The sequence below is a fragment of the Vreelandella azerica genome (assembly GCF_013112225.1).
Lineage (GTDB): Bacteria > Pseudomonadota > Gammaproteobacteria > Pseudomonadales > Halomonadaceae > Vreelandella > Vreelandella azerica.
Genome location: NZ_JABFHI010000004.1, coordinates 403,700 through 445,893 on the forward strand (window position 1 = coordinate 403,700; position 42,194 = coordinate 445,893).

At 56.0% G+C, this 42,194-nt stretch carries 27 protein-coding genes and 13 pseudogenes (1 of these 40 cut by a window edge); 18 read left to right on the forward strand and 22 right to left on the reverse strand.

Translation table 11 applies throughout. The annotated features are described in order from the left end of the window. Nucleotides 1-732: the 5' portion of an HTH-type transcriptional regulator CysB gene (cysB, locus tag HLB35_RS11975; RefSeq protein ID WP_171702742.1), read on the reverse strand. It extends 243 nt beyond the left edge of the window; only the first 732 of its 975 coding nucleotides appear in the window; the start codon lies at nt 730-732; its stop codon lies off the left edge, out of view. Nucleotides 733-1,017: 285 nt separating this feature from the next. Between cysB and trxA the strand changes: the two genes are divergently transcribed. Beyond that, nucleotides 1,018-1,338 carry a thioredoxin gene (gene trxA, locus HLB35_RS11980; RefSeq protein ID WP_171702743.1) on the forward strand — a complete coding sequence of 107 codons (321 nt, stop codon included), beginning with the start codon at nt 1,018-1,020 and terminating at the stop codon, nt 1,336-1,338. 62 nt (nt 1,339-1,400) lie between these two features. On the opposite strand, the gene HLB35_RS11985 is transcribed toward trxA, so the two are convergent. Next, nucleotides 1,401-2,525, reverse strand: coding sequence for an AI-2E family transporter (locus HLB35_RS11985; protein WP_171702744.1), 1,125 nt, complete (start codon nt 2,523-2,525; stop codon nt 1,401-1,403). Nucleotides 2,526-2,847: 322 nt separating this feature from the next. Here HLB35_RS11985 and HLB35_RS11990 point away from each other — a divergent pair, with 322 nt between their 5' ends. Then, nucleotides 2,848-3,570 (forward strand): SIMPL domain-containing protein, encoded by a 723-nt coding sequence (locus tag HLB35_RS11990; RefSeq protein WP_235937148.1) that lies wholly within the window; start codon nt 2,848-2,850, stop codon nt 3,568-3,570. Here the strand turns inward: HLB35_RS11990 and serS are convergent. Further along, complete coding sequence (gene serS / locus HLB35_RS11995) at nt 3,560-4,837, reverse strand: serine--tRNA ligase (protein WP_171702746.1); 1,278 nt, start codon at nt 4,835-4,837, stop codon at nt 3,560-3,562. The genes HLB35_RS11990 and serS overlap by 11 nt on opposite strands. 559 nt (nt 4,838-5,396) lie before the next feature. Between serS and HLB35_RS12000 the strand changes: the two genes are divergently transcribed. Further along, complete coding sequence (locus tag HLB35_RS12000; RefSeq protein WP_216601502.1) at nt 5,397-5,555, forward strand: hypothetical protein; 159 nt, start codon at nt 5,397-5,399, stop codon at nt 5,553-5,555. 172 nt (nt 5,556-5,727) lie between these two features. After that, nucleotides 5,728-8,855: pseudogene (gene ydiJ / locus HLB35_RS12005) on the forward strand (D-2-hydroxyglutarate dehydrogenase YdiJ). Nucleotides 8,856-8,912: 57 nt separating this feature from the next. Here ydiJ and trpC read toward each other — a convergent pair. From trpC to rpe, 7 genes and pseudogenes are all read right to left on the reverse strand, one after another. Next, nucleotides 8,913-9,715 (reverse strand): annotated as a pseudogene (gene trpC, locus HLB35_RS12010) (indole-3-glycerol phosphate synthase TrpC). Between the two features lie 10 nt (nt 9,716-9,725). Continuing rightward, a complete protein-coding gene (gene trpD, locus HLB35_RS12015) occupies nt 9,726-10,745 on the reverse strand; it encodes an anthranilate phosphoribosyltransferase (protein ID WP_171702748.1) in 1,020 nt (339 codons plus the stop codon). A gap of 37 nt (nt 10,746-10,782) precedes the next feature. After that, a pseudogene (locus HLB35_RS12020) lies at nt 10,783-11,372 on the reverse strand (anthranilate synthase component II). 330 nt (nt 11,373-11,702) lie between these two features. Continuing rightward, the gene (locus tag HLB35_RS12025) at nt 11,703-12,437 is read right to left on the reverse strand and encodes a phosphoribosyltransferase (protein WP_171702749.1); all 735 of its coding nucleotides are present in this window, start codon (nt 12,435-12,437) and stop codon (nt 11,703-11,705) included. 101 nt (nt 12,438-12,538) lie between these two features. After that, nucleotides 12,539-14,026, reverse strand: coding sequence for an anthranilate synthase component I (trpE, locus tag HLB35_RS12030; protein WP_235937149.1), 1,488 nt, complete (start codon nt 14,024-14,026; stop codon nt 12,539-12,541). Next, nucleotides 14,023-14,720: pseudogene (locus HLB35_RS18955) on the reverse strand (phosphoglycolate phosphatase). Before HLB35_RS18955 ends, trpE begins: the two are co-directional and overlap by 4 nt. Nucleotides 14,721-14,731: 11 nt before the next feature. After that, entirely contained in the window at nt 14,732-15,433 is a 702-nt protein-coding gene (gene rpe / locus HLB35_RS12040) for a ribulose-phosphate 3-epimerase (protein WP_171702750.1), read from the reverse strand. Between the two features lie 374 nt (nt 15,434-15,807). Here rpe and HLB35_RS12045 point away from each other — a divergent pair. Continuing rightward, nucleotides 15,808-16,400: pseudogene (locus HLB35_RS12045) on the forward strand (YajG family lipoprotein). Between the two features lie 44 nt (nt 16,401-16,444). On the opposite strand, the pseudogene HLB35_RS12050 reads toward HLB35_RS12045, so the two are convergent. From HLB35_RS12050 to HLB35_RS12060, 3 genes and pseudogenes are all read right to left on the reverse strand, one after another. After that, nucleotides 16,445-17,090 (reverse strand): annotated as a pseudogene (locus HLB35_RS12050) (class I SAM-dependent methyltransferase). 12 nt (nt 17,091-17,102) lie between these two features. Beyond that, nucleotides 17,103-17,699: a TIGR04211 family SH3 domain-containing protein gene (locus tag HLB35_RS12055; RefSeq protein WP_235937164.1), complete on the reverse strand. Its 597-nt coding sequence runs from the start codon at nt 17,697-17,699 to the stop codon at nt 17,103-17,105. Nucleotides 17,700-17,783: 84 nt separating this feature from the next. Continuing rightward, nucleotides 17,784-18,110, reverse strand: coding sequence for a DUF1820 family protein (locus HLB35_RS12060; protein ID WP_171702752.1), 327 nt, complete (start codon nt 18,108-18,110; stop codon nt 17,784-17,786). A gap of 212 nt (nt 18,111-18,322) precedes the next feature. On the opposite strand from HLB35_RS12060, the gene HLB35_RS12065 reads away from it, so the two are divergent. From HLB35_RS12065 to HLB35_RS12075, 3 genes and pseudogenes are all read left to right on the forward strand, one after another. Continuing rightward, nucleotides 18,323-19,546, forward strand: coding sequence for an ATP-grasp domain-containing protein (locus tag HLB35_RS12065; RefSeq protein ID WP_171702753.1), 1,224 nt, complete (start codon nt 18,323-18,325; stop codon nt 19,544-19,546). A 51-nt stretch (nt 19,547-19,597) separates the two neighbouring features. Continuing rightward, nucleotides 19,598-21,621: pseudogene (locus HLB35_RS12070) on the forward strand (hypothetical protein). A gap of 7 nt (nt 21,622-21,628) precedes the next feature. Further along, nucleotides 21,629-22,393, forward strand: coding sequence for a TlyA family RNA methyltransferase (locus tag HLB35_RS12075; RefSeq protein WP_171702754.1), 765 nt, complete (start codon nt 21,629-21,631; stop codon nt 22,391-22,393). Here HLB35_RS12075 and mscK read toward each other — a convergent pair. Then, complete coding sequence (gene mscK / locus HLB35_RS12080) at nt 22,381-25,836, reverse strand: mechanosensitive channel MscK (RefSeq protein ID WP_422822456.1); 3,456 nt, start codon at nt 25,834-25,836, stop codon at nt 22,381-22,383. The two genes, HLB35_RS12075 and mscK, sit on opposite strands and share 13 nt — an antisense overlap. Before the next feature lie 169 nt (nt 25,837-26,005). On the opposite strand from mscK, the gene HLB35_RS18480 reads away from it, so the two are divergent. From HLB35_RS18480 to HLB35_RS12105, 5 genes and pseudogenes are all read left to right on the forward strand, one after another. Further along, entirely contained in the window at nt 26,006-26,224 is a 219-nt protein-coding gene (locus HLB35_RS18480; RefSeq protein WP_171702755.1) for a hypothetical protein, read from the forward strand. After that, nucleotides 26,191-27,023, forward strand: a pseudogene (locus tag HLB35_RS12090) (phospholipase A). The gene HLB35_RS18480 and the pseudogene HLB35_RS12090 overlap by 34 nt, the downstream one beginning before the upstream one ends. A gap of 84 nt (nt 27,024-27,107) precedes the next feature. Further along, nucleotides 27,108-27,440, forward strand: coding sequence for an ElaB/YgaM/YqjD family protein (locus HLB35_RS12095; RefSeq protein WP_171702756.1), 333 nt, complete (start codon nt 27,108-27,110; stop codon nt 27,438-27,440). Beyond that, nucleotides 27,441-27,845 (forward strand): phage holin family protein, encoded by a 405-nt coding sequence (locus tag HLB35_RS12100; RefSeq protein WP_171702757.1) that lies wholly within the window; start codon nt 27,441-27,443, stop codon nt 27,843-27,845. Between the two features lie 82 nt (nt 27,846-27,927). Further along, nucleotides 27,928-28,134 carry a YqjK family protein gene (locus HLB35_RS12105; protein ID WP_235937165.1) on the forward strand — a complete coding sequence of 69 codons (207 nt, stop codon included), beginning with the start codon at nt 27,928-27,930 and terminating at the stop codon, nt 28,132-28,134. Between the two features lie 8 nt (nt 28,135-28,142). Here the strand turns inward: HLB35_RS12105 and HLB35_RS12110 are convergent. Then, nucleotides 28,143-29,326: pseudogene (locus tag HLB35_RS12110) on the reverse strand (BaiN/RdsA family NAD(P)/FAD-dependent oxidoreductase). A 445-nt stretch (nt 29,327-29,771) separates the two neighbouring features. Between HLB35_RS12110 and HLB35_RS12115 the strand changes: the two are divergent. Continuing rightward, a complete protein-coding gene (locus HLB35_RS12115) occupies nt 29,772-30,800 on the forward strand; it encodes an efflux RND transporter periplasmic adaptor subunit (RefSeq protein WP_171702759.1) in 1,029 nt (342 codons plus the stop codon). After that, nucleotides 30,800-33,915: pseudogene (locus HLB35_RS12120) on the forward strand (efflux RND transporter permease subunit). Before HLB35_RS12115 ends, HLB35_RS12120 begins: the two are co-directional and overlap by 1 nt. Before the next feature lie 76 nt (nt 33,916-33,991). Here HLB35_RS12120 and HLB35_RS12125 read toward each other — a convergent pair. Further along, a complete protein-coding gene (locus tag HLB35_RS12125; protein ID WP_171702760.1) occupies nt 33,992-34,420 on the reverse strand; it encodes a DUF3617 domain-containing protein in 429 nt (142 codons plus the stop codon). Between the two features lie 126 nt (nt 34,421-34,546). Here HLB35_RS12125 and HLB35_RS12130 point away from each other — a divergent pair, with 126 nt between their 5' ends. Then, nucleotides 34,547-34,756 (forward strand): zinc ribbon domain-containing protein, encoded by a 210-nt coding sequence (locus HLB35_RS12130; RefSeq protein ID WP_171702761.1) that lies wholly within the window; start codon nt 34,547-34,549, stop codon nt 34,754-34,756. A 10-nt stretch (nt 34,757-34,766) separates the two neighbouring features. Here the strand turns inward: HLB35_RS12130 and HLB35_RS12135 are convergent, their stop codons facing one another. The 6 genes and pseudogenes from HLB35_RS12135 to HLB35_RS12160 all read right to left on the reverse strand — a co-directional run bounded on the left by HLB35_RS12135 (nt 34,767) and on the right by HLB35_RS12160 (nt 40,392). Beyond that, on the reverse strand, nt 34,767-35,609 hold the full coding sequence (locus tag HLB35_RS12135; RefSeq protein ID WP_171702762.1) for an ABC transporter permease subunit: 843 nt from the start codon (nt 35,607-35,609) through the stop codon (nt 34,767-34,769). Then, the gene (locus HLB35_RS12140) at nt 35,606-36,511 is read right to left on the reverse strand and encodes an ABC transporter permease subunit (RefSeq protein ID WP_171702763.1); all 906 of its coding nucleotides are present in this window, start codon (nt 36,509-36,511) and stop codon (nt 35,606-35,608) included. The genes HLB35_RS12135 and HLB35_RS12140 overlap by 4 nt, the downstream gene beginning before the upstream one ends. Before the next feature lie 14 nt (nt 36,512-36,525). Further along, nucleotides 36,526-37,703: pseudogene (locus HLB35_RS12145) on the reverse strand (ABC transporter ATP-binding protein). 136 nt (nt 37,704-37,839) lie between these two features. After that, complete coding sequence (locus tag HLB35_RS12150; RefSeq protein WP_171702764.1) at nt 37,840-38,943, reverse strand: polyamine ABC transporter substrate-binding protein; 1,104 nt, start codon at nt 38,941-38,943, stop codon at nt 37,840-37,842. A 121-nt stretch (nt 38,944-39,064) separates the two neighbouring features. Further along, a pseudogene (locus tag HLB35_RS12155) lies at nt 39,065-39,819 on the reverse strand (HesA/MoeB/ThiF family protein). 26 nt (nt 39,820-39,845) lie between these two features. Then, nucleotides 39,846-40,392 (reverse strand): annotated as a pseudogene (locus tag HLB35_RS12160) (Lrp/AsnC ligand binding domain-containing protein). A gap of 415 nt (nt 40,393-40,807) precedes the next feature. Between HLB35_RS12160 and HLB35_RS18485 the strand changes: the two are divergent. After that, nucleotides 40,808-41,050, forward strand: coding sequence for a hypothetical protein (locus tag HLB35_RS18485; RefSeq protein WP_171702765.1), 243 nt, complete (start codon nt 40,808-40,810; stop codon nt 41,048-41,050). 210 nt (nt 41,051-41,260) lie between these two features. Further along, nucleotides 41,261-41,620 (forward strand): hypothetical protein, encoded by a 360-nt coding sequence (locus HLB35_RS18490; protein ID WP_328731749.1) that lies wholly within the window; start codon nt 41,261-41,263, stop codon nt 41,618-41,620. The last annotated feature ends 574 nt before the right edge of the window (nt 41,621-42,194 follow it).

Below are 42,194 nucleotides of genomic sequence, written 5' to 3' on the forward strand. Positions count from 1 at the left end.
CACAATCCCCACGCCCATCCCCAGGCGCACATAGGTTTTGATAACGTCGGCATCGGCCGCCGTCAGCACCACATTCGGGGTCAGGCCATGTTCTCTGAAGGCGTCATCCAACTGGGAGCGCCCGGTAAACCCGAAGACATAGGTCACCAGCGAATAATCGGCCAGGGCCTCCAGCGTTAACGGGCCGTCCAATGCTGCCAGCGGGTGATCCTTAGGTACCAGTACGCAGCGGTTCCAACGGTAACAAGGCAGCAGCACCAGATCGGTAAACAGCTCCAGTGATTCCGTGGCAATCGCAAAGTCGGCCTGCCCCTCGCTCACCATCTGGGCAATCTGTTTGGGTGTACCCTGCTGCATATGAAGGGCAACATCCGGATATTTCTGGGTAAACTCGGTGATGATCGGCGGCAGCGCATAGCGCGCCTGGGTGTGAGTCGTCGAGATTGACAGGCTACCCCGGCGCTCATCGCTGTATTCCTGAGCCACATCCTTGATATTTTCAGATAATCGCAAGGCCTGGCCGGCCAGTTCAATAATCGCCTGCCCGGCGGGCGTCACCCGCGTCAGGTGCTTGCCACTGCGTGCGAAAATCTCGACCCCCAATTCGTCTTCAAGCAAGCGGATCTGCTTGGAAATACCCGGCTGAGAGGTGAACAGGCTTTGCGCTGTCGCAGAGACGTTCAGGTTATGCCGATTGACTTCCCAAATGTAACGTAGTTGTTGTAACTTCATTGAACCACCCTGAAACTTAAGCAGAACGTTTATCCCCTTTTTTGACCCACGTAGGCGATAAGCGGATGCTCAGTCTAATAGAATAAAAAACATAATCATAATATCGTTATAGTATAAAAAAATCCATGGCAGACGTGTTTATTTGCCACCAGTGCCGATGACCGCTAACATTTGTCGGCTTGGCGCATTGTAAACGCGCTATCGATTCGCACGACCTATGTTGCATTCACTATAGCAACGACTTACGCAACGCCATTGCAAGAGCAACGCAAACAGGAGAATTCTATGTCCCAGGTTGATGTCACTAACGCCAATTTTGAGCAAGAAGTGATCAACGCCGACCAGCCCGTATTACTGAAGTTCTGGGCCCCCTGGTGTGGCCCTTGCAAAGTAATGGCACCGGTGGTTGACGAAGTTGCCGAGGAACGCGGCGATGGTCTGAAAGTGGTCAGTATCAATGTTGACGACGCGCCTGAAATTGCCGCTGAACAAGGCGTGCGTGGTGTCCCCACCGTCATGCTGTTCAAATCCGGCACCAAGGTTGCTTCACTGGTTGGCGCACAATCCAAATCCCAACTCAACCAGTTTATTGAGCAAAACGCCTGATAGCCATCAGGCCTATCAAAAAGACCGCCGTTTGTGGCGGTCTTTTTTATATCTGCCGCCCGCTATTCATCCCGCTTCATAGGAGGCTTGGTCGCTTCACGCAGTGGCTTTTCAACCGAATCCTCCAGATGCGCACCTGGCCCCAACAAATGCGCCATCCAGCGGGTTTGCGGATGGCTATCCAGGGCAATCTTCAGCGTCATGGTCAACAATACCGATAGCAGCATTCCCGCCGCACCAAATACCCAGCCCCACACCACCAGGGAGAGAAACGCGATCAGCGTCGACAATCCCAAGGCGCGCCCCATCAAGCGTGGCTCCACCAGATTACCCAGCACGAAGTTAATACCCAAATAGCACATTGATAGCAAGAACGCCTGCCACAAACCACTATCCTGAGAAACCAGCAACAGCAACACCGGCGGCACCGCCGCAATGGCCGAGCCAATATTGGGTATAAAATTCAGCGCAAATGCCAAGACCGCCCACAACAGCGGAAATTCAACTCCCACCACCAGACAGGAAATCCACACCAGCACTGCCGTGGCCAGACTGATAATCGTCTTAACCGCCAGATAGCGCTTGAACGTACGGCTGAACTCAGAGAACCGCTTCAGGCTAGGCGCCGGATTTTCCAGCGCCAGCGATACCTTGTCGCGAAAGTGCAGCGTTTCGAACAACATGAACACCACCAGTAGCGACACCACTATGCTCTGCATGAACAGATTGCCGATCTCACCCAGAATCGCCGGCATCCAGGACGTGATGCTCTGATTATCAAACAGGGTATTCAGTTGTTCAGGGTCAATCGCAAGCCCCATGGAAGACAAGGTATTCAGCAGACTCTCATAGGCCGCATAAAGGCGCGTCTCAATATCCGGCAGCGAATCGACAAAGGTGCTGAAACTGTTAACCACCAGCAAGCCCAGCAGCGATGCCAGCCCCAGCAGCACCATCAAGGTCAGCAACACCGCCAAACGCATCGACAACCCCAAGCGGTGAAGCCACTGCACCGGCGATGTACAAACCACCGCAATAAAAAACGCCAGCAACAGCGGCACCAGCAAGCTGGAGCCCGCTTTCATGCCACCAATAATAATCACTAGCGCCGCCAGAGATAGCGTGGCATTGAGCGGCATACTGCTGTAGCTGTCGTTTTGTGACGGTTCTTTAACGGGGTCAAGCATATGACGCGCAAAGCCTCCTTGCAGGGTGATGGATACTGCATGATGACGCCTCGCGCCCCTTTGCACAAACGTCATACGCGTTAGCATGCAGCAAAAACCATATAGCTAATAAAGGAAACTATGCTGGTAGCAAGAACTTTTGCTCTTTAATCGTCTCAAAGGCGAACTTGGTACACGTCAGGGTCAACAGCTACTCAGCGAATCACCTTCGCTATCGTTAAACACTGTCAGGAAGGCTTTTATGAAAACCCTCACCAAAACATTCTCCAGAACACTGTCCAGAACATTTTCATGTGTCCCCTACTGGCTCATGGCCAGTAGCATGACGGCAATGGCACTTGCCCCGACGGCCCAGGCCAGCGAGACCTCACGGCTTAACGTTGACGCCAAGGCGCATATCGAAGTCGTGCCCGACAGGGCCACCCTCAATGCACGGCTATGGGAAGAAACGCCCGCCATCGAGCGGCTGGCAGAGGAAGAAGATGCCGCCTTGAGTGAAGCAAGAGCAAGGCTTGAAACCCGCGCCAGCGAGCTGATCACCACGCTTGAATCACAAGGTATCGAGCGCGATGCCATTTCCGCTGGCTCCTTGAACATCTACCCGCGCCAGATCCACAACCGCAATGAAGACGGCAGCAGTGAAACCCTCAAGCGCACCCGACTTGAGCGCCCCATCGAGGTTCAGCTGGATGATATTGAACAGGTCAGCGCCATTCTGGATGCGCTGATCAGTGCAGGCGTCAATCAGTTGAATGGGGTCGAGTTCGACCTTAAGGACAGAGACGCCGTGACCGACGAAGCGCTGGTCAAGGCGTTGGAAAAGGCCCGCCACAAGGCTGACCTGATGGCCAGTACACTGGGCGCAGAACTGGGTAAGGTACACCGTATTCAGGAAACCCAGTCGCCCATGTACCAGCCGCGCATGATGGCGGTGAGCGCTGAGCTCAACGATGCAGCTGGCAGCAAGGCGCCCCAGGCGGAATACCGCCCCGGCACCATCCGAATTGATGCCGAGGTCAGCGTGGAGTGGCTACTTAAAGATTGACCGAGGCATTACCGCCCATATAGGGCCGCAGTGGCTCAGGAATCGTCACGCTGCCATCTGCCTGCTGGTGATTTTCCAATACTGCCAGCAGGCAACGCCCCACCGCCAGGCCAGAACCGTTCAGGGTATGCACCAGTTGCGGCTTTTTCTCATCAGGATGGCGGAAACGCGCCTGCATACGCCGAGCCTGGAAGTCTTCACAATTGGAAATTGACGAAATCTCCCGGTAGGTCTCCTGGCTAGGCAACCAGACTTCCAGGTCATAAGTCTTGGCAGCCCCAAAGCCCATATCACCGGTACACAGGGTAACTACCCGGTACGGCAGATCCAACGCCTGCAGCAGCGCCTCTGCGTGGCCGCGCATGTCTTCCAGTGCCGCATAGCTCTTGTCCGGCTCAACGATCTGCACCATCTCGACCTTATCAAACTGGTGCTGACGAATCATGCCACGGGTGTCCCGCCCATGAGAGCCCGCTTCAGAGCGGAAGCACGGCGTATGCGCCGTCAGTTTCATCGGCAACGCCGCCTGATCAACAATCTCATCGCGGACGAAATTGGTCAGCGGCACTTCCGAGGTGGGAATCAGGTGATAGTCACGCTCATCATCCAGCCGGAACAGATCTTCCCCAAACTTGGGCAACTGACCGGTGCCCATCAGCGAATCACGGTTGACCATATAAGGCACATAGCATTCTTCATAGCCATGCTTGAGGGTTTGCGTATCCAGCATGAACTGCGCCAACGCCCGATGCAGGCGCGCAATCGGCCCACGCATCACCGCAAAGCGCGCGCCAGTCAGCTTTGATGCCAGGTCGAAATCCAGATACCCCGACTGCTTGCCCAGATCGACATGATCCAGCACCTTGAAGTCAAACTCACGCGGCGTGCCCCAGCGGTGCAGCTCAACGTTATCGTCCTCGCTCTTGCCCTCCGGCACGCTCTCATGGGGCAGGTTGGGAATACCGCTGACCAGGTCATCCCACTGCGCCTGCACCTCGGCCAGTTGCTGTTTGGCGGCATCCAGACGCTCACCAAGGTCACTGACCTCATTCAAAAGCGGCTGGATATCTTCACCATTGGCCTTGGCCTTGCCAATCGCCTTGGAACGGGTATTGCGTTCGCTCTGCAGCTGCTCGGTCTGCGTCTGCAGTTCGCGCCGCCTGGCTTCCATCGCCTGCAGCGCCTGTGTATCCAACATAAAACCACGGCGGGCCAGTTGTTGCGCCACCGTATCAAGGTCACCGCGCAGCAGTTTCGGGTCGAGCATGAGTCATTCCTTCGCCTGAATTCAGTGAACTTCACGGCCAGCGCCGTGATAAAGGTGCCTATTGTAGGCAAAAGCGCAAGGCACGGCTATGGGGTTTGGGTGTAAGCCATGGATGTCAGCGTGTAAGCGTTTTGCTATAGCAAAACGCCGAAATCTGGATGCAAGTAATTTAAGCTCCCCTGATATACACCCGCTAGGCTACATAGTGCTCCATGCATTGCCATATCTTTTCGTCCCAGGGCACGTCGTCAGCGCGATTTTGAATACCACCAGGTGCGCTTAATCAGCGCCAAGGTGATCGGCATAGCTAGCGATCAATACCTGCATCATTAGCTGTGAGCCAGCTTTTTTAGAAGTGTTACCAGACGTTTTCGCGAACTGATCCAGTAAACGCGTCTGGTGCCTGAGCAGATTGAAGAGATGTTTTTCCTCACTCAATAGCCAGGCATATGAACATTTCCAACTTGCTGTCACTAAACACGACCTGGGTCAATAAATGGCTAAACCCAACCGCTAGTATGGATAGCATCATCCATGTATCGAATGAGAGGTAAAGGTCATGTTGGAAAATGTCATGCCTTATGTATACGGCGGTATCATCTTACTCAGCGTTTTGTGTTTTGGCACCGTGATCTGGCTTGGACGGAGTTTGCGCGCAAGCGAGGCGCCAGCGCCTGCTGAAGAGGAAAAAGATTCCCAGGAAGCCAAGGCCAGCTAACCAGTTACCGGTGCTCAGTGGCCATTTTATGGCTTTTTTGCCGATGCTACTGTGTGCAGTCAGGGGTGCCTGCGGTAAAGTGGAAGCATTCGAATGGCTGGAATCTGGCCGTGTTCTTTCACCTCGTTCTGCCTGAGGCAGCCGAGCCGATAACGATGGCGTAGCCCCTACCATGATTGCATCCCTGGATTCTGACCGCGTCGCCTTTGAGTCGCTAAGCAGTGACTATGTGCGCTTCCTTGAAATCCTCAAGGCCAATGGCTTTGAAGGTGAGATTTGCCCGGATTATGCCAGCCGCACCGTGCTAGCCACCGACAACTCCATCTACCAACGCTGGCCCCAGGCGGTGGTGTATCCTAAGCACAGCGAAGACCTCACGCGCATTACCCGAATGGCGGCTCAGGTGCCTAACCGCAATATTGTGCTCACCGCTCGTGGCGGCGGTACTGGTACCAACGGCCAGTCATTGACTGACGGCATCGTGGTTGATGTGTCGCGGCATATGAACCGCATCCTGGAGATTGATGTAGCGAACCGTCGGGTTCGGGTTCAGGCAGGCGTGGTGAAGGATCAGCTTAACGCGGCCCTTAAACCCCACGGGCTGTTTTTCGCACCAGAGCTTTCCACCTCCAACCGCGCCACCATTGGCGGGATGATTTCAACCGACGCCAGCGGCCAAGGCAGCTGTGAATACGGCAAAACCCGCCATCACGTGCTGGAGCTTGATACCGTCCTGATCGGCGGTGAACACCTGCATATAGCCGCCCACTCAGCAGCGCTGAGGAAGACGCTGCCTGCCAGCAGGCAGGCATCATCGGGGATATTCACCGCACCGCCGCCAGGATTATTGACCAGCAGCGAGACCTGATTGAGGCCAAGTTCCCGCCCCTCAATCGCTGCCTGACCGGCTATGATCTGGCCCATCTGCGCACCGAACAGGGCGAGCTGGATATCAACAGCCTGCTGTGCGGCTCAGAAGGCTCGCTGGGCTTTCTGAATGAAGCCGTCCTGAATGTGCTGCCGATTCCTAAGCACTCCACCCTGGTCAACGTGCGCTACGCGGGCTTCATGGATGCCCTGCGCGATGCCAAGGCACTGATGGCCAGCAGCGAGCGGCCGACCTCGATTGAAACCGTCGATGATCAGGTGTTACTGCTGGCCATGGACGATTTTGTGTGGGATAGCGTCGCCACCTTTTTCCCTGAAGGTGATACACCGATCCGCGGCATCAATCTGGTCGAGTTCAATGACGACGACCCTGAGCGCCTGGCCCGCCGGATCAAGGCATTTACGGATCACTTGAGCCAGGATACCAGCGTTCAACGCTTGGGCTACACCCTGGCCCAAGGGCGGGCAGACATCCAGAAAGTCTACGCCATGCGCAAACGCGCCGTGGGCCTGTTAGGCAATGCCAAAGGCGAAAAGCGCCCGATTGCCTTTGTCGAGGATACCGCTGTGCCTCCGGAGCATCTGGCGGATTTTATCGCCGAATTCCGTGCTGCACTGGATGCCCGCGAGCTGCAATATGGCATGTTCGGCCATGTGGATGCCGGGGTGCTTCACGTGCGCCCGGCCATAGATATGAAAGACCCGCAACAGGAACGCCTGATTCGCGAGGTCTCAGATGAAGTCGTCGCCCTGACTCAGAAATATGGGGGCCTGCTGTGGGGCGAGCATGGTAAAGGGGTACGCTCCGAGTTCGGCCCTAAATTCTTTGCTGAACTCTACCCCAGCCTGCAACGGGTCAAGGCAGCGTCCCGGAAAACCAGCTCAACCCGGGCAAGATTGCTTCGCCCCTGCCCGCTTCCGTCAACCCTGATGATGGCGTGATTGCCCGGGACAGCGACCCTGCCCTGCTCAAAGTGGATGGCGTGATTACCCGCGGCCAGCTTGACCGACACATTGATGAGCGCGCCTGGCAGGCCTATGACGCGGCGGTGTATTGCAACGGCAACGGCGCCTGCTACAACTACGATGTGGACGACCCCATGTGCCCATCGTGGAAGGCGACTCGGGATCGCGTGCATTCACCCAAGGGCCGCGCCAGCCTGATGCGCGAATGGCTGCGCTTGCAGCAGGAGGCGGGCATTGACGTAGTGGAAGAGTCACGCAAGAAAAAAGCTGAAGGTGTGTTTGGCTTTATTAAAAGCTTTCCGCTGCGCGCCATGAATACCTTGAGCAGAAAACAGCGCCACGACTACTCCCATCAGGTGTATGACGCCATGGCGAGCTGTCTGGCGTGTAAATCCTGCGCTGGGCAGTGCCCCATCAAGGTTAACGTGCCCCAGTTCCGCTCCCAGTTTCTGGAAGTCTACCACGGCCGTTACCTGCGCCCGCTGCGCGACTATATCGTCGGTGGCACCGAGCATATGCTGCCGACCATGGGCAGAGTGGCCCCGCTTTATAATGCCGTGATCGGCCAGCGCTGGGTGGATACCCTGATGCGTAAGGGCTTGGGGATCAGCGATTCGCCCAAGGTCTCCCGCGCCAGTGTCAAAAAACAGCTGCGCGCCTGGGGGTCGCGGAAGCCACGCCTACCTCGCTGGCCATGCTGACGGAAAAGCAGCGCGCCAATAGCGTGGTTCTGGTTCAGGATGCCTTTACCACCCATTTTGAAGCCACCCTGGTGATGGACATTATCGAACTGCTGACCCGCCTGGAGATACGGGTGTTAGTTATGCCCTTTTCCGCCAACGGCAAACCGCTGCATGTGCAGGGTTTTCTGGGCGCTTTCGAACGCACCGCCCGTCAGCAGGCCAAGCGCTTAGCCACCCTGGCGCGTTTTGAAGTACCACTGGTGGGCATTGATCCGGCCATGACGCTGACCTACCGTCAGGAATACGTTAAAGCCCTTGGCCAGGATGCCGTGCCCCCGTGCTGCTGCTCCAGGAATGGCTGGCCACGCACCTGAACACCCTGGCGCCACAGCGGCTTGAACTGGATGACCCAGGGTTCCGGCTGCTTTCCCATTGCACCGAAAAAACCAATGCCCCCGGCAGCCCCAAGGCCTGGCAGCAGGTGTTTAACGCCTTTGGTTTACAGCTTGAACTGGCCAGCAGCGGCTGCTGTGGCATGTCGGGCACTTACGGCCATGAAACCCGTAACGTGGCAACCTCAAAAACCATCTACGCTCAATCCTGGCAGCCCCAGGTGGAAGCCGAGGAAAATAGCGGCAGACTACTAGCCACCGGCTATTCCTGCCGCAGCCAGGTCAAACGCTTCTCACAGCAGACCTTGCCCCACCCGTTACAGGCACTGCTGACGCAGTTAAGATCGGCTGATCAGAAAAGCGTCGGTTAAAACGTAACAAGCCCCGCCTGAAGCGGGGCTTGTTGCATGAGCACAAAGAAAAAAGCGTTAGAAAAACAGGGTTTTCAGCGCCTGGCCGGGGTCTTCTTCGCGCATAAAGGCTTCGCCGACCAGAAAACCGTTGATCTCATGGTCACGCATCAGCTCAACATCGTCGCGGGTATGAATACCTGATTCGGTAATCACGGTCACGTCTGCGGGGATACGTGTCAGAAGGTCCAGGGTGGTATTCAGGCTGGTATCAAAGGTGTGCAGGTTACGGTTGTTGATACCCACCAGCTTGAGATCCAGCGCCAGCGCCCGTTCCAGCTCGTCACCGTCGTGAACTTCCACCAGCACATCCATTCCCAGCTGCTGGGCCTGCTGGTTGAGATCGCGCATTCTGACATCATCCAGCGCCGACACAATCAGCAGAATACAGTCAGCGCCTATCGCCCGTGCTTCAGAGACCTGATAGCCGTGGGTGATAAAGTCCTTACGGATGACCGGCAGGCTGCAGGCATCCCGAGCGGCAATCAAGTAGTCTTCATGCCCCTGAAAATAGTCTGCATCGGTCAGCACAGACAAGCAGGCGGCACCGCCTTCGGCATAGCGCCTGGCAATCTCGGCAGGCTCAAAGTGCTCACGAATCACGCCCTTGGACGGTGAGGCTTTTTGATCTCCGCGATCACGGCCGGGTCGCCACTGGCGATCCGCTGGTTCAAGGCCTGAATGAACCCACGCGGGGCACTCTGATGCTTGGCCAGCGCCAGAAGGTCAGTTTCAGACACCGCCTCGCGGCGCTCGGCGACTTCCTGATCCTTGCGGGCCAGAATACGGGTAAGAATGGTGGGCGTTGCCTGATCAGTCATAGGGTCTCTCTTACTGTTTGAAGACGCTGGTGAAATGCGCCAGCTCTCGCAGTTTTTCCAATGGCAGGCCGGAAGCCTGAGCGTCTTGAGCGACCATCACGCCTTCCTTCAGGGTATCCGCCACACCGGCGCAGTAAAGCGCCGCACCGGCATTCAGCGCCACCATATCCGCCGCAGCCCCTTCGCCTGCCAGAGATGCTTTTACCAACTGAAGGCTTTCCGCCGCACTGTTAGCCTTCAGGGAAGCCAGGCTCTGGCGCTCGATGCCCAGGGTTTCAGGCTCAATGGTGTAATGATGGATGGCACCGTCCTTCAGCTCTGCCACCAGAGTAGGCGCGGCCAGGGAGATTTCATCCAGCCCATCTTCGGAATGTACTACCATGACATGGCGGCTACCCAGCTGTTGCAACACCTCAGCCATCAGCGGCACCAGCTCAGGCGAGTAAACCCCCAACACCTGATTCGGCGCACCGGCCGGGTTGGTCAGCGGCCCGAGAATATTGAACAGGGTACGTACCCCCATCTCGCGGCGCGGGCCAATGGCATGGCGCATGGCCGGGTGATGATTGGGGGCAAACATGAAGCCTACGCCAACCTGCTCGATACAGCGGCTGACCTGCTCCGGGTTGAGATCCAGGTAAATACCGGCAATATCAAAAAGATCCGCACTGCCTGATGAAGACGACACACTGCGGTTACCGTGTTTGGCCACATGCGCCCCGGCACCGGCGGCAACAAAGCTTGCCGCCGTGGAGACATTGAAAAGATTGGCACCGTCGCCCCCGGTGCCAACAATATCAACCACATTGCCGGTATCCAGAGTCACCCGCTTCATCAGCTCGCGCATCACCTCGGCCGCTGCGCTGATTTCAACCGCGCTCTCGCCTTTCATTGCCAGCCCCACCAGCAAGCCGCCAATCTGGGCATCGGTCGCCTCACCGGTCATGATCTGACGCATCAAGGCGTGCATCTGGTCAAAGGTCAGATTTTCGCGCTGCATCACAGCGTTAATGGCATCTCGCATGAGCATGAATTTGTGAGCCTCCAGGCTGAGATAATGAGCGTTTTCAGCTACGTTTGAGGAAATTGGCCAACAGCTGGTGGCCCTGACGGGTCAGGATCGATTCCGGGTGGAACTGTACGCCTTCTATATCCAGTTCACGATGGCGCAGACCCATGATCAGATCCGGCGTCACATCATCGGCGCCTGTCCAGGCGGTAATCTCCAGGCACTCGGGAAGGCTGTCCTTATCCACTACCAGGGAGTGATAGCGGGTGACTTCCAGCGGGTTTTCAAGCCCGGCAAACACGCCTTGCGCATCATGCTGGATGGCCGACGTCTTGCCATGCATTACCTGAGGCGCGCGCACCACCTTACCACCATACACCTGACCGATGGCCTGATGCCCAAGGCATACCCCTAAAATAGGGAGCTTACCGGCAAAATGGCGGATCAGATCCATCGAAAGACCCGCCTCATTTGGCGTGCAGGGACCGGGGAAATCACGATATGGCTGGGCGCCAGGGCATCAATCTGAGCCAGGCTGATTTCATCATTACGATGTGTCAGCACCTCAGCGCCCAATTCACCCAGATACTGGACAATATTGAAGGTAAAACTGTCGTAGTTATCCAGCATCAGAACTTTTTGTACCATAAGCCTTTGAAACTCCTATATCCAACTTTGAAAAGGCTCATGTATTACCCAGGTTTTTACCCAGATTGGTCATCGTGCCTTTCACTGATGAAAGCCATTGTAACGCCAGGTATGGATCGGTGCTATGCCAAGGTCTGTCAGACTTCATTCATGCCAAAAACAAAAAACCCACGTCCTTTAAAGGAAGTGGGCTAATGATGTAAAACGCCTCTCGAGGACAGCGTATGGCTCATTGCTGCACATAAGTATCTTTTCTTGATATCGAAAATGATCAGCTTCCAGCAAGGTAATCTCGTTAGAAGCATTCAGCTCATCAGACGAGCCATCGCTTTAATAGAGTCTTGCCGCAGCGATTCGATTTCTGATGGCGTCAATTGATAAGGCTTTGCGGTAATGTCCCGCTTCACCTTGTGTGAGCGAGTCGATGCCAAAACCAAATTCTTGTTTGAGGAATTCATCTAACGGTACCCCATGTTTATTCCACAGATCGTGTCGCATTTTTTCACTGAGCGCAAGTTGCCCTGATTCATTAAATCCTGTCAATGTCGTCGCACCAATAACCTGGCCTCCATGTGCCTCGATATGCCCTCTCAGCCCGGCTAAAGTACCGCCCATGGTCATGGTATCGTCAACAATCAAGTACTCCTGTCCTACATCCACCTCACCATCAAAAGCCGCGTGATTCGCCAAACGGTGGTCAGCGCTAGCGTTAGTATGGTAAGCCCTGACCGTCTGCACAATTGTTGGGTTAACCTGCAAGCCAAAATACTTGGCAATGCGCGCCGCATAGGCAGCAGGTATCCTGTTGGCTCCCGTGGCTTCTTCTGCAATCACGGGCACTATAACAGGCTGTCGAATCCCCATGATGATACCGACCTTGCCCAGGCAATCATCTGTGACAAGGTCATCCACCAACCTTTTAGCGGCGTCAATATCGCCTGACTTAGCAGCCATATAATCCGGATGTTTTTCAGCAGAACCCAAAGGAGTGGCAAAGGGAACTCGAGGGAAATCATCCTTCCAGGGCGTCCTGAAAAACGTCAGGAAATTGGTCGGTGGAGGCATGCCTTCACTTGTCGCCTATAGTATGAAAGTGAGTGTCAATAAATCACCGCTCTCATTTGCACAAACCATGCCTGCATAGCTGCACTTTGCCAAGTTTAAGACTAGCGCTCGTCCAGTCCACCTTCCGCCATGGCCACCGCTCTGAACAGGGCACGGCCCTTATTGAGGGTTTCCTGCCATTCAAGTTCTGGCACGGAGTCGGCGACGATACCAGCGCCGGCCTGAACGTGTACCTGACCATCCTTGATCACGGCAGTACGAATCGCAATGGCGGTGTCCATATTGCCATGCCAGGACAGATAGCCCACCGCACCGGAATAGATACCGCGCTTGACCGGTTCGACTTCGTCAATGATTTCCAGTGCGCGAATCTTCGGCGCCCCGGATACCGTGCCTGCTGGGAAGGTGGCGCGCAGCGCATCCATGGCGGTCAGTGACGGCATCAGCTGGCCGGTGACATTGGAGACGATATGCATGACGTGAGAGTAGCGCTCCACCACCATCTGGTCGGTCACCTCGACACTGCCCGTCTGGCTGATGCGGCCCACATCGTTACGCCCCAAGTCAATCAGCATCAGGTGTTCGGCAAGCTCCTTGGGGTCTGCCAGCAGTTCAGCTTCCAACGCCTTGTCTTCTTCCTCGTTCTTGCCGCGCTTACGGGTGCCTGCAATCGGGCGTACCGTAACCTCACCTTCTTCGGTGCGGGTCAGGATTTCCGGCGATGAGCCGACCACCTGATGATCGTCCAGATTGAGGTAAAACATGTAAGGAGATGGATTCAGGCTGCGCAGCGCACGGTACAGATCCAGCGGCGGCGCCTGATAAGGCGTCGACATGCGCTGAGAGGGCACGCACTGCATGATGTCCCCGGCCAGCACGTATTCCTTGATTTTTTTCCACGGCCGCCTTGAAGCCTTCTTCGGTAAAACCGGATTCAAAGTCGCTTTCTTCAACGGCAGAGCGACCGCTTTTTTGCTTTCAGGCCGGGTGTAGGCCTCGCGAAGACGCTGTTCGAGATGCTTAAGATGCTGCTCAGCCTTGGACAACGCCTCAGGTTCAGACGGGTCGGCATGGGTCAGCAGCGTCAAGCGCCCGGAGAGATTGTCAAACACCACCAGGTCGTTGCACACCATCAGCAGAATATCCGGCACCCCCAGGGGGTCGGGCTTCTCGACTCCACGCAGGCGGGGCTCAATATAGCGGATGGTGTCGTAGCCGAAATACCCTACCAGGCCACCGTCAAAACGCGGCCGGTTATCCAGTTTGGGCACCTTGAAACGCTGCTGGAACTGCTCGATCCAGTCCAAGGGGTCAGCTACTTCCGTCACCCCTTCAGACTCACCCTCGCGGATATGGCGCACGGTAAAACCGCGTACTTCAATGCGTTCCTGGCAAGGCAGGCCGATAATCGAATAGCGCCCCCACTTTTCTCCGCCCTGAACGGATTCCAGCAGGAAAGTCCAAGGCGTATTGGCCAGCTTCAGATAGGTAGAAAGCGGCGTATCCAGATCCGCCAGCACATCACGGGAAACAGGAATACGGTTATAGCCCGCCTGGGCCAGCTCGGCAAAGGTGTCTGGCGTCATCATCTGGCAATCCTTGTCGCACAGGGCGTTTCAGCGATTAAATCAAAAAGAGAATCAAGCAGCACATCAGGGGCACTCAGGGCAATCGGCTCACCGTGGTTATAGCCGTCTGGCAGCGCAAAGGTGGTAAAACCTGCCGCCTTGCCTGCCCCGACATCGTGGCGGGAATCTCCCACCATGGCGCAATCAGCCGGGCTGACGCCGTATGTTTCAGCCGCATGCAACAGTGGCAACGGGTGAGGTTTCTTGTGCGCCAGGGAATCGCCCCCAAGTACAGATCAAAATACTCTAACATGGCGAAGTGCTGCAAAATCGGCACGATAAAGCGTTCGGGTTTGTTGGTGATCAACACCTGGCGTAAACCCGCCGCACGCACAGCCCTAAGTACATCCAGGGTGCCTGGGTAGAGGCGGGTCAATTGATCAGGTGCTTCACTGTAGTAGGCCAGAAACGACTCATAAGTACGCGCATTGAGCGTCGTATCCGCCGCCTTACCCAGCGCCCAGCGCAGTGCGCGCTCGATCAGCACCGGCGCGCCGTTGCCTACCCAATCGCGCACATGCGCTTCTTGCGGCTGGGCAAGCCCTTCGTCTGCCAGTGCTTTCTGAACCGCGACGGCCAAATCCGGCACCGAATCAATCAGAGTACCATCAAGGTCAAAGGCGACCAGTTGCTTGTCTTTCAGCTGTGCGTGCACTGGCGCCTCCGTTATTGCCCTGCTTCAGCCAGTTTGGCGCGCATCTGGCTGATCACGCTGTCATAGCCGTTCGGATCATCGGCCTGATGGGCACTGAAAATAGCCGAACCCGCCACGAAAGTATTGGCACCCGCCGCCGCGACCTCAGCAATATTATCAACCTTGACGCCGCCATCCACTTCAAGGCGGATATCACGGCCAGAAGCATCAATTCTGGCCCGCGCTTCACGCAGCTTATCAAGCGTCGCGGGGATAAACGCCTGACCGCCAAAGCCGGGGTTAACGCTCATCAGCAGCACCATATCGATCTTGTCCATCACGTAATCAAGATAGGACAAGGGAGTTGCCGGATTGAAAACCAGCCCGGCCTTACAGCCGCCATCGCGGATCAACTGCAGCGAGCGGTCGATATGCAGGGAGGCTTCGGGATGAAAGGTAATCATATCGGCCCCGGCATCAATGAAGCTACTGATCATCTGATCCACTGGCGTCACCATCAAGTGAACATCAATCGGTGCAGTAACGCCGTGCTTGCGCAGCGCCTCGCAGACCATAGGGCCAATGGTCAGGTTAGGCACATAGTGGTTATCCATCACATCGAAGTGTACCCAGTCAGCGCCGGAGGCCAGCACCTTATCCACTTCTTCACCCAGACAGGCAAAGTTGGCGGAGAGAATAGAGGGCGCAATCAGAAAATCCCGTGGAGTGGTCATGAGCTATCCAGATCATAGATGAAAAATTCATGCCTATGATACCAGACCTTAAAATCATGCGTTTGCAGCAAGCTAACGCATCAGGATAAAAATTGCCCACATTTGTATTCTAAAAAAGAATATAAAAATGACTGTGATTCCATAAATGCAGGTTTAAGTTTCTTTGCCTTTCCCTTAACCCGTTAGGCTTACCGGCCTTCAAGGAGTTACAAGATGGCATTTCCTGTTCTGCCTACCATCAACAACACCCGTCTGGGCGCCAGCCTGTTGGCACTGACGCTGGCAGCCAGCGTCTCTACCAATACGCCGGTCACCTGAGCCGCTATAATGACGATTCACGCTTTTACCTTCAGACAATAAAACCGGAGTCTTGCATGGGTCGTCGTCAACTTGTTCCACTTTTCTGCGTACTATTAGTCGGTGTCTGGCTCGCGGGCTGCGCCAGCCCTCATTATCTGACACTCTCACCAACGCGCACGGCTGAGGTGCCACCGCTTGGCAACGGGCAGCCTGTGAGCGTGTATGCTCAGGATGCCCGTGACTCTGATGTGATTGGCCATCGCAGCGGCCAGGACATGTCGACCTCTGTGATTACCGTGGATAGCCACCAGTTGGTGCCGAAACTTCAGGAGGAAGCCGAGCGCGCGGTGGCGGATATGGGCTTTACACCCACACAGGAAAGGGCTGACGGCAGGCCGATATTGACGCTGGAGCTTGCCAGCCTGAGCTATACCCACGGTGACAGCAGCCAGCTGGGCCTGAATGAAGCCAATATTGAAGGGGTATTGCGCGCCATTGTGCAACACCAGGGGGCGACCTATACGGGTACTTATACGTCCCGTCGCGTTCAGAGCTACGCAGTCAAACCAGGCCAGACGCCAATACCCGTATGCTTAACGAGCTTCTCAGTGATGCACTAAACCGCGCTTTCAGCGACCGCCAGCTGGGCGAGTTACTGGCCCGCTAGCAATTGTTGCAACGCCACCACGGCTTTCTCCGCCGCTGAGCCTGTCAGGCCAGCGGCCCGCGGCGGCGCAACCCCCAGACGCTTTCCACTCGCCCCTGGGCATCTCTGGCACCGCTTCCAAGCTCGGTGAGCACAAAATTGGGGGTAAACAGCGTTTCGATTTCGGCTTTGTGAACGCTATAAGGCGGGCCTTTATCCCCCTCATCATGATGAAGACTGACCAGTAAGCCCTGTGCACCGGCTGGCACCAGCTGAGCCAGATGAAACGCATAGCGCTGGCGCGTTGCTGGCGGCAGGGCAATCAGCGACGCTCTATCATAAAACGCGCCTATCTCATCGACCTGACGGATATGCAGGTGAAAAAATCGCCTTGCCACAGTTCCACCATGCCTTGCCGCGCAATCGCAAACCGCCCTGACGATAACGTGATACCCCCGCCTGTGAGCGGTTGCCCTGCTGCTCATCAAGAAACTGCTCAATGGCTTCAGGCGCCAGCTCAACGCCCAGCACAGGATAGCCGGCGTCAGCGAGCCAATGCATATCCAGACTTTTGCCGCAAAGCGGCACCAACACCTTGATGCCAGCGGGAATATCGAGGCTTGGCCAGAAGTGCGCAAGTGCCGGATGGGTGTCGTTGCGGTGGAAACCGATGCGCCCTTCACGCCAGCGTTGCAGCCATTGTTCACGCATCAGTTTGCCTCCTTACTGAAACCAGCGATCACGTTTCTTGCGCCGACGCGGCAGGTGCGGCACGATCAAGCCCACTATCAGGCCTGCCCCCGCGACACCGCCGCCATACATAAAGTAGCGTAATAGCAGATCTTCTTCCTGAGTATCCAGACGCGCCTGGAGTTCACGCACCTGCTGGAGTTGCTGGCTGGCTTCTTCTTCAAGGGCAGCGTTGCGGTTTTCAAGCTCGCTGATACGTTTTTCACGAACATCCAGCGTTTCGGTCATGCTAGCCACCCGCTGCTCCCACTGCTCGTTAATACCTGCCAGTTCGGTTGACAGCGCCTGAACCCGACCTTCAAGCGCAGGCAGCTGCTCCCGGGCACTGGGAGTACCCTGAAGTTCATCACTCAGGACCCAGACAGCATTGCCGTCGCTGTTACGTACGCGAGTGTAATCACCGCTGGTTTCCAGTACCTCGACCTGTTCACCGGCGGTCAGAGTACCGATAATCCGGTAGCCATCGGTTGGGCCACTGCGCACATAGGTGCTCAGTTCATCGCTCACCCAGGCTTCGTTAGACTGCGCCAGCGCAGTACCACTGGTCAGCCCAAGCAGTAACATCGTCATGGCTGCACGGGCACGGCGTTGAGTGAATTGCTTCATTTTTCGTCCTAAAAATGTTCATCCTAAGGGTGGTCATCGCGAAGTCGCTCAGCTATCCCGCGAAGGCAGTGGGAAAGGACGCGGAAATTCAGCCACCCGCGCCTCACTTTTAACCGCTTTCAGCGGCCCACCCCTTTCCACTTCATCAATGCGCATAATCGCATTCAGGGGCAGATAACTGCGTTTCACACCTTCCAGAGTGCGCTCAAGCTTTTCACTGGTGGGATCCACGACAACCCGGTTGGGGTCGCCAAACACAAACTCTTCCACTTCAATGAACCCCCACAGCTCACTTTGGAAGATTTCACGCACATAGAGTTCCCATACTTCACCGTGCTGGTGAACGACGACGCGATAAATCGGCTTAGCCGCCATTTTGACCCTTTCCTCTTGGCATTTGAACCTCTGGGCATTGTTACCCGTAAAAACCCGCAAGCCTACCACAGCTGGGGTATTTTGCCTGCAAAGCGTTGATGCAGAGTTCAAACAGCCATGGCCGGTGCGTGTTTAGGCCTGTATGGTAGAAAAGTAACCATCGCTTTACGGTTCATCATTCAGCGCCCACCTTAAACTCAGGAGCTATCATTATGCAGAAGGATCCCAATAAAGGTTATATCGCTTTACTTGGCTGGAGCCTCAATGCTATTGAAGCTGCGGAAACGTTTGATCGACGTTATATCGTGGTTGCCCCCGACTGGGCAGAAGATTACTGCCAGAAACATGATATCCCCCATGTTCCATGGAACTTTGAGCGACTTAATGATCGCTCCATGGAAATTGCCGAGACCCTGAAGGAAAAAGGGGTCGATGTTGCCATCCCACTGTTCGAGGAAACCGTCGAATGGGCCGGTGCCATCAATTCGGTACTGCTCGATAATCCGCGTCTTTATGGCCAGTCGCTGCTGCTGCGCGACAAGGCACTGATGAAGCGTCGCGCTCAGCTGGGCGGTATCCGGGTAGGTATTTTTGAAGAAGCCCATGATAAGGAAGACGTTGTGCGCTTTTTGAAGCGCGTTAACCAGACGCTGCTCAAGCTGGATGGCGACCCGAACGACCCCATTCACCTGAAGGCGTTCGACAAGGCGGGCTGTCTGGGTCACCGAGTGATTCGCACCCCGGATGAAGTGGATACCATTCCTGAGGAAGAATTTCCGGTATTGATGGAATCCCACCTTGATGGCTGGGAATTTGCTGTCGAGGCCTGGATTCACAACGGCAAGATTGCCTTTCTGAATATATCCGAATACGTCACCCTGGGGTACTCGGTCTTCGTACCCGGCTCGCCAGAAATCGAAAAGTATCGCCCGCAGATCACTGCCCAGATCGAGAAACTGATCAAGACCTTCGATATCGAATTCGGTCTGATCCACCCCGAGTACTTTGTTACCAGCGATGGCGAAATGTACTTTGGCGAAGTCGCCTATCGTCCGCCCGGTTTCAAGGTATTTGAGCTTTTGGAGCGGGTGTATGGTTTTAACGCCTATCAGGCATCCATGCTGGTGTTCGACCCCCACACGACGCCCGAGGAAGTCGCCAGCTTCTTCCCGAAAGAAGTGGTTGACGCCGATGGTTACGCGGGTTGCTTTGGGGTGTATCCACGCCGCCGCGTGGTCAGCCGTCTGGAAATCCCCGAAGAAGTTGAAGATCACCCCTACTTTGAATCTCACGAATTGACGCCACCGATGGAAGAAACCGTGACCAAGCGTACTGCCTTCGGCACCCACTGGGGGCTGATTTACTTCAAGGGCGATGATGCTCACACAATTCGCGATTTGCTAAAACACCAAGAAGACCTCGACTTCTATGTATAATCCTACCCAAAGGTTGGGATAAGGAGTCACCGTGACGACGGAAAACGATACATCTTCCCCGAAGATGACAAGCTGAACCTGTTAGTCAAAAAGCTGTTGGATGCCGTGCGCCTGCTGGATCAGGCGCCGGTTTTTTCCAAGCCAGCTAAACTGCCACGAGTATTCGATACTGCGCGGCGTGTTCTGCTTCAGCCCGGTGGCTGTGCAGCACTTGAATCTCACGCCGCCACCCTGGAAAACGCTGGTGTGTTCGAAGGTTCAGACTGGGCAACCCCCAATTTCTGGTGCCCTCCCTGACGACCTATGCGCTGCAAAGCGCCGATGCCAATAGGGTGGTCATTGAGGCGCTTAGCGAACTGCGCCTGTTGGCGGTGGCCAAAGGCAGCTATGTTCACCCTGCGGTATCCGCTGAGCATTCCCACCATTACCTGACCCAGGTCATGGCCATTAACCTGTGGCAGCTGTTCTCCGCTCCGTCAGAGGCCGAGCGCGAAACTCAGGGGCGTTTAGCACTGATTTCGCGCCAGCTGTTTCAACACCTGGCTGAACGCATCGGCTACGAGCATATTATTGATCAGCTGATCGACGAGATCTGGCGGATTCTCAAGCAGCGGCCCATCCAGGTTGATTCAATCAAGCAGATGATCACCCAGATTGCTCTGTGTCAGGCCAACCCGGAGATTGACCTGGGTAGCAGCGGCCAGGGCGCTGCGCGGCTGGTCAGCTCGCTTTATGGCCCGACCCAGGCCTGTCAGGAAGACCCCGGCGTTGATATTTATCGCCAGCGGCTGGAAGTCATGGACAACGCCGCCCTGCAGGCAGAAGCCACCGGCTTTGCCCGCGCCATGCACGACACCGGCTTGGTCTCGCCCTATCACCCGGTGCTTATCCGCCATCTACTTGATGTCAGCGACTATCTGGTCGCTGAGGCACTGGGGCTTTCCTCCACCGGGCGCGACTGCCTGCTGTGCTACCGAGAACTGGTTCACGCCCTGATACGCGGCGGCGTGTATCCCGCCACCTGCCAATCAGTCTACGGCCTGGCGCTGATGCTTGAGCGCGGCATTCTCTATCAGTCTCCTGTTGCCCCTGCGTTGTGGCGCCAACTTGGCCTTTCGCTTTCCGAGTGGTCAGAATCGCGGCTTAATATCGCCTATGGCACCAATGCATCTCCCAAGGCGCGCTTGCTGGAAGGGGTGCTGTGCATGCTTGGCCTGCCGCTTGGAGTTGGTCAAGGCAATAACCCGACCTGCCAGTCAGCGCGAGCGCTTTCCATGTGGGCCTATAACGACCCGGATTACATGTTGCAGATGGTCGCTTGGGCCGCTCGGGATGATGAAATCGTCATGCATTTTGAAGGCCAGCCGATTTCGTCATTACAGAGCCAGAGCGGCGTGGCAACCGAGCTTCCCATGGATCTGGACGCGGTCTCATTAATTGTTGTACCGCATCTGGACCGCATTTATGCCGAAATGGGCCGCCGCTGCATAGGCCGTGAAGGTGACCCGCACCGCTGGGTCAACCCGGAATTTCATGGTTGGTGGGCGGGTCGCGGGTTTCGTATCAACGTCGATGTGGCCAGCGGCCAGCTGATGGATGTGGATGACTTCCTGCGCCACTTCTACGCCAGCTATCACCCCTATTACAATGGCAATCAGCCGCTTATCCACCCTCAGCCTGCAGGTATTGCGGTAACCGACAGCGCTGCGCGGTTTATCGGCTGGCATGCGATTACCATACTGCGGGCCTCTCTTGGCCCCAATGATCAGATGCGCATCTACTTCTACAACCCCAATAACGATAGCGGACAGAACTGGGGCGATGGGGTCGTGGTCAGCACCTCTGGCCACGGTGAGCGTTTCGGTGAAGCTTCACTGCCTTTTGAGCAATTTGCCTCGCGCCTGTATATTTACCACTTCGACCCTTTGGAGCGCGGCGAGCTTGCCAACGTCACCGACGCAGAGCTGGAAACAGTAAAGGGCCACCTGGCTCGCAGCTGGGGTGCTGACCGTCTTCCCCCAACAGATTTACAGGCGGAGGAAGGTATAGCGCCGCCTGAGCCGCCTCAAACCTGACGCTTTTATGCCACGACTCGACCAACTGCTGGTCAGCCTTGGGCTGGCCGCTTCACGTACCCGCGCTCAGCGGCTGATTCGCCATGGGCGCGTCAGCCGTGCGGATACGCAACAGACCCTGACCAAGGCCAGCGAAAAACTGGCTGAAAACACCCCGCTTGCCGTCGCAGATGACCCGGAAGAGCGCTATGTTTCCCGCGCAGGGCTGAAGCTTGAAGCCTTGTTGCTGGCCAGAAACAAACGCTTTGATGGTCAGACAGTACTGGATGTAGGTCAGTCCACTGGCGGATTTACTGACTGCGCCCTGCGCTTTGGGGCAAAGACTGTGATTGGTATTGAGGTTGGCCACGGGCAACTGGCTGACGCGCTACGCCAACACCCTCAGGTCATCTGCCTGGAAGGTATCAATGCCCGGCGCATGAGTCAGCAACCAGAGTTATTGGCCGCCTTGGGTGAGGCACCGCTGGATGCGGTAGTGATGGATGTCTCCTTTATTTCGCAAACCCTGATCGTGCCCGAGATAGCCGCCCTGCTGCCGGAAGGTGGTGAGCTTTATTCACTGGTCAAGCCACAGTTTGAGCTCAGCCCCCAGGCACTGGACAAGCGCGGCGTGGTGACTGATTCGAGGTATTTTGCTCAGGTTGAAGACAAGCTGCGTCACACCTGCCAGGTAAATCAGCTGACGATTCTTGACTGGCAGGAGAGCCCGATTACCGGCGGCGACGGTAATCGGGAGTTTCTGCTCCATGCCCGCTTGGATCATTCCGCCTGACGGCGAGCATCCGCCGCAATGGACTGCACTTGCACCGGCGTTGAGCGGTCACTGTGCAGCCAGACATCCATCTGCTCGAAGGCGACCCGTATTCCGGCGTTGCGGAAAAGCTCATCCACCCGGCAGTTGATCTCATCTGACGCGTACAGACGATCCATGATGTCATTGACGAAGATGCGCAGTTCGAAGTTGAAATTATGCGGCCCGTAATGGACGCAGAACACCTGCGGCTCCGGGTCGCTAAGCACCCGAGTATTTTCCGCCGCCGCCTGATGCAACAGTCGATGCACCATGGCGAGGTCTGAACCGTGAGCCACGCCATAAGTCAGCACGACCCGGGTGACGTTATCCGACAGGGACCAGTTAATCAGCTGATCGGTTACAAAGGTCTTGTTGGGGATGATGATTTCCTTGCGATCAAAATCAGTCACCGTGGTGGCACGAATACGGATACGGTTAACGGTGCCATGCAGGTTACCCAGGGTGATAGTGTCACCAATCCGGATGGGCCGCTCGAACAGGATGATCAGGCCAGAAATGAAGTTGGCAAAAATCTCCTGCAGCCCGAAGCCCAGGCCTACACTCAAGGCCGCCACCAGCCATTGCAGCTTGTCCCAGGATACGCCCAGCGCGGCAAGCGACATCACCACGCCCACCCCAACTATGGTGTAGGACAGCAGCGAGCTGATCGCATAGGCGCTGCCCTGTTTGAGGGCCAGCCGCGACAGCACCATTACCTCTAAAAGCCCCGGCAGATTACGCGCCATGATGGTGGTCACGGCAATAATAAACAGCGCCGTAAAGAAGTCGGAAATTGACAGCACATCTTCCACTAGCGCCTCATCGGAAAGATTCACCAGCGCTACCTGATCGAGATAATTGAGAACCCCGAGCAGATCCGACCAGACGCCATAAATCAGCGCGCTGAAGGCAATCAGCAAAATCAGCTTGGAAAGGCGCAGCGATTGGTTGCTGATCTGCTCCATATCCAAAGGGGGCTCTTCCACTAATTCGTTGCTGCCTTCAGCATCTTCCTGCAACTGGGCGTGACGCTTGGCCAGGGCACGCTGATAGGCCAAGTGCCGCGCTGCCACCGCCAGGCTACGCACCACAGTGGCCTCGACCACTACCCACATACCGAGAATATATAGCGTGACCACAAAGCGCTGAATCAGCTTGAGCGCGGTATATTCGTACCCCCAAGCCACTAGCCCCATCATCACCAGCGGCACCGCTGCCATGCTTAGCCCCAGAGTCAGCCGGAACAGCCTTATCCCGAAAAATGGCAGGTGAGCAATCACCAGTTTGACCAGTAATACGCTCATAGCCACCAAACCCACAGTGAGCAGAGCAAACGCAAAGGGCCGCATCGCAAGCGGTGTCTGAATCTCTTCTGCCATGGCGGCAATTGCCACCACCGGCACCATGGCAATACCCAAGCCACCCAGTAACGAACGCAACCGGCGTGAATACCCGGTTGGCCATTTGAAGTGTTGTTCGGCAACGCCGTGCACCACCAGAATCCTGCGCCCCCAGGCCACCACCGCCCAGAGCAGCGCGACCTGCATCAGCACCGGCGCATTGAGCAATAACCCAGCGCCTGCCAGCAGCGTCGCCAGCGGCAGTGCCAGCAGCGCATTCAACAATACCGCCTTGGGCGTATGTAGCTGGGTATCGCTTTTCAACCGCCCTATCTGAGCATGCAGAAGGCCAAGCTGATGCTTGATTTTCCGTCGCAGGAGCAGCAAAACGCCAGCCAGTAGTATGACGGGAGTGCCTTTAAACACCGACCAGGAATCCAGCGATAAGCGGTTACTCACCACGCTGCGCCATTCGCCGTTATACCACTCATCATGCAAGGCCGTAGGAAGGCTACGTAACCAGTTCAAATCCAGCGGACGGCTGTTGGCTACCCAAAAAAGCTGCTCTTCAATGGTGGCGCGCAGATCCTGAGTGATACTGACCAGCTGCTGGTGATTAAGCTGCAGCTCAATTGCCGCGCTTAGCAGGGTGCCGTAAGCCTGTTCCAGGCGTTCAACCAATTCACGGCGAGCCTGATAAAGGCGCGTTAACGCCTCAAGAAGCTCTGGGGCTTGTTCAAGCCCGGCTTCCATCAATCGCTGGGATGCCAGCCGATCGCCATGGCGCAGCTCATCGCGTTGGCGAATCAGTTCAAACTGCTTGAGCCGCAAGTCGGCAATTTCATCCTGCAATTCCCGGCGGTCACTCACTGTCAACAGGGATTGACGCTGTTCACGGAGGATGCGTGAAAGCAGCTGACTGCCGCGAATGGCTTCAATCTGCTCGTTAAGGCTACGCTGCAACTGGCGGGTGTAGTCCAGCTGACGCTGGGTATCAATGTTTTCACGCACCACGCTATTGGCACGATCAGTGGTACGCAGCAGTTCCTGGCTTAAGGTCTGGTTCGCCTCCTGAGCGCGGGTTACCAATGGATGCTCCGCGCCAATCAGTGAATTATCACGTGCGGCATCAGCAATCGCCTGTTCGGATTGCGAGCGGCGCTTGTGATCAATCACGCTCTGCAGGGTTTCAAGGGCTTTTTCCTGGCGGGCAATCTGCAGGGCAACCAGCTCACGCCGCTGTTGGGCAATTTCGCGCAAACGGCTGTTGGTACTCAGCTCACGCTGATGGAATGTCACCTCCCTTTCGGCCAACACTCTTTCCAGGCGCAGCTGGATCAGCTGTGCATCACTGTTGGTACTGCGCTCCTTCTCACTCAAGAGGGCATCGCGCGCATCATGCTCACGGCGCAGCCGCTCGATCCGCTGCAAGGCGGTGGCAATCGACTGCTGGGCACGCTCCGGGAGCGTCTGTGCGGATAACAGTTGAGCGCTGATCTCTGCCTGTTGATTCTGCAGCTGCTGCAGCTGTGTCACTGCCTGCGCTTGCTGCGCATCCAGTTCCTCAAGCGACTGGTTATTGAGCCGTGCCAAGGGGACAGGTTCACCTTCTGCGGCTATTTCCGCTAACTGGCGTTCCAGACTGATAAGCTCATCAGGCGCACGCTCAACACGCTCCTCCAGCAGGCGCTGGCGCTCATCCAGAGCAAGCAAGCGATCATAGGCCCCTAACGCCGCCTCCAGCGCTTGCTGTTCGCGCAGCTGGGCTGCGTTGGGCTCGCTTTGCATGTCTTCCAGCGTTGCCAGCCGGGCGTCCAGTTCATCGCGCTCTGGAACACCCTCAATTTCAAGCGCCATGGCGCTCATGGACACCCCGGCCACTAGCCAGCATAAAAGCAGACAGATCAACCCGCTTACACATCTCGACACCGGCGTTTCCTCTTCAAGCAGCGACAGGGTGAGCCTGGCTAGCAACGACGCACCCTGTGCATCCCGTGAACGGGGTGGCAGTATTTTTAACTGCCAGGTTATCTTATCGACTATCGACGCATTGTCCGTTGCGTCATCGCTAAGCGCAATCACCAAAGTCAAGGATGACTCAAGGATGACGGGTTGAAGACTTAGGCAGGCAGAAGATGACAAAAAGCGCTAACATGGATTTTTTGTTCAGTGAGTGATTACCATGTTCATTCGACACCGATGGTTATTGTGCCTGCTCCCCATCACCTTAGTAGGTGTTTTACTTCCCGGTGTGCAAACCTTTGCACAACCCACTAACCGGGCTGAAATTGAGGCACGGATCAACGCCTTGAACAACGAGCTGGAAGTCCTCCAGCAGGAACTTGAAAGCTGGCCAGACACCTCCGCCTCAAACGTTGGAGACGACAATGCCTTTGAGGATAATATATTTGAAGGTTCTGCCATTTTGCAGCCCCCTTGCCACCCCAGGCAATCGCCATTGAAGATCTGAATGAACGGCGCGACCTGGAGCAGGCTTCCAACCGCAATCCTTTCGCAATCACTACCCACCGTACCAACTATCTTCTGCCGGTAAGCTACAACAGTGAACCTAACCGTGAAAGTTTTGCACAAATCGACCCGGACGATGAACCAAACAACACAGAGCTTAAATTTCAACTAAGTGTCAAGGTCGGCCTTGCCACCGGGCTATTTGCCCACTATGGGGATCTTTACTTTGGCTACTCACAGCGAAGCTGGTGGCAGGCCTACAATACGGAAGCCTCATCACCCTTTCGCGAAACCAATTACGAACCGGAACTGTTTGTCGACTTCGATAGTGCCTGGGAAGTGCTCGGATGGGTGAATACCCGCAACCGAGTTTCTCTTAACCACGAATCCAACGGGCGCTCGGGCGAACTGTCACGTAGCTGGAACAGACTCTATGCCGAAAGTACCTTCCAGCGTGGCGATTGGGCGTTTGTCGTTGCCCCCACTGGCGCGTGCCTGAAACAAAAGATGAGGACGACAATCCGGATATACAGCGTTATATGGGCTATGGCGACCTACGCCTGGCCAAACGCCTGAACAACGACCACGAAGTGATCGCCCAATGGCGGGGAAACCCGAATGCGGGAAATCATGGCACCCAGATTGATTATAGCTGGCCGGTGTTCAACAGCCTGCGCGCCCATGTCCAGTATTATTACGGGTACGGTGAAAGCCTGATTGATTACGACCACCGGGTACACCGTTTAAGCCTTGGCTTCAGTCTGAACCCACTGTTCACCCCCAGCGGGCTGAACCGATAAGCGCCTAGGTTGTCACATTGCCTGAAGATGCTATCCTGAAGTTATCAGTTAAAGCTATCTTCATTAAACTAAAGGAATATTTTTATGAGCCAGCATTCATCCAAGTACGCTGATCAGTCTGAACAGCTTAAAGCTGACTTGCGCCATCTTACCGACACCGTTGAAGAGCTGGTTAATGCCACCTCTGAAGATGCCAGCTCGGAAATGCGTGACCTGCGTAGCCGCGCCGAACGTAGCCTGAAAGATACCCGGGCGCGCCTTGAAGCACGTGGCGAGCAACTCTATACCGGCACCCGCGACGTACTGACCGACCAAGCCGACAGCTGCGACCGCTATGTACGTGAAAACCCCTGGGCCAGCATTGGCATTGGCGCCGCAGCTGGTTTGTTGGTAGGTCTAATGCTCGGACGTAAGTAAATGTCTTCAGGGCCAGCCCAACGCACCCTGGATGCCGCCAGACGCCTGTTAAAAACACTTTTCGCCAATGGCGAGACGCGTTTGCGTCTGGCGGTGCTGGAACTTGAAGAAGAACGTGCGCGCTTGCTCGGCTTGATGCTACTAGTAGGGGCAAGCCTGGTGCTTCTGCTTCTCGGTGTTGCAACGCTTACCGCACTGGTGGTGATTATTTTCTGGGATAGCTACCGGATTGCGGCCATTGCTATTAGCTCAGGCGTGCTGATTGCAACAAGCCTGCTGCTTTCCCTGATTGCGATGCGCAAAGCAAGACGGCATACGCTGTTCAAGGAAACCTTGAAACAATTCGCCACCGACCGTGCCCTGCTGGAGCTTGAACAGGATGCCAACGCCGAACACAAGCGCTGAAAAAACACCGAATAAGCAACTGTCACGGCGCGAACGCAAGCAGGCACTGCTGCAGACTCTTGAACAGCAGCGTATCGACATGATGGTGGACAGCTTGCGCCTTAATAGAGCTGCTGCACCCATTGATGCGACCTGGCAACAGCTGATTCGCTTCAAAAAGCCGCTCTACCTGCTCGGCGGACTTATTGCCTGGAAGCTGGCACGCAAACCCGGCCGACTAATGCAGCTGGGTAAAAAAGCCATTTCAGGCTATGTCGTTGCCAAAAGAGTACGCCAACTGACACGCTGACCGCCAACTTAACACGCCTGCCCACAGGCAACACCGCTCGCCCACGCCCACTGGAAGTTGTATCCCCCAGTTCTCCGGTAACGTCCAGCACTTCGCCAATAAAGCGCAGCTGCGGCAGCCCTTTGACGCTGAAATCCCGTGATGAAATATACTCGGTGGATACACCGCCCAACGTCACCTCAGCGGTTCGCCAACCTTCGGTCGCGGTAGGCTTGAGCTGCCAATCGTTAAGCCGTTGTGCCCACTCATCCAGCTGGGCATTGCTGTATTGGGCCAGCGGCGTTTCGTTAGCATCATCGCCATACCATTCAGTTAACGCCTGGGCCACACGCTTGGGGAAACGCTCCCCCAGCCAGGTCTGCAATTTGCGTCTGGGTGTCTGTTCACGGGCTGAGCGCAAGCTGGTGGCGACATCTTCATCAGGCAACAGATTAATGCGTAGCGCTTCGCCGGACTCCCAAAGCGACGAAATCTGCAGCATGGCTGGCCCCGAAATACCGCGATGGGTAAACAGCATCGGCTCCTTGAAATAACCGCCGCCGCATTCCACGGCCACCTCCAGGCTGACACCCGAAAGCGCTGCACAACGGGTTTTCCAGGGCTCACCCAAAGTAAAGGGCACCAGCGCTGGCCGGGTGGGAAGCACTTCCAGGCCGAACTGACGGGCAATGTCATAACCAAACCCCGTCGCGCCCATGGTCGGAATCGATAAACCTCCTGTAGCCACCACCACCACACCGGCTTCGATACGCCCCAGTGAGGTATCCAGGCAGATGCCCTCCCCTTGAGGCTCCAAGCGATGTATCTGAGTTTTAAGCTGGATATCCACGCCCGCCCATTGCGCTTCGGTTAACAGCAGCTGAACGATATCCTTGGCAGAGGAGGCACAAAACAGCTGCCCTGGTGCTTTTTCAACGTAGTCAACGCCATGGCGTTCCACCAGTTCGACAAAATGTTCCGGCCGGTAACGCTTTAGGGCGGAAATACTGAAATAAGGATTTTGCGAATAGAAATGCTGTGGTGTGGTGGCCAGGTTGGTAAAGTTACAGCGCCCGCCACCGGACATGAGGATTTTCTTGCCCGCTTTATTGGCATGATCCAGCAGTGCCACGCGCCGACCGGCATAACCTGCCTGAGCAGCGCACATCAAACCTGCCGCACCGGCACCGATAACGACAACATCGTAGGTCATGGCAACATGGCCCATGGTCAGCCTTCCCATTGGTTAAAGGGTAAAAAGCAGATTCGATAGCCAGCTCAACAGCTGACAGATATTTGGCGGCTAGCCTACCAGTTGGCTTGGAATCTCACCAGCGTCAGACTGCTCAATAACCGCACGACACCCTGACCTGATGCATAGGATAGGGGAAGTCGACGAGGCGGCTGAAATGTACATCAATCCATAAATGGTATAACTTATGTACAATATATTCTTTTTTTGATGTGCACATCACCTCAAGTGATCACTCAAGCACAACGAAAGCGCTTTATTATCAATATTTAACTTTATTACCCAGAGTGCCATGATGATTATGACGTGTTTTCCATTTCAGCCCAGATGGCGGCTTATCGATAAATCGCCTTCACTGGTATCGCGAATCAGGGTGCTATGCATTTCTTTGCTTGCCCTGACAGTCATGAGTATCCAGGCCACCTGGGCGCAGCAGCCACCGCCGCCGGTTATTGCCGCCAGGGTCGCCGTAATTGACTGGACAGATCCAATCAAGGCGCTCGGCACCTTGGAAGCCGATGAAAGCATTACCCTGTCAGCGACAGTGACCGATACCGTTACGCAGATCAATTTCAGCGATGGCGAGCTGGTAGAAGCCGGTCAGCTGCTTATCCAGCTGAACGATACCGAAGAACAGGCCCAGCTCAGAGCGGCCAGAGCCCTGCAGGATGAGCGTCGCAATGCCCTTAATCGCGTCACCCAGCTGCAGGAGCGTAACCTGTCTGCCCGTGCCGATGTGGAAGACAATCAGGCACGTCTGCGCCAGGCGTCCGCTGAAGCAGATGCCCTGGAAGCGCGCTTGACCAACTACCGGCTGACTGCCCCCTTTGACGGGCGCGTCGGGTTCAGGGACATCAGCCTGGGGGCCCTGGTCACGCCCGGCATGTCACTGGTCACCCTGGATAAGCTGGATATCATGCAGCTCGATTTCAACCTCCCTGAGGTCTACCTGGGTCAGCTGGAAGCCGGTTTGTCGCTGACCGCCACCAGCGCCGCTTACCCTGATAACGAATTTAAAGGTGAAGTGGCCACCATCGGCACCCGGGTTGACCCGGTCTCGCGTAGCGTAACGGTGCGCGCCGAAGTGGATAACCCTTCGCTGCATTTACGCCCCGGTATGCTGATGCAGGTCACCCTGGCCCCTACTAGCCGGGAAGCCCTGGTGATTCCTGAATCTGCCATTGTCCCGGAGGGCCAGAACCACTTTGTCTGGCAGCTGGATGAAGCCGATAGCAACCGGGTCAGCTGGCAGGAAGTCGAGATCGGCTCGCGACGCGAAGGCGAAGTCGAGATCATCAGCGGGCTGGACGGCGGTGATCTGGTCGTCGCCCACGGCACAGAGCGGGTGCGTGAAGGTCAGCAGCCTGAGCTTCTGGGCATCATGGATGACAGCACCAGCATTGCCGAACTGCTGCGCCGTGAGGAGTCGCGCTGATGGTTATCTCTGACCTTTCTGTCCAGCGGCCGGTACTGGCCACCGTACTGGCGGCACTGATTGTCGCTTTCGGCCTGCTTGCCCTCGAGCGCCTGCCGCTGCAGGAATATCCGTCCATTGATCCACCGGTGGTGGGCATTGATACCCGCTACCCCGGCGCCTCGGCCAGTATTGTCGAGACGCGCATCACTCAACTGCTGGAAGATCGTATCTCGGGAGTGGAAGGCATTGAGGTCATTTCCTCAAGCAGTGAGGACGGCCGCTCAAGCATCAACGTTGAATTCAGCCTTGATATGGATATCGATGCCGCCGCCAATGATATCCGCGACCGGATTTCCGGCTCACTGGATAACCTCCCTGAAGAAGCCGACCCACCGGAAGTTCAGAAAGCTGATTCAAGCTCTGATGTGGTGCTGTGGATGAGTCTATCGGGCGAGAACTACAGCATGGCGGAGCTGACCGATTACGCTGACCGCTATCTGGTGGACAGCCTTTCGGTTCTCCCCGGCGTATCTCAAGTACGTATTGGTGGCGGGCGAGAATACGCCATGCGGGTCTGGCTGGATGCTGATGCCCTGTCGGCTCGCGAGCTCACCGTGGGCGATGTGGAACAGGTTCTGCGGGAGGAAAACGTAGAGCTACCCGGTGGTGCAGTGGAATCTCAGGAGCGCCAGTTTATTGTCCGCCTGCCACGTAACTTCAGCACCCCGGAAGACTTTCGTTCTCTGGTACTGGCAGAAAGCGATAGCGGCTACCTGATTCGCCTGGATGATGTGGCGCGGGTGGAAATAGGCTCTGTAGAGGAAAGGACCATTTTTCGCGGTAACGGCACACCGCTGGTCGGGCTTGGGCTGATGAAGCAGTCAACCGCCAATGTGCTGGAAATTTCCCAGGGTGCCCAGGCTGAGATGGAACGCCTTCAGGCCACCCTGCCGGATGATATGTCACTTAGCCTGAACTTTGATGCATCGGTGTTTGTATCCGGTGCCATCAAGGAGGTAATGATCACCCTATTTGTGTCCATGGGCCTGGTGGTGATCGTGATCTTTGCCTTTCTGGGTAACATCCGTACCACTTTTATCCCGGCGATCACGGTTCCCATTGCCTTGATTGGCACCTTTGCCGCCCTGGCAGTCATGGGGTTCACGATCAATCTGCTAACCCTACTCGCACTGGTATTAGCCATCGGCCTGATCGTTGATGATGCGATTGTAGTACTGGAAAATATCCATCGACGCATGCAGGAATACGGTGAGACCCCTCTAGTCGCTGCCTTTCGTGGTTCGCGCCAGATTGCCTTTGCGGTTGTGGCGACGACTCTGGTACTGATTGCCGTCTTTGTACCTTTAAGCTTCCTGCAGGGGGACATTGGCCGCCTGTTCTCGGAATTCGCCCTCACCCTGGCCGCCGCCGTGGCGCTATCCAGCGTGCTGGCGCTGACCCTGACGCCGATGATGGCGTCGAAAATCCTCAGCGCCGATATGCACGAAAGCCCTATTGCCAGAGCCATTCACGCGACTCTGGATGCAGCACGCCGCACCTATCGGCGTATGTTGACAGGCGTATTAACCCTGCGCTGGCTGGTGGTCGTGGCTTTTTTGCGCTGGTGGGCGCCATGCTATGGCTCAACGAACAGCTGCCCAATGAATATACCCCTCAGGAGGATCGTGGTAACTTTTTTGTCATCGTTAATGGTCCACCTGGCGCGACCTATTCCTATATGCTCGATTACATGGATGAAATCGAAGCGCGCATGCTACCCATGTTGGACGATGGCGAGGTCGAGCGGGTGCTGGTGCGGGCACCCCGCGGCTGGGGCAATATTGAAAATTTCAATGGCGGTTTCGTCATCGTCAACCTCGCCGATTGGGATGAGCGGCGTAGCGCCTGGCCCATCATGCAGGAGGTCCGTGAGTTGCTGAGTGACTTACCCGGCATCAGAGCTTTCCCGGTAATGCGACAGGGCTTTGGCGGCAGAACGGAAAAGCCGGTCCAGTTTGTACTCGGCGGGGGTACCTATGAGCAGCTTGCCGAGTGGCGCGACACCCTGATTGCGCATATTGAAGACGACAACCCAAAACTGACCAGAATTGACAGCGATTTCGAGGAAAGTCAGCCTCAGCTCAGGGTAGATATCGACTATACACGGGCAGCTGCGCTGGGCGTCACTATCACCGAAATTGGTCGCACCCTAGAAACTCTGCTCGGCGGGCGCAGCGTTACCCGCTATGTAGATGACGGCCAGGAATATGATGTGATTCTTGAAGCTGAAAGTGGTGCCAATCCAAGTCCTCGTTCGCTGGAAAATATCCGGGTACGCTCGGCGCGTTCAGGCGAGCTGATTCCGCTTGCCAGCCTGGTTACCCTGACCGACTTTGCCGGCCCCAGTAACCTCAACCGCTTCAATCGCTTGCGTGCCGTCACCATAGAAGCTGATCTGGTGGATGGCTACCCGCTGGGTGAAGCGCTGGAATACCTTAATAATGCCGTCAGCGAGGTACTGCCTGCCGAGGCTCAGACAGATGTCAAAGGGGCTTCCCGGGATTATCAGGAAGCCAGTGGCGCGACAACCTTCCTGCTGGCCCTGGGCGTACTGGTGGTCTTCCTAGTACTCGCCGGGCAGTTTGAAAGCTTCGTCCACCCTTTCGTGATCATGCTGACAGTTCCACTGGCGATTAGCGGGGCGCTGTTTGCCCTATACCTCACCGGGCAGTCGCTGAACATCTATAGCCAGGTGGGGTTGGTCATGTTGATTGGTCTTGCGGCCAAGAACGGCATCCTGATTGTGGAATTCACCAATCAGTTGCGCGACCAGGGCTTTGAATTCAGAGACGCGCTGATTGACGCTTCCACCACGCGCCTGCGGCCGATACTGATGACTGCCATCACCACCATGGCGGGCGCCATACCGCTGATTATTTCTACCGGCCCAGGGGCTGAATCGCGCCTGGTGATCGGTACTGTCATTATGGCGGGGGTTGGCGCGGCGACACTATTTACTCTCTTTGTGGTGCCGGTTGCCTATGACCTGCTGGCACGCCGCACCAGTTCACCCAAGGCCATCAGCCATCAGCTGGAGCGCGAACTGGCCAGCTCCCAGGAAGGGAACCACTAACATGCCATAAGCAAAACACCGCCCCACTTTTCAGTGGGGCGGTGTTTTCAGAGGGGCGTAACAAGGTTCAGTCAGACTAGCAGTCGCCGAGGCGCTCACCTTCGATGCGCGTTTTCATGGTCATGGCGCCCATGGGCGATTCAGCCACGATATCCACGTCGCCCTCGATCTGTTCGCCCATAAAGCGCATTTCACCCTCGATGGTGGCTTCTCCACCATCAGCGCGGCAAATCATACTGTAGGTCAAACCGTCGGCGTTCATGGTCTGATCAAGCAGCTCGCAATCTTGCTCTTCTTCAATAAACCCAAAATCAGCGCTATCAAGTTCTTCCTGGCTGATGCATTGGCGCTCGGTATTGGTCTGGTCAGGAATATCAACGTCTGCGATCACTTCAGCAGTCACGCTGACAAACTCCCATTCACCTGGCGTCACATTAGGCGATTCCGCCTGGGCCGCCAAAGGGAGCGTCAAAGCCGCTGCGGCCAAAAAGATACGAAAAGACATGTTATCCTCACTGTGTTAAATGATGTTAGTAAGTCATCGTAACCGATTCGGCGTCAAGATGCGCCCCCGCCATCATCGTTGGCTATACTTCTATCCAAGCCTGTCCCAACTATCCAAGGAGGCCTTATGGTCGATGATGCGCTAATCTCGTATGAGATTGACTGCCCTTACTGCGCCACACCCATGACACTTTTGATTGATGCCTCTCAAGGTAGCCACACCACCTGGGAAGATTGCCAGCGATGCTGCGCTCCCATCCAGCTGGAGGTAACCGTATCCCCGGTTTCCGGCGAACTTGAACAGATACGCTACGGGCGCGATGACGACGTGCTTTAATCGCACGGAGTTATTGGCTTTCAGCTTCCTGCAGCGCCAGACGACGTTTTTTCTCCTTGCGATGCATCAACCACCAGGCAATCAGGGTCGCCACCGATACTGCCAGGATAATTAAGGTAGCCAGGGCGTTAATTTTCGGGGATACCCCCATGCGTACCGATGAAAACACCACCATGGGCAGCGTATTGGCACCCGGGCCGGACACGAAGCTTGCAATCACCAGGTCATCCAGCGACAGGGTAAACGCCAGCAGCCAGCCTGCCGCCAGGGCAGGTGAGATGACCGGCAGAGTAACGGTAAAGAAGGTTTTCAGCGGCGGCGAGCCCAGATCCATCGCCGCCTCTTCAATCGAACGGTCAATTTCACGCAGACGGGCTGCGACTACCACCGCCACATAGGCGCTACAGAAGGTAGTGTGAGCGATCCAAATGGTGGCCATCCCGCGATCCGTCGGCCAACCAATCAGCTGGGCCATCTGCACAAACAGCAGCAACAGCGAAAGCCCGGTAATCACTTCCGGCATCACCAGAGGCGCCGTGACCATACTGGAAAGCGCTGTTTTGCCGCGAAACTTGCCAAAGCGCGTCATTACAAAGGCTGCGACTGTTCCCAGACATACCGCCATGCTGGCCGCCAGGAAAGCAATCCGCAGGCTCGTCCACACTGCCGAGAGAATCTGCCTGTCAGCAAACAGCTCGCCATACCACTTGGGCGAAAACCCGGCCCAGACGGTCACCAGTTGGGATTCATTGAATGAATACACCACCAGCACCCCCATGGGCAGGTACAGAAAAAGCAACCCCAACACCAGCATGACGGTCGTAAAGTCCGGGCGTCTATATAGCAGCCTCATTTTTCCAACTCCCGCGACTGGTAGCGATGAAACATGACAATCGGAATCAGCAGCAGCAACAGCATCACCATCGCCAGGGCGGAGGCAACAGGCCAATCACGGTTGAGGAAGAACTCTTCCCACAGCACCTTGCCGATCATTAGCGTATCCGGGCCGCCCAACAGCTCAGGAATCACAAACTCCCCTACCGCAGGAATGAATACCAGCATGGAGCCGGCAATAATGCCGCCAGTTGAAAGCGGCAGCGTAATCTTGATGAAGGTGTTAAATTTACGCGACCCTAGGTCAGAAGCGGCTTCCAGTAACGCATTGTCCAGCCGGGCAAGGTGGGCATAGAGCGGCAACACCATAAACGGCAGATAGGCGTAAACGATGCCGATAATCACCGCCAGCTGGGTATTCATCATTTGCAGCGGGGTTTCAATCACGCCCAACCACAGCAAGGTGTTATTGATCAGGCCTGAGTTACTCAAGATCCCCATCCAGGCATACACACGGATCAGAAAAGACGTCCAGGACGGCAGCATGACCAGCAGCAGCAGAATCAGCTGCCAGCGCGCGGAAGCACGTGCCATGGCGTAGGCCATGGGGTAACCCAGCAACAGACACGCCAGGGTGGCCACAAAGGCTGTCTTGATCGAGCCCCAGTAGGCCGCGATATAAAGTGAGTCACTGAGCAGAAAAAGATAATTGCCCAGATTGAGGAAAACCTGCAGCGTCTGATCAGCATATTCGACCAGCGGGCCATAAGGAGGAATACTGATCGCCGCTTCGGATAGGCTGATTTTCAACACCAGCGCGAAGGGCATCAGAAAAAACAGCGTCAGCCACACAAGCGGCAGCGCAATGACCGCACGACGCCCCAGTTTTAACCGCTTGAGCCAGGTTTTGATTGGCTGCATGCCGTTGCTCCTCCCTAGCGGTTCAACACAATCGGGCTGTGGTCTTCCCAATAGACGTAGACAGCGTCTTCCCAGGTAGGACGGTCACCGCGACGCTTGGTATTGGCCATGCTGACCTTGATCAGCTGGCCCAGATGAGTGCGGATGTAATACAGCGAAAAACCGCCCAGGTAGGCAATGTCTTCTACCACGCCCTGCTCCCAGTTGTAGTCACCTTCGGGCTTATCGCGGGTCAGCCAGATCTTTTCCGGTCGCAGCGCTGCCCACACCCGCAGGTTGTCTGCCTGGGTGGTAATCCCATGATCTATAAACACGGGCCGCTCAAGCACGGGTGAATCAATCCGGCAATGGTCAGCCGCATCCATGGCAATCTCACCTTCGAACATATTTACCGTGCCGACAAACTCAGCAACCATACGGCTTGCTGGGCTTTCGTAGATATCCACCGGCGATCCCACCTGTTCAATCCAGCCATCGCTCATAATCGCCACGCGATCCGCCATGGTCATGGCTTCTTCCTGATCGTGGGTAACCATGATGCAGGTCACCCCGACCTGCTCAATGATTTCCACCACTTCCAGCTGCATTTCAGTGCGCAGCTTTTATCCAGCGCCCCCATGGGTTCATCCAGCAGCAACAGCTTGGGGCGCTTGGCTAACGAACGCGCCAGCGCCACCCGCTGGCGCTGGCCGCCGGAAAGCTGGTGGGGTTTGCGCTTGGCAAAGCGCTGCATATGAACCAGCTTGAGCATGTGCGCTACGCGTTCATCCACCTCCTGCTTGGGCAAGCGATCCTGCTTCAGGCCGAAGGCAATATTCTGGGCAACGCTGAGATGCGGGAATAGTGCATAGGACTGGAACATCATGTTGATCGGGCGCTTGTGCGGCGGCATCTGGGTAATGTCCGTGCCATCCAGCACGATGCGCCCTTCACTGGGTGCTTCAAACCCGGCCAGCATGCGCAGCAGGGTCGATTTTCCAGACCCGGAGCCCCCAGCAAGGCAAAGATCTCCCCGTTTGACCTGCAGATTGACATCATCCACCGCCACGGCATCATCAAAACGCTTGCTGAGCCGGTTGACCTTAAGGACGATATCTTCACGAAAGCGCGGCGCTTTGCCCGGCGCACGCTGGGCGGCTGGAGACGTGTTCGTTAATCCCGCACTTTCGTCCGGCAAGGGTGTTGTGGCCATGCCTACTCCCCCAATCGTGCCATCCAGGCCAAGCCAGCATGGCACTCAAACTGAAAGCGGGCTTTTCAGCCCGCCGCGATCGACATCAGAGATAACAGCACCCAGGAAACAAATATCCGAGGTGACGCATGACAGATTAACGCCCGGATTTCACCCGGTTCCAGATACGCGTACGCGCACGCTGAACGTCCTGCGGTTTTTCAGCAATGACATACAGGTTTTCCATCACCTCGTCGCTGGGGTAAATCGCACGGTCGTTAAGAATGTCTTCCGGCAGGAATTCATCCGCTGCCGCATTGGGGTTGGCGTAGCGGACATACTCGGTAATTTCTGCGGCAATCTCGGGTTCGAGAATAAAGTTGATAAAGGCGTGGGCATTGCCAGGATTAGGCGCATCCGCCGGCACCGCCATCATGTCGAACCACAGCTCGGCGCCTTCCTTGGGGATGGAGTAGGCAATGGTAAAGTCACGACCGGCTTCTTCGGCGCGATCCGCCGCCTGGAAGACATCACCGGAATAACCAGCAGCCACACAGATATTGCCGTTTGCCAGGTCAGATACATAGCGGGAGGAGTGGAAGTAGGTCATGTTGTCACGCACGGAAGCAATCAGATCTCCTGCTGCCTGCAGGTCGTCCATGTCATTGCTGTGCGGGTCAAGACCCAGGTAGGCCAGCGCCGGTGTCAGCATTTCAGAGCCGGAATCCAGCATTGAAAGCCCGCAGCCCGCCTCGGCCAACTGGGTGGTAATATCGGCATCGAACAACAGCGCCCAGCTATCCAGCGGCGCATCGTCGCCAAGAATCTCGGTCACCCGATCCCGGTTATAGCCAATCCCGTTGGTGCCCCACATATACGGCACTGAGTAACGGCTGCCTTCATCGACCACATCAAGGTTCTGCAACAGCTGGCTATCAAGGTTATCCAGATTGGGCAGTTTGTCGTGATCCAGTTCCTGATAGACACCTGCCTTGATCTGACGGGTCAGGAAGTAGGTAGAGGGAACCACGACGTCATAACCTGAGCGCCCTGACAGCAGGGCAGCATCCAGCACTTCGTTGCTGTCAAACACGTCGTAGACAACGTCGATACCGGTCTGCTCGGTAAATTTATCCAATGTTTCCGGGGCAATGTAGTCTGACCAGTTGTACACCCGTACTTCATTAGCCTGGGCGGTGGCTGCCGCTGTGGCCAAGGTGGCGGCCACAACGGCTGCGGAAAGTTTTTGTAGATTACCCATCAAGACATCTCCTCTTGTGTCTCTTGTGTTCCGTGATGACCGCCAGATTCTGCGATGCTCTTATCCCTATCGCAAGTTTATGGCCAAAAATTCTCATGTTGGATACGTCAGGCAGACATGCTCAACGATTGCCACACGCCGGGCAGGCCGGATCGCGCGGCACCTGGAAATGGCGCCATTGGCCGCTCAGGCCATCAAAGGTGGCCAGGCCCTGGTGGGCACGGCCCGCGCCACTCAACAACTTGAACGCCTCCACCGCCTGAAAGCAGCCGATCAGCCCGACCAAGGGCGCCATCACGCCGCTTTCGGCACAGGGAAAGATGCTTCGTCGCCGCTGCCGTCGTCCGGATAAAGACAGGCGTAGCAGGGGCTATCGGGCAAACGTGGGTCAAATACCGCCAGCTGACCGGAAAAACGGATAGCCGCCCCGGAAACAAGCGGCACACCGGCGGCCAGGCAGGCAGTGTTGATTGCGTAGCGGCTGGAAAAGCGGTCGGTGCAGTCCAGCACCACATCGGCTGAGGCGGCCAGCGCCGCCAGCCGCTGCCTATCAGCATGTTCTTCCAGCGCCACGATCTGGCAGCCGGGGTTGACCGCCTGGGCACTTTGCGCCGCTGAAGCCGCCTTGTTGCGCCCCAGATCCGCCTGTTGATGGGCAATCTGACGCTGCAGGTTGGAAAGCTCAACCACATCCGCATCGACAATCGTTAACCTGCCGACGCCAGCCGCGGCGAGGTAGAGCGCCACGGGCGAGCCCAGGCCACCGGCGCCGATAATCAGCGCATGGGCGTCATTCAGCCGTTGCTGACCGTCGACCTCCACTTCCGGCAGCATGATCTGGCGGCTGTAACGTAATAGGGCCTGGTCATCCATCATCCTGGCGAACTCCTCTCCACAGGGCTTTAGTGCTTATCATCAAGCTCCTCAAGCTCGGGTATATGCAGGCTGAAGCTTTCTTTGACTTCTTCCATCACCACATAGCTCTTGGATTCCTTCACGCCCGGCAAGGTCAGCACCACATCGCCCAGCAGCTGACGATAAGCGGACATTTCGGAATGCGACATTTCAGGATGTAGTCAAACTGACCGGACACCAGATGGCATTCCTGAATTTGCGGCGCTGGACAGCGCGTCGAAATTCGTCAAACACTGCCGGTGACTGGGTTTCCAGGCTGATTTCAACAAACACCAGAAGATTGGCCTTCAACGCCTGAGGTCGAGCAGGGCCTGATGCGAATAATCCCCGAGCGTTCCAGGCGCTTGACCCGTTCCAGGCAGGGCGTGGTAGAAGGCCAACTTCAGATGCGCGCGTTTTCCGATCAACATAGGAAATGTTCGATTTCGTCAGCGCGTTTTCCTGTAGGCTCAACCCCGGCTGCAGATCGTTAGCGCAAAATCTTGCGAGCCGATGTGGTGCTGGATCAATACGGTCCAGCGTTCTGTTTTTGATTTCATGGCAAGGTTTGCCCGAAAGCCCCTGCACGGAACACTGACAAAGCGGCGTGAGGAGATGTCTTGATGGGTAATCTCTTCCTGCCGTGTGGCCGGCCAACGTTGGCCACTGCCTTCCAGCCACCACATAAACTTGCGATAGGGAATGAGCATCGCGAATCGGGTGTACAACTTGATGGTAATCTCGAACTGCCCCGGAAACATTGGATAAATTTACCGAGCAGACCGGTATCGACGTTGTCTACGACGTGTTTTGACAGCAAGTGCTGGATGCCCCTGCTGTCAGGGCGCTCAGGTTATGACGTCGTGGTTCCCTCCCTACCTACTTCTGACCCGTCAGATCAAAGGCGGGTGTCTATCAGGAACTGGATCACGACAAACTGCCCAATCTGGATAACCTTGATAGCCAGCTGTTGCAGAACCTTGATGTGGTCGATGAAGGCAGCCGTTACTCAGTGCCGTATATGTGGGGCACCAACGGGATTGGCTATAACCGGGATCGGGTGACCGAGATTCTTGGCGACGATGCGCCGCTGGATAGCTGGGCGCTGTTGTTCCGATGCCGATATTACCCCCAGTTGGCCGGGCGGGCTGCGGGCTTTCAATGCTGGTTCGGCTCTGAAATGCTGACACCGGCTGGCCTACCTGGGTCTTGACCCGCACAGCTTATGTGGACGACCTGCAGGAGCAGGACGTCTGATTGCTTCCGTGCGACCTACTCCACTCCTCCTGACCTGGCAACGGCAATATCTGTGTGGCTGCTGGTTATTCCGTGATGTCTTCGAGCGGATCGCGCCGAAGCCGGTCGTGACCATTGTCCCATCCCAAAGGAAGGCTGTGGTTCGACATGATGGCGGTGCCGGCGGATGCACCTAATCTGGCAATGCCACGCCTTTATCAGCTTTATTCTCGAACCCGAGATTGCCGCAGAAATTACCGAGTATGTCTACGCCAACCCCAATGCGGCAGCGGATGAATTCCTGCCGGAAGACATTCTTAACGACCGTGCGATTGCAACGACGATGGAGAAAAACGTGTGGCATTACGGACATTCGCTTCCTGTCTGGGGCAGGTCTGTCATGCTGTTTCGCGGTGCTGCCTCTCGATCATCGTCGCGGCGGAAAAACCCGCTTTGTTTGAGTGCCATGCTGGCTGACACGTTAACCTGGCCTGCCGGAGCTGAAAGTGCGGTTTCACCAGCACCGGGCTGCCTCATCTTTTCGTGATCTGCCGGCTCAGCAAGCGGACTGGTGCCCGTGGCGAGCCAGTTGTCGATGCGGAACAGAGCAGTCTTTTGCCCCTTTCCAGGTCTGAAATCGACCTGCTGCTATGCTATTTCGGGTTTGGCGCGGTGAGCATCGTGCTGGATGGCTGCAGTTCTATGCCGCATGATGTTCCAGTCTATGCACTTCAACCGCATCATTCCAGCGTTATCTTCGACTGGCTGAATCGCTGCCCCAAGCGGAAGGTGGTCAACGCGGCTAACGGTCATATGCGGCGCTTTTACCACATAAACCACCAGCTCCGGCGGCCAGCGCGGCGAGGTGGCACTGGCGTAGTTTCTTGTAAGCGCCCCAAGCTGTTGCGCGGATATAATTATGAAGCATCTTCAGATAAAAAGCTGCGCATAGCGGGTAATTGAAATCGTGAGCAGGTCGCCGTAGAACGCGATCAGAAAGCCTGTTACATGGCAGATCGGCATTATGGCGATAACAGATTAGGATCGCCGGTATTCTACAGCCAGCAAGCTTTCCGTATGTTCAGCTGTCATCGTGTTCACAGGCTGAGATTGCCATGGAT

Excerpts from the sequence above, each read along its gene's own strand:
- HLB35_RS12055 (WP_235937164.1), bottom strand. The coding sequence starts at position 17,699 with ATGACGATGTTACTGCTTGGGCTGACCAGTGGTACTGCGCTGGCGCAG.
- HLB35_RS11990 (WP_235937148.1), top strand. The coding sequence starts at position 2,848 with ATGACGGCAATGGCACTTGCCCCGACGGCCCAGGCCAGCGAGACCTCA.
- trpD (WP_171702748.1), bottom strand. The coding sequence starts at position 10,745 with ATGCTCATGCGAGATGCCATTAACGCTGTGATGCAGCGCGAAAATCTG.
- HLB35_RS11985 (WP_171702744.1), bottom strand. The coding sequence starts at position 2,525 with ATGCTTGACCCCGTTAAAGAACCGTCACAAAACGACAGCTACAGCAGT.
- HLB35_RS12140 (WP_171702763.1), bottom strand. The coding sequence starts at position 36,511 with ATGCAGCCAATCAAAACCTGGCTCAAGCGGTTAAAACTGGGGCGTCGT.
- HLB35_RS12115 (WP_171702759.1), top strand. The coding sequence starts at position 29,772 with ATGAGTATCCAGGCCACCTGGGCGCAGCAGCCACCGCCGCCGGTTATT.
- HLB35_RS12065 (WP_171702753.1), top strand. The coding sequence starts at position 18,323 with ATGCAGAAGGATCCCAATAAAGGTTATATCGCTTTACTTGGCTGGAGC.
- HLB35_RS12000 (WP_216601502.1), top strand. The coding sequence starts at position 5,397 with ATGTTGGAAAATGTCATGCCTTATGTATACGGCGGTATCATCTTACTC.
- HLB35_RS12130 (WP_171702761.1), top strand. The coding sequence starts at position 34,547 with ATGGTCGATGATGCGCTAATCTCGTATGAGATTGACTGCCCTTACTGC.
- HLB35_RS12060 (WP_171702752.1), bottom strand. The coding sequence starts at position 18,110 with ATGGCGGCTAAGCCGATTTATCGCGTCGTCGTTCACCAGCACGGTGAA.
- HLB35_RS12075 (WP_171702754.1), top strand. The coding sequence starts at position 21,629 with ATGCCACGACTCGACCAACTGCTGGTCAGCCTTGGGCTGGCCGCTTCA.
- serS (WP_171702746.1), bottom strand. The coding sequence starts at position 4,837 with ATGCTCGACCCGAAACTGCTGCGCGGTGACCTTGATACGGTGGCGCAA.
- HLB35_RS12150 (WP_171702764.1), bottom strand. The coding sequence starts at position 38,943 with ATGGGTAATCTACAAAAACTTTCCGCAGCCGTTGTGGCCGCCACCTTG.
- HLB35_RS12135 (WP_171702762.1), bottom strand. The coding sequence starts at position 35,609 with ATGAGGCTGCTATATAGACGCCCGGACTTTACGACCGTCATGCTGGTG.
- HLB35_RS12125 (WP_171702760.1), bottom strand. The coding sequence starts at position 34,420 with ATGTCTTTTCGTATCTTTTTGGCCGCAGCGGCTTTGACGCTCCCTTTG.
- trpE (WP_235937149.1), bottom strand. The coding sequence starts at position 14,026 with ATGATGACGCCAGACACCTTTGCCGAGCTGGCCCAGGCGGGCTATAAC.
- HLB35_RS12105 (WP_235937165.1), top strand. The coding sequence starts at position 27,928 with ATGGTGGACAGCTTGCGCCTTAATAGAGCTGCTGCACCCATTGATGCG.
- HLB35_RS18490 (WP_328731749.1), top strand. The coding sequence starts at position 41,261 with ATGCACCTAATCTGGCAATGCCACGCCTTTATCAGCTTTATTCTCGAA.
- HLB35_RS12095 (WP_171702756.1), top strand. The coding sequence starts at position 27,108 with ATGAGCCAGCATTCATCCAAGTACGCTGATCAGTCTGAACAGCTTAAA.
- trxA (WP_171702743.1), top strand. The coding sequence starts at position 1,018 with ATGTCCCAGGTTGATGTCACTAACGCCAATTTTGAGCAAGAAGTGATC.
- HLB35_RS12025 (WP_171702749.1), bottom strand. The coding sequence starts at position 12,437 with ATGCCTCCACCGACCAATTTCCTGACGTTTTTCAGGACGCCCTGGAAG.
- HLB35_RS12100 (WP_171702757.1), top strand. The coding sequence starts at position 27,441 with ATGTCTTCAGGGCCAGCCCAACGCACCCTGGATGCCGCCAGACGCCTG.
- rpe (WP_171702750.1), bottom strand. The coding sequence starts at position 15,433 with ATGACCACTCCACGGGATTTTCTGATTGCGCCCTCTATTCTCTCCGCC.